The 56,291-nt window shown below is 67.9% G+C and carries 59 protein-coding genes and 2 tRNA genes (2 of these 61 cut by a window edge); 43 read left to right on the top strand and 18 right to left on the bottom strand.

The features are described 5' to 3' along the window. The 4 genes from P0Y48_04920 to P0Y48_04905 all read left to right on the top strand — a co-directional run. Positions 1-948, top strand: partial view of a TetR family transcriptional regulator gene (locus tag P0Y48_04920; GenBank protein WEK14548.1) — the 3' portion only. It extends 6 nt beyond the left edge of the window; the window shows 948 of its 954 coding nt (coding positions 7-954); the start codon falls outside the window, past its left edge; the stop codon is at positions 946-948. A 74-nt stretch (positions 949-1,022) separates the two neighbouring features. Then, positions 1,023-2,576 (top strand): signal recognition particle protein, encoded by a 1,554-nt coding sequence (gene ffh / locus P0Y48_04915; protein ID WEK14547.1) that lies wholly within the window; start codon positions 1,023-1,025, stop codon positions 2,574-2,576. Between the two features lie 159 nt (positions 2,577-2,735). Beyond that, positions 2,736-3,848: a hypothetical protein gene (locus P0Y48_04910; protein ID WEK14546.1), complete on the top strand. Its 1,113-nt coding sequence runs from the start codon at positions 2,736-2,738 to the stop codon at positions 3,846-3,848. A gap of 62 nt (positions 3,849-3,910) precedes the next feature. Then, positions 3,911-5,542, top strand: coding sequence for a glycosyltransferase (locus P0Y48_04905; GenBank protein ID WEK14545.1), 1,632 nt, complete (start codon positions 3,911-3,913; stop codon positions 5,540-5,542). Here P0Y48_04905 and P0Y48_04900 read toward each other — a convergent pair. Further along, positions 5,536-6,699 (bottom strand): glutamate--cysteine ligase, encoded by a 1,164-nt coding sequence (locus tag P0Y48_04900; protein ID WEK14544.1) that lies wholly within the window; start codon positions 6,697-6,699, stop codon positions 5,536-5,538. The two genes, P0Y48_04905 and P0Y48_04900, sit on opposite strands and share 7 nt — an antisense overlap. A 187-nt stretch (positions 6,700-6,886) precedes the next feature. On the opposite strand from P0Y48_04900, the gene rpsP reads away from it, so the two are divergent. The 4 genes from rpsP to trmD are packed head-to-tail and all read left to right on the top strand — an operon-like array spanning position 6,887 to position 8,860. Beyond that, positions 6,887-7,318: a 30S ribosomal protein S16 gene (gene rpsP, locus P0Y48_04895; GenBank protein ID WEK14543.1), complete on the top strand. Its 432-nt coding sequence runs from the start codon at positions 6,887-6,889 to the stop codon at positions 7,316-7,318. A gap of 4 nt (positions 7,319-7,322) precedes the next feature. Beyond that, a complete protein-coding gene (locus tag P0Y48_04890; protein WEK14542.1) occupies positions 7,323-7,553 on the top strand; it encodes an RNA-binding protein in 231 nt (76 codons plus the stop codon). Beyond that, a complete protein-coding gene (rimM, locus tag P0Y48_04885) occupies positions 7,516-8,166 on the top strand; it encodes a ribosome maturation factor RimM (GenBank protein ID WEK14541.1) in 651 nt (216 codons plus the stop codon). The genes P0Y48_04890 and rimM overlap by 38 nt, the downstream gene beginning before the upstream one ends. Position 8,167: 1 nt before the next feature. After that, the gene (trmD, locus tag P0Y48_04880; GenBank protein ID WEK14540.1) at positions 8,168-8,860 is read left to right on the top strand and encodes a tRNA (guanosine(37)-N1)-methyltransferase TrmD; all 693 of its coding nucleotides are present in this window, start codon (positions 8,168-8,170) and stop codon (positions 8,858-8,860) included. Between the two features lie 25 nt (positions 8,861-8,885). Here trmD and P0Y48_04875 read toward each other — a convergent pair whose 3' ends face one another. Continuing rightward, entirely contained in the window at positions 8,886-9,986 is a 1,101-nt protein-coding gene (locus P0Y48_04875) for an alpha/beta hydrolase (GenBank protein ID WEK14539.1), read from the bottom strand. A 17-nt stretch (positions 9,987-10,003) separates the two neighbouring features. Further along, on the bottom strand, positions 10,004-10,786 hold the full coding sequence (gene map / locus P0Y48_04870; protein ID WEK14538.1) for a type I methionyl aminopeptidase: 783 nt from the start codon (positions 10,784-10,786) through the stop codon (positions 10,004-10,006). Between the two features lie 53 nt (positions 10,787-10,839). Between map and P0Y48_04865 the strand changes: the two genes are divergently transcribed. The 9 genes from P0Y48_04865 (at position 10,840) to P0Y48_04825 (ending at position 17,975) form a co-directional block, all read left to right on the top strand. Beyond that, complete coding sequence (locus tag P0Y48_04865) at positions 10,840-11,349, top strand: MFS transporter permease (protein WEK14537.1); 510 nt, start codon at positions 10,840-10,842, stop codon at positions 11,347-11,349. A 187-nt stretch (positions 11,350-11,536) separates the two neighbouring features. Then, positions 11,537-11,884, top strand: coding sequence for a 50S ribosomal protein L19 (gene rplS, locus P0Y48_04860; GenBank protein ID WEK14536.1), 348 nt, complete (start codon positions 11,537-11,539; stop codon positions 11,882-11,884). 181 nt (positions 11,885-12,065) lie between these two features. Next, positions 12,066-12,809: a signal peptidase I gene (gene lepB / locus P0Y48_04855; GenBank protein ID WEK14535.1), complete on the top strand. Its 744-nt coding sequence runs from the start codon at positions 12,066-12,068 to the stop codon at positions 12,807-12,809. After that, entirely contained in the window at positions 12,806-13,465 is a 660-nt protein-coding gene (locus P0Y48_04850; GenBank protein ID WEK14534.1) for a ribonuclease HII, read from the top strand. Before lepB ends, P0Y48_04850 begins: the two co-directional genes overlap by 4 nt. A 40-nt stretch (positions 13,466-13,505) precedes the next feature. Continuing rightward, complete coding sequence (locus P0Y48_04845) at positions 13,506-13,829, top strand: DUF2469 family protein (GenBank protein WEK14533.1); 324 nt, start codon at positions 13,506-13,508, stop codon at positions 13,827-13,829. A gap of 101 nt (positions 13,830-13,930) precedes the next feature. After that, a complete protein-coding gene (locus P0Y48_04840) occupies positions 13,931-14,293 on the top strand; it encodes a YraN family protein (GenBank protein WEK14532.1) in 363 nt (120 codons plus the stop codon). After that, a complete protein-coding gene (locus tag P0Y48_04835) occupies positions 14,290-15,831 on the top strand; it encodes a YifB family Mg chelatase-like AAA ATPase (protein ID WEK14531.1) in 1,542 nt (513 codons plus the stop codon). Before P0Y48_04840 ends, P0Y48_04835 begins: the two co-directional genes overlap by 4 nt. 92 nt (positions 15,832-15,923) lie before the next feature. Beyond that, on the top strand, positions 15,924-17,015 hold the full coding sequence (gene dprA / locus P0Y48_04830; GenBank protein ID WEK15009.1) for a DNA-processing protein DprA: 1,092 nt from the start codon (positions 15,924-15,926) through the stop codon (positions 17,013-17,015). Between the two features lie 48 nt (positions 17,016-17,063). Further along, the gene (locus tag P0Y48_04825) at positions 17,064-17,975 is read left to right on the top strand and encodes a tyrosine recombinase XerC (GenBank protein WEK14530.1); all 912 of its coding nucleotides are present in this window, start codon (positions 17,064-17,066) and stop codon (positions 17,973-17,975) included. An 18-nt stretch (positions 17,976-17,993) separates the two neighbouring features. Here P0Y48_04825 and P0Y48_04820 read toward each other — a convergent pair whose 3' ends face one another. Beyond that, complete coding sequence (locus P0Y48_04820) at positions 17,994-18,533, bottom strand: M23 family metallopeptidase (GenBank protein WEK14529.1); 540 nt, start codon at positions 18,531-18,533, stop codon at positions 17,994-17,996. A gap of 267 nt (positions 18,534-18,800) precedes the next feature. Between P0Y48_04820 and rpsB the strand changes: the two genes are divergently transcribed. The 9 genes from rpsB (at position 18,801) to P0Y48_04775 (ending at position 25,453) form a co-directional block, all read left to right on the top strand. Beyond that, positions 18,801-19,721, top strand: coding sequence for a 30S ribosomal protein S2 (rpsB, locus tag P0Y48_04815; protein WEK14528.1), 921 nt, complete (start codon positions 18,801-18,803; stop codon positions 19,719-19,721). Between the two features lie 98 nt (positions 19,722-19,819). Beyond that, on the top strand, positions 19,820-20,647 hold the full coding sequence (gene tsf, locus P0Y48_04810; GenBank protein WEK14527.1) for a translation elongation factor Ts: 828 nt from the start codon (positions 19,820-19,822) through the stop codon (positions 20,645-20,647). A gap of 86 nt (positions 20,648-20,733) precedes the next feature. Continuing rightward, positions 20,734-21,453 carry a UMP kinase gene (gene pyrH / locus P0Y48_04805; GenBank protein WEK14526.1) on the top strand — a complete coding sequence of 240 codons (720 nt, stop codon included), beginning with the start codon at positions 20,734-20,736 and terminating at the stop codon, positions 21,451-21,453. Positions 21,454-21,508: 55 nt separating this feature from the next. After that, a complete protein-coding gene (gene frr, locus P0Y48_04800) occupies positions 21,509-22,063 on the top strand; it encodes a ribosome recycling factor (protein ID WEK14525.1) in 555 nt (184 codons plus the stop codon). A 7-nt stretch (positions 22,064-22,070) separates the two neighbouring features. After that, positions 22,071-23,099, top strand: a complete 1,029-nt coding sequence (locus P0Y48_04795; protein ID WEK14524.1) for a phosphatidate cytidylyltransferase — start codon at positions 22,071-22,073, stop codon at positions 23,097-23,099. Further along, positions 23,096-23,656 (top strand): DivIVA domain-containing protein, encoded by a 561-nt coding sequence (locus P0Y48_04790; protein ID WEK14523.1) that lies wholly within the window; start codon positions 23,096-23,098, stop codon positions 23,654-23,656. Before P0Y48_04795 ends, P0Y48_04790 begins: the two co-directional genes overlap by 4 nt. Positions 23,657-23,714: 58 nt before the next feature. Then, positions 23,715-24,443 (top strand): transglycosylase SLT domain-containing protein, encoded by a 729-nt coding sequence (locus tag P0Y48_04785; protein ID WEK14522.1) that lies wholly within the window; start codon positions 23,715-23,717, stop codon positions 24,441-24,443. 4 nt (positions 24,444-24,447) lie between these two features. After that, positions 24,448-24,738: a hypothetical protein gene (locus P0Y48_04780; protein WEK14521.1), complete on the top strand. Its 291-nt coding sequence runs from the start codon at positions 24,448-24,450 to the stop codon at positions 24,736-24,738. A 1-nt stretch (position 24,739) separates the two neighbouring features. Continuing rightward, the gene (locus tag P0Y48_04775) at positions 24,740-25,453 is read left to right on the top strand and encodes an alpha/beta hydrolase (GenBank protein ID WEK14520.1); all 714 of its coding nucleotides are present in this window, start codon (positions 24,740-24,742) and stop codon (positions 25,451-25,453) included. 16 nt (positions 25,454-25,469) lie between these two features. Here P0Y48_04775 and P0Y48_04770 read toward each other — a convergent pair whose 3' ends face one another. Continuing rightward, positions 25,470-26,549 (bottom strand): AI-2E family transporter, encoded by a 1,080-nt coding sequence (locus P0Y48_04770; GenBank protein WEK14519.1) that lies wholly within the window; start codon positions 26,547-26,549, stop codon positions 25,470-25,472. 171 nt (positions 26,550-26,720) lie between these two features. Here P0Y48_04770 and P0Y48_04765 point away from each other — a divergent pair, with 171 nt between their 5' ends. Both P0Y48_04765 and P0Y48_04760 read left to right on the top strand, forming a co-directional pair. After that, positions 26,721-28,517, top strand: a complete 1,797-nt coding sequence (locus tag P0Y48_04765) for a glycosyl transferase (GenBank protein WEK14518.1) — start codon at positions 26,721-26,723, stop codon at positions 28,515-28,517. Next, positions 28,514-29,455 (top strand): tetratricopeptide repeat protein, encoded by a 942-nt coding sequence (locus P0Y48_04760; GenBank protein WEK14517.1) that lies wholly within the window; start codon positions 28,514-28,516, stop codon positions 29,453-29,455. The genes P0Y48_04765 and P0Y48_04760 overlap by 4 nt, the downstream gene beginning before the upstream one ends. Before the next feature lie 26 nt (positions 29,456-29,481). On the opposite strand, the gene glgB is transcribed toward P0Y48_04760, so the two are convergent. The 3 genes from glgB to glgX all read right to left on the bottom strand — a co-directional run bounded on the left by glgB (position 29,482) and on the right by glgX (position 35,837). Further along, the gene (gene glgB, locus P0Y48_04755) at positions 29,482-31,617 is read right to left on the bottom strand and encodes a 1,4-alpha-glucan branching protein GlgB (GenBank protein WEK14516.1); all 2,136 of its coding nucleotides are present in this window, start codon (positions 31,615-31,617) and stop codon (positions 29,482-29,484) included. Then, positions 31,614-33,638, bottom strand: a complete 2,025-nt coding sequence (locus P0Y48_04750) for a DUF3416 domain-containing protein (protein WEK15008.1) — start codon at positions 33,636-33,638, stop codon at positions 31,614-31,616. Before P0Y48_04750 ends, glgB begins: the two co-directional genes overlap by 4 nt. 123 nt (positions 33,639-33,761) lie before the next feature. After that, positions 33,762-35,837 carry a glycogen debranching protein GlgX gene (glgX, locus tag P0Y48_04745; protein ID WEK14515.1) on the bottom strand — a complete coding sequence of 692 codons (2,076 nt, stop codon included), beginning with the start codon at positions 35,835-35,837 and terminating at the stop codon, positions 33,762-33,764. A gap of 67 nt (positions 35,838-35,904) precedes the next feature. Here glgX and P0Y48_04740 point away from each other — a divergent pair, with 67 nt between their 5' ends. The 3 genes from P0Y48_04740 to ligA are packed head-to-tail and all read left to right on the top strand — an operon-like array spanning position 35,905 to position 40,638. Further along, complete coding sequence (locus P0Y48_04740; protein WEK14514.1) at positions 35,905-37,074, top strand: cysteine desulfurase family protein; 1,170 nt, start codon at positions 35,905-35,907, stop codon at positions 37,072-37,074. Positions 37,075-37,129: 55 nt separating this feature from the next. Beyond that, positions 37,130-38,227, top strand: coding sequence for a tRNA 2-thiouridine(34) synthase MnmA (gene mnmA, locus P0Y48_04735; GenBank protein WEK14513.1), 1,098 nt, complete (start codon positions 37,130-37,132; stop codon positions 38,225-38,227). Positions 38,228-38,283: 56 nt separating this feature from the next. Further along, positions 38,284-40,638, top strand: coding sequence for an NAD-dependent DNA ligase LigA (ligA, locus tag P0Y48_04730; protein WEK14512.1), 2,355 nt, complete (start codon positions 38,284-38,286; stop codon positions 40,636-40,638). Positions 40,639-40,644: 6 nt separating this feature from the next. On the opposite strand, the gene P0Y48_04725 is transcribed toward ligA, so the two are convergent. Then, entirely contained in the window at positions 40,645-42,357 is a 1,713-nt protein-coding gene (locus P0Y48_04725; GenBank protein ID WEK14511.1) for a long-chain-fatty-acid--CoA ligase, read from the bottom strand. 105 nt (positions 42,358-42,462) lie between these two features. On the opposite strand from P0Y48_04725, the gene gatC reads away from it, so the two are divergent. From gatC to P0Y48_04695, 6 genes are all read left to right on the top strand, one after another. Continuing rightward, entirely contained in the window at positions 42,463-42,762 is a 300-nt protein-coding gene (gene gatC, locus P0Y48_04720) for an Asp-tRNA(Asn)/Glu-tRNA(Gln) amidotransferase subunit GatC (protein ID WEK14510.1), read from the top strand. Further along, entirely contained in the window at positions 42,759-44,282 is a 1,524-nt protein-coding gene (gene gatA / locus P0Y48_04715) for an Asp-tRNA(Asn)/Glu-tRNA(Gln) amidotransferase subunit GatA (protein WEK14509.1), read from the top strand. Before gatC ends, gatA begins: the two co-directional genes overlap by 4 nt. Beyond that, a complete protein-coding gene (gene gatB, locus P0Y48_04710) occupies positions 44,282-45,811 on the top strand; it encodes an Asp-tRNA(Asn)/Glu-tRNA(Gln) amidotransferase subunit GatB (GenBank protein ID WEK14508.1) in 1,530 nt (509 codons plus the stop codon). The genes gatA and gatB overlap by 1 nt, the downstream gene beginning before the upstream one ends. A gap of 51 nt (positions 45,812-45,862) precedes the next feature. Beyond that, positions 45,863-47,140 (top strand): DNA polymerase IV, encoded by a 1,278-nt coding sequence (gene dinB, locus P0Y48_04705; protein ID WEK14507.1) that lies wholly within the window; start codon positions 45,863-45,865, stop codon positions 47,138-47,140. A 63-nt stretch (positions 47,141-47,203) separates the two neighbouring features. Continuing rightward, on the top strand, positions 47,204-47,524 hold the full coding sequence (locus P0Y48_04700) for a hypothetical protein (protein WEK14506.1): 321 nt from the start codon (positions 47,204-47,206) through the stop codon (positions 47,522-47,524). Beyond that, entirely contained in the window at positions 47,508-48,089 is a 582-nt protein-coding gene (locus P0Y48_04695) for a hypothetical protein (GenBank protein ID WEK14505.1), read from the top strand. Before P0Y48_04700 ends, P0Y48_04695 begins: the two co-directional genes overlap by 17 nt. A 20-nt stretch (positions 48,090-48,109) precedes the next feature. Here P0Y48_04695 and P0Y48_04690 read toward each other — a convergent pair whose 3' ends face one another. The 6 genes from P0Y48_04690 to P0Y48_04665 form a co-directional block, all read right to left on the bottom strand. Beyond that, positions 48,110-48,598: a DUF2017 family protein gene (locus P0Y48_04690; GenBank protein ID WEK14504.1), complete on the bottom strand. Its 489-nt coding sequence runs from the start codon at positions 48,596-48,598 to the stop codon at positions 48,110-48,112. Further along, complete coding sequence (clpS, locus tag P0Y48_04685; GenBank protein ID WEK14503.1) at positions 48,595-48,879, bottom strand: ATP-dependent Clp protease adapter ClpS; 285 nt, start codon at positions 48,877-48,879, stop codon at positions 48,595-48,597. The genes P0Y48_04690 and clpS overlap by 4 nt, the downstream gene beginning before the upstream one ends. Then, positions 48,876-49,226 (bottom strand): metallopeptidase family protein, encoded by a 351-nt coding sequence (locus tag P0Y48_04680; protein ID WEK14502.1) that lies wholly within the window; start codon positions 49,224-49,226, stop codon positions 48,876-48,878. The genes clpS and P0Y48_04680 overlap by 4 nt, the downstream gene beginning before the upstream one ends. A 25-nt stretch (positions 49,227-49,251) precedes the next feature. Then, positions 49,252-49,327: transfer RNA gene (locus tag P0Y48_04675), tRNA-His, on the bottom strand. Positions 49,328-49,361: 34 nt separating this feature from the next. Beyond that, positions 49,362-49,985: an oligoribonuclease gene (gene orn, locus P0Y48_04670; GenBank protein ID WEK14501.1), complete on the bottom strand. Its 624-nt coding sequence runs from the start codon at positions 49,983-49,985 to the stop codon at positions 49,362-49,364. Between the two features lie 56 nt (positions 49,986-50,041). After that, positions 50,042-50,114, bottom strand: a tRNA-Arg gene (locus P0Y48_04665). 102 nt (positions 50,115-50,216) lie between these two features. Here P0Y48_04665 and P0Y48_04660 point away from each other — a divergent pair. After that, a complete protein-coding gene (locus P0Y48_04660) occupies positions 50,217-50,429 on the top strand; it encodes a methyltransferase (GenBank protein ID WEK14500.1) in 213 nt (70 codons plus the stop codon). Positions 50,430-50,468: 39 nt separating this feature from the next. On the opposite strand, the gene P0Y48_04655 is transcribed toward P0Y48_04660, so the two are convergent. After that, positions 50,469-51,086, bottom strand: coding sequence for a hypothetical protein (locus P0Y48_04655; GenBank protein ID WEK14499.1), 618 nt, complete (start codon positions 51,084-51,086; stop codon positions 50,469-50,471). A gap of 61 nt (positions 51,087-51,147) precedes the next feature. On the opposite strand from P0Y48_04655, the gene P0Y48_04650 reads away from it, so the two are divergent. Beyond that, positions 51,148-52,566 carry a PLP-dependent aminotransferase family protein gene (locus P0Y48_04650; GenBank protein ID WEK14498.1) on the top strand — a complete coding sequence of 473 codons (1,419 nt, stop codon included), beginning with the start codon at positions 51,148-51,150 and terminating at the stop codon, positions 52,564-52,566. A 7-nt stretch (positions 52,567-52,573) separates the two neighbouring features. On the opposite strand, the gene P0Y48_04645 is transcribed toward P0Y48_04650, so the two are convergent. Next, the gene (locus tag P0Y48_04645) at positions 52,574-52,831 is read right to left on the bottom strand and encodes a hypothetical protein (GenBank protein ID WEK14497.1); all 258 of its coding nucleotides are present in this window, start codon (positions 52,829-52,831) and stop codon (positions 52,574-52,576) included. Between the two features lie 186 nt (positions 52,832-53,017). Here P0Y48_04645 and ssb point away from each other — a divergent pair, with 186 nt between their 5' ends. Genes ssb through P0Y48_04625 form a run of 4 tightly spaced genes read left to right on the top strand, consistent with a single transcriptional unit; the run spans position 53,018 to position 56,262 of the window. Further along, a complete protein-coding gene (gene ssb / locus P0Y48_04640) occupies positions 53,018-53,494 on the top strand; it encodes a single-stranded DNA-binding protein (protein WEK14496.1) in 477 nt (158 codons plus the stop codon). 31 nt (positions 53,495-53,525) lie between these two features. Further along, a complete protein-coding gene (locus P0Y48_04635) occupies positions 53,526-54,047 on the top strand; it encodes a hypothetical protein (GenBank protein ID WEK14495.1) in 522 nt (173 codons plus the stop codon). A gap of 24 nt (positions 54,048-54,071) precedes the next feature. After that, complete coding sequence (ettA, locus tag P0Y48_04630) at positions 54,072-55,751, top strand: energy-dependent translational throttle protein EttA (GenBank protein WEK14494.1); 1,680 nt, start codon at positions 54,072-54,074, stop codon at positions 55,749-55,751. 1 nt (position 55,752) lies between these two features. After that, positions 55,753-56,262, top strand: coding sequence for a thioesterase family protein (locus P0Y48_04625; GenBank protein ID WEK15007.1), 510 nt, complete (start codon positions 55,753-55,755; stop codon positions 56,260-56,262). Between the two features lie 12 nt (positions 56,263-56,274). On the opposite strand, the gene P0Y48_04620 is transcribed toward P0Y48_04625, so the two are convergent. Continuing rightward, positions 56,275-56,291: the final stretch of an acyl-CoA thioesterase II gene (locus P0Y48_04620; GenBank protein WEK14493.1), read on the bottom strand. 850 nt of this gene lie beyond the right edge of the window; 17 of the gene's 867 nt are visible here — the last part of the coding sequence; its start codon lies beyond the right edge, outside the window; the stop codon is at positions 56,275-56,277.

The following is a 56,291-nucleotide window of genomic DNA, read 5'->3' as shown; positions in this document are numbered from 1 at the left end:
ACCGGTCGTCCGAAATCGTCGTCACGGGAAACGCTGTCTGAAGCCGCGTGCGAACTCTTCCTCGAGCGGGGCTACGACAGCACCACCGTCGGAGACATCGCCGCGCGCGCCGGCGTGAGTCGCTCCAGCTTCTTCAATTACTTCGCCTCCAAGGCCGACGTTCTGTGGGCGGGGCTGGACGAACGTCTCGTCGTCGCAGAAGGCGCCCTGGAGGCCGGCGCCGAGATCCGAGCCGCCTTGGCGCTCATCGCGGAGGACTTCGCGCCCGATGCTCTCGCCCTCGCCCTCGTCAATGCGGACGCCATGGGCATCGCGGCAGAACTCGATCGCGAGTCGGCCCTCCGCCGCGCGCGTGTGGCGGCAGCGGTGGCCAGGCGTCTCGCGGTCGAGGGGGCTTCCGTGATCGAAGCGCAGGTCTGCGGGGCGGCGCACGGGGGAGCGGTCATCGCTGCCATCGAGGAGTGGGCGCGGCACGGGCCGGGCGCGACGTCGTTGCGGGCGGTGCTGGACGCCGCTCTCGACGCGGCCGGGTCGACCCTGCCTCGTCCGGTGCGTCAGTTGCGCGTCGTCGCGCGGGCGGACCACTTCGACGGCGCCGTCACGTTCTACCGGGACGTGCTGGGGATGGCCGAACAGGAGTCCTACCAGGGCGACGGCGGCGCGCGGGTCGTGATCCTCGACGCGGGTCGCGCCACGCTGGAGCTGTCCAACGCGGCGCAGATCGACCTCATCGACCGAGTGGAGACCGATGGCGACGCCCCGAGCGAGTCGATACGCCTCGCGATCGAAGTCGACGACACGGTGTCGGTCACGGCATCCCTGCTCGAGGCGGGTGCGCTGCTGGAGGCCGCACCGCGCGTGACCCCGTGGCGCTCCCGCAATGCGCGGGTGCGCGGGGCGGCGGGATTGCAGCTGACGGTGTTCCAGGAACTCGACCGGCCGTCCTGACCTCGCCCCCGGGGGAGCCGCGTCCGGAGCGTGGCGGCGGGGCAGCGTGCGCACTCCCGTAGAATCGGGGCATCATGGCGACTTTCGGCACACTCTCCGACCGGCTGACAGAGACTTTCCGCAATCTCCGGACCAAGGGAAAGCTGACCCCCGCCGATGTCGACGGGACCGTGCGCGAGATCCGGCGCGCATTGCTCGACGCCGATGTCGCGCTGGTCGTGGTCAAGGACTTCACGGCGAAGGTGCGCGAACGGGCCCTCGGTGATGAGGTCAACCGTGCGCTCAACCCTGCTCAGCAGGTCGTGCAGATCGTCAACGAGGAACTGGTCGCCATTCTGGGTGGACAGCAGCGCCGCTTGCAGTTCGCCAAGAATCCGCCGACCGTCATCATGCTGGCGGGCCTTCAGGGTTCGGGAAAGACCACCTTCGCCGGCAAGCTCGCGCGCCAGCTCGAGAAGGAGAACCACACGCCGTTGCTCGTCGCTGCCGATCTGCAGCGCCCGAACGCCGTCACGCAGCTTCGGGTGGTGGCCGAGCGTGCCGGAGCGACCATCTTCGCTCCCGAGCCGGGCAATGGCGTCGGCGATCCCGTTCGCGTCGCACGTGACGGCGTCGAGCATGCGCGGCGACACCAGCATGACGTCGTCATCATCGACACGGCCGGTCGACTGGGCGTGGATGCCGAACTCATGAAGCAGGCCGCAGACATCCGCACAGCGGTCGATCCCGATGAAGTCTTGTTCGTCATCGACGCGATGATCGGCCAGGATGCCGTCAACACCGCCAAGGCCTTCCAAGACGGCGTCGACTTCACCGGCGTCGTGCTGTCCAAGCTCGACGGCGACGCGCGCGGTGGCGCGGCCCTCTCTGTCGCCTCGGTCACCGGCCGACCGATCATCTTCGCCTCCACCGGCGAGGGTCTCGAGGACCTCGAGGCGTTCCATCCCGACCGGATGGCGAGCCGCATCCTCGATCTGGGCGACATCCTCACGCTGATCGAGCAGGCCCAGGCTGCGTTCGACGAGGAAGAGGCTCGCAAGGTCGCGGAGAAGCTCGCGACGGAGCAGTTCACACTCGAGGACTTCCTCGAGCAGATGCAGCAGCTCAAGAAGATGGGCTCCATGAAGAAGGTCCTCGGCATGCTGCCGGGCGCCGGGAACATGAAGCAGCAGCTCGAGAACTTCGATGAGCGCGAGATCGACCGGACCGAGGCGATCATCCGCTCGATGACTCCGGGTGAGCGGCGCAACCCCAAGGTCCTCAACGGGTCTCGCCGCCTGCGGATCGCTCGCGGCTCCGGCATGACGGTGACCGATGTGAATCAGCTCGTTCAGCGTTTCGATCAGGCCGCGAAGATGATGAAGACCGTCGCGCGCGGCGGGGTTCCCCAGATCCCCGGCATGGGTCCCATGGGCGGGAAGCCTGGCGCGTCGGCGAAGCGCGGAAACAAGCAGAAGAAGGGCGGCGGGTCGCGTTCGGGCAACCCCGCCAAGCGTGCGGCGGAGAACGCCGGGCTCGCTTCCGTCGCCCCCGGTGCGGCATCGGGTTCGGGGTTCGGACTCGGCGCGACGCCGCAGCCCTCTGAGGCTGATCTCGCAGAGATCCAGAAGCTCTTCGGCAAGGGCTGAGACACGCCCCGAGACGCGGCTTTCCCCTCCCTCTCGTCCCGCTAGGCTGAGCCGAACGGGTCGTCTGGGGATACCGGGGGAGATTGCGACGGGAGTGTGACCAGCAGAGTCTCGACGAGTACCGTCTTCGATCGCGATACGCCGCTGTTCCGTGAGAGCGTGAGCGGGCGTCTCGCGAAGTACCCTCGCAACGTCTGGCTGCGCTGGGGTGTGCGCCTCCTGATCGCCGCGGCGTATGCGAGCGTGGCCATCTGGTTCCACGTGGCCACCCAGGGCGGCTGGGACGGCACGCCGAACGGTGCGCTGGCCGACAGGATCGCGATCCTGCGGGCCGGGGGAGCCGCCGGCGGTGACGTCGGAGTCATCGGTGCCCTCTATCCGCCGCTCACGAGTCTCGTCGCCATGCTGATCCCCGGGGGCGCCTTCGGGCTGTCCATCGCCGGATGCCTCGTCGCGGGGCTGATGCTCCAGTTGATCGTCCAGTCGATGCAGCGACGCGACTTCCCGCTGTTCGTGCGCCTTGTGTTCATTTTCACACTGGGGGCGACGCCCGTCTTCGCCTACATCGCGACCACGAACTTCGAGGCCGTGGTCGGCCTGATGTTCTTCGGCCTCGGGATGATCGACCTCGTGCGGTTCGTCACGTGGGCGAACACGCAGGCGGGCTTCCGTGCCGGCATCCTGTTCGCCTGCGCGGCCTTCTCCGACTCCACCGTCACTTTCACCGCGCTGGTCGCCGCGATAGCCGGCACGCTCATCATTCAGTCGCGACCGGGTGCGCGGCTGGCCAATGCGTACGTCGTCGCCTTCCCCACGATCACGCTGTTCCTCTCGCTCGCGCTCCTCGGTGTCGCTTTCGGCGCGGGACCGCTCGCAATGTTCCGCGGGGATCTCAGCTGGCACCCGGAGCGATTCGACGCACTCCTGACCTTCTTCGCGTCGCCCGCGGGAGTCGTGTACTTCGCACCGATGCTCCTTCTCGTGGTGACGAGTTTCGCGCTCCGCTTCCCGGGCACGGCACTCATCGCCGTTCTCCTGACGGCGAGCACACTGCTGGCCTTCGTTCTCGGTCTCACCCCGCCGGGCACTGCCGGAATCAACTACACGCTCATGCTGCTCCTGGCGATCGCGATCGTGCCGACGATGACGAGACTGGCTCACACCCTTCTCACGAGCGCCGTGTCGGTGGTGCTATGGATCATCGGTTGGCTCACCCCTCTGCAGTGGCGAACACTCGCCGACTGGATCAGCGCGCTGGGAGGACTCTCATGACGGCCGCGGACTCCCCGCTACTCTCTGCGGAACTGCGAACTCGGTACGTCCAGGAAGGCTGGGTGCCGCTCGGACGTGATGGCGACGCCGTGGTGATCGGGGCGTCGCGCGAACTGGGGCGTGCTGCTCGTTCCGAGATCAGCGCGGCAGTCGGTGCGCCGCTGGTGGTCCGCCCGCTCGGCCAACGCGCGATCGTCGACCAGGTGGTGCAACACTTCCGCGACGACTTCGCGGATCAGGCCGCCAACGGCCTGTACCACGCCGATCCTGGCCTCTCCGCGCGACGCGTGCTCTCGCGGGCACAGCAGGTGGGCCTCGCAATCTTCCTCGTCGTGCTCGTTGCGGCGCTCATCCTGTGGACGCTGCCGACAATCGTCGTCGGCATCGCCGTCGCCAGCATCGTCTTCCTCTCCAGCACGCTCTTCAAGTTCTCGGTTGCTCTGCACGGGTCGCGATACGACCTCGTACAGCATGTCGACGCGGATGCCATCGCCGCCCTGCGCGACGAAGACCTCCCGATCTACACCGTGCTCGTGCCCGTTTTCCGTGAGGCGCGGATCGTGGGACGCCTGGTCGAGAACCTCGGGCGCCTCGACTACCCCGCGCACAAGCTCGAGGTCATCATCCTGGTGGAGGAGGAGGACGACGAGACGAGGGATGCCATCGCGGTGTCCTCACCGCCGGAGAACTTCATCGTGGTGACGGTGCCCAAGGGTGCCCCGCAGACGAAGCCGCGTGCCTGCAACGTCGGTCTGGAGGTTGCGCGGGGCGAGTTCCTCGTAATCTACGACGCCGAAGACGCACCCGAACCCGACCAGCTGAAGAAGACGATCGTCGCCTTCTCGCGCGCCGACGCGTCGACCGTCGTCATGCAGGCATCCCTCAACTACTTCAACGCACGGGAGAACGTGCTGACTCGCATGTTCGCGCTGGAGTACAGCTACTGGTTCGACTACATGCTCGCGGGCCTCGACGTCAGGGACCTTCCGATCCCGCTCGGGGGCACGTCCAATCATTTCCGCACGGCTGCGCTGCGCGAGCTCGGTGGGTGGGACCCCTACAACGTGACCGAGGACGCCGATCTCGGCATCCGCGCCAGCGCACTCGGATACCGGGTCGGGGTCGTCGACTCGACGACGATGGAAGAGGCGACGAGCCGGATGGGGATCTTCATCGGTCAGCGCAGCCGGTGGATCAAGGGCTACATGCAGACGGCGCTGGTGCACGCTCGTCGCCCGGGGCGCCTCATCGGGCAGATCGGGCTGCGGCGATTCTTCTCGTTCGCACTCCTCATCGCCGGGACCCCCCTCACCTTCCTCGGCGTGATTCCCTTCACGGCGCTGTTGGTCGCCTCGTTCGCGATTCCCTGGCTCGACGTCTCGGACGCCTTTCCGCCGCTCGTGCTCTGGCTCTGCCTGTTGAACTTCCTCATCGGGAACGGCCTGATGGTGTATCTCAACATGATGGGACCGTACAAGCGGGGCGCCTTCTGGCTCGTCGGCTGGGCGCTCCTCAACCCCGTCTACTGGCTCCTGCACTCGGCGGCGTCGTACAAGGCGCTCTGGCAGTTGATCACCAAGCCGCACTACTGGCAGAAGACCGAGCACGGCATGTCGACGTTCGAGCTGCACGGAGCAGACGTCGATGTTGCCCTGCCCGCAGCGGACCCGGTGGGGGCCGCGGATCGTCAGTGACTCTGGCTCGCGAGGTGATCGCGCAACGTGGGGCCGGCGCGGAACTCGCGAATGAGGTGGTGGACGACTTCGCGGAGATCCCCGTCGGCAGCCTCCGCTACGTGCACCTGACGTTCGTAGCTGGCGCCCTGCGTCAGGATCGTCTCGATCCCGGCAAGCTCACGCGCGCAGTGCAGCTGTTCGGCGACCGGGGAGAGCCGCGCGACGGTCTCCCGGAGATGGTCGACCACGGGGCGCTGGGTGCCGTCGCGATCGACGATGACGCGCGCATCGAGGCCGTACCTCGCCGCGCGCCACTTGTTCTCCCTGACGAACCACGGCGGGATCGTCGCCAGCCCTCGTCCCTCGTCGATCTCGCGGGAGAAGTGCTCCACGAGCACCTGCACGAGGGCGGCGACGGCGGCGAGCTCAGGCAGCGTCGACATGCCGTCGCAGGCGCGCACCTCGATCGTGCCCCAACGCGGGGCCGGACGGATGTCCCAGCGCACTTCGGTGGCGTCGGCCATCACGCCGGTGCGGACCATGTCCTCGAGGTACCCCTCGAACTCCGACCACGCCGTCAGCGGCCACGGCAGGCCCGCTGTCGGGAGTTGCTGGAACACGAGTGCACGGTTGGATGCGTACCCCGTGCGCTCGCCCGCCCAGAACGGACTGGATGCCGACAGGGCCTGCAGGTGGGGGAGATACACCGACAGCGCATTGATGATCGGCAGGACCTTCGTCACGTCGTCGACGCCCACATGGACATGGATGCCCCAGATCATCATGTTGCGTCCCCACCACTGGGTGCGCTCGATCAGGTTGTGATAGCGGGTCTTGTCGGTGACCTGCTGGTCATACCACTGCGCGAAGGGGTGGCTCCCGGCGCAGAGAAGCTCGATTCCGCGCGGGTCGCTGAGCTTACGGACCTGCGCGATGGCGTCGGCGATGTCGTCGACGGCGGCGGCGACGGTATCGCCCACGCCGCTCGTGACCTCGAGCGTGTTGGTGAGCAGCTCACCCGTCACCGTGTAGCGCTCGTGGCGGGTCTGCTCCTCCAACTCTGGAAGCATCTCCGGTGCGCGCGGTGCGAGGTCGCCCGTCTCCGGATCGGCCAGCATGAGCTCCCACTCCAGACCCACCGACGAGCGGGCGGATGTCGCGAACGGCACCGTCATGCGCACAGTCTGACACGCGCAAGCCCGCTGGTTCGCAGCATCCGTCATGATCTGGCAAAATAGATCGCTGGACCTGTTGCTCGACCCTCTATCCGGCCGCCGGTCCACCCGCAGAGCTTCCGCCGGGTGTGCACCCCACTCTCCAGGCGACGTTCATCATCACTTCCCAACACCATTCAGGAGAATTGTGGCTGTCAAGATCCGTCTGAAGCGCCTCGGCAAGATCCGCGCGCCGTACTACCGCATCGTCGTGGCCGACTCGCGCACCAAGCGCGACGGTCGCGTGATCGAGGAGATCGGCAAGTACCACCCCACCGAGGAGCCCTCGTTCATCGAGGTCGACTCCGAGCGTGCGCAGTACTGGCTGTCCGTCGGTGCCCAGCCGACCGAGCAGGTCGCAGCCCTGCTCAAGCTCACGGGCGACTGGGGTCGCTTCAAGGGCGACAAGAACGCCGTCTCGACGGTGAAGACCGCCGAGGGCAAGTCGGAGTTCGTGGCCGATACCTCCAAGAAGTCCGTCATCAAGCCGAAGGTGGAGAAGAAGGCCGAAGAGCCTGCTGCCGCCGCGGATGACGCGCCGGCCGACGACGCCGCCGCAGAGACCACCGAGGCCGAGTAAGACTGTGCTGGCCGCCGCGCTCGAACACATCGTCAAGGGGATCGTCGATCACCCGGACGATGTCACCATCCGTTCGTCCACGTCGCCTCGCGGCGACGTGCTCGAGGTGCGCGTGCACCCGGACGACCGGGGACGGGTGATCGGGCGCGGCGGACGCACCGCCAAGGCGCTGCGCACGCTCATCTCGGCGCTGGCCGATGGCGCGCGCGTCCGCGTCGACGTCGCGGACGACTGACGTGTCGGCATCCGGAGCCGCGCGCACGCAGTTGCGCGTCGGCCGCCTCGTCAAGGCGCACGGGCTCAAGGGCGCCCTCAAGCTCGAGCTGTACACCGACGACCCCGACGGACGATTCGTCCCGGGCGCCGTCTTTACGTTGCAGGTTCCGGAGTCTTCCCCCTGGCACGGCAAGAACGTCACTGTTCGTGAGTTCCGCTGGATGAACTCGCACCCGGTTCTCTTCCTCGACGACGTGGAAGACCGCACGGTCGCGGAGTCGCTCGTGCGGGCGATCCTCTGGGTCGATCAGGACGACGATGCAGCGCCGACAGAGGACGACGCGTGGTACGACCATCAGCTCGTGGGACTGCAGGTCGTCCGTGACGACGTCGTCGTCGGGCGTGTCGTTCGCGTGGATCACCTGCCGGCGCAAGACCTCCTCATCGTCCGGCCCGAAGACGACGCCGAACGCGAGATCCTCGTGCCGTTCGTCGCGGCGATCGTGCCCGAAGTGGACATCGTGGCCGGACGCGTCATCGTCACGCCGCCGGCGGGACTCTTCGAAGATCTCGTCGGCGACGACGACCCCGAGCCAGCGCCCGCCGCCGAGGACGAGAACGCCGAGGACTGACGTGCGCATCGACGTCGTCTCGATCTTCCCCGCGTTCTTCGACGTTCTCGAGGTCTCGCTGCTCGGGAAGGCGCGCGCGAGCGGACTGTTGGACGTTCATGTCCACGATCTGCGCGGCTTTGCCCATGATCGTCACCGCAGCGTGGACGACACGCCTTACGGCGGTGGCGCCGGTATGGTCATGAAGCCCGAGCCCTGGGGAGAGGCGCTGGATGCCGTGGCCGCGGCCGCCGGTGCAGAACGCCCCACGTTCGTCTTCCCTTCACCCGCAGGAGAGCGTTTCGTGCAGCGTACGGCGCGCGAGTTCGCGGAGCTGCCGCATCTGGTCTTCGGCTGCGGCCGGTACGAAGGCATCGATGAGCGGGTCTTCTCCTACGCCGGTACGCTCGGCGACGTGCGGCTCGTGAGCCTCGGCGACTACGTCCTCAACGGCGGTGAGGTCGCAGCGATGGCCATGATCGAAGCGGTGGGTCGCCTCATTCCCGGTGTCGTCGGGAATCCCGAGAGCCTGGTCGAAGAGTCGCACGAGGACGGCCTTCTCGAGTACCCGTCGTTCACGAAGCCTGCCACCTGGCGCGGCTACGACGTTCCCGAGGTCTTGCTCAGCGGCCACCACGGCCGCGTCGCCGAATGGCGCCACGAGCAGCAGGTCGCGCGGACTCGCGAGCGCCGCCCCGACCTCCTCGCCGACTGAACGACTCGCGTGGGGCCCGGCCGCGTCACGCGTGCAGGGATCGCAGCGCGTCGACGACCTGAGCGTGCCACGCACGCGCCGCCGGCAAAGCAGCCGTGTAGATCGGCGTGTCGTGTGTGACGCCGAGATAGCGCACGACGGTCGCGTCCACACCGCTCGCACGCAGTTTCGCCCCGTACGCAGCACCGTCGCGACGGAGCGTGTCGTACTCGGCGGTCATGATCAGCGCGGGAGGCAGTCCGGTGTGATCGGCAGCACGCAGGGGCGACGCGTAGGGGTTCCGCGCGTCCGCGCGGCACGAGAGGTAGGTGCGCGCGATCGAGCGAAGCTCACGGAACACGAGGAGCGCCGGCACGCCCATTCGCCACGTCGGGATGAGATCGACATGACGGCCCGTCAGATCGGTGACGGGCACCTCCAGCACCTGCAGCCGCAACGCAGGGCCCCCGCGATCGCGATTCATCAGCGCGACGGCCGCGGCGATGGCACCGCCCGCCGACGTGCCGGTGACCGCGAGCCGGGCGGCATCCACACCGAGCTCCTCGCTGTGACCGACGACCCATTCGAGGGCGGCAATACCCTGTTCGACTTGCGTGGGGAAGCGGTGTTCGGGCGCGAGGGCGTAGGACACCGAGATGACGACGACGTCGGCCTCCGCGGCCCGTCGCCGGCAGGCGGCATCCGTCGTGGGGTAATCGATGCCCCCGATGCGGAACGCACCTCCGTAGAAGTACAGGGCCGCCGGTCGCACGCGGTCGTCGGCAGCGGGCCGATAGACGCGGACCGTCACCGCGGGGTAGCCGTCGACGGGCACGACATGATCGGTGGTCGGGAGGTCAGGACCGCGCACGCCGGCAGAGGCGAGCTCGTCGCGATCCCATGCCCACGCGGCACGCCGGTGCCGCGCTCGCGCGCGGGCGGAACGCTCGACGCGCGTCGGCTCCGGAGCCTTCTCCGCCGTCGGGAGGCCCGGTGAGCTCTTCTCGGAAGGTCGAGACAGGGGGGATGCGGCCGGACGGGGCGTCAGCCACCACGGCAGCGTGGCGCGCAGCCTCCCCAGTACCTGGCGCAGCAGATAGCGACGGTGTCGCCGCAATCGTTGCGTGAAGTAGGGGTCGAGTGGCATCCGGAATCAGCCCCGCGTCAGCGGACGCCGAGGAAGGAGCGGTCGGTCAACACGATCGGTCCGTCGTCGGTGATCGCGACAGTGTGCTCGGAGTGTGAGCCTCGCGACCCGTCGACACTGCGGAGGGTCCAGCCGTCCGGATCCGTCACCAGCTCATCCGTCGTGCGCAGGAACCACGGTTCGAGGGCTAGGACGAGTCCTGCCCGGAGGGGATAGCCGCGGCCGGCCTTGCCGTCGTTCGGGACGTGGGGGTCGCCGTGCATCGTGCGGCCGACTCCGTGACCGCCGAAGTCGGTGTTGATGGAGTATCCATCGGCGCGCGCCACGTGCGAGATCGCGGCCGAGATGTCGCCGATGCGATTGCCGACGACTGCGGCGTCGATCGCCGCATCCAGCGCGCGCTCGCTTGTGTCGATGAGGGCGAGGTCCTCGTCGCGGGGAGTGCCGACGATGAAGGAGACGGCGGAATCGGCGACCCAGCCATCGACGGACACGGCGAAGTCGAGAGTCACGAGGTCGCCGTCTCGCAGTGCGTAATCGTGAGGAAGCCCGTGCAGGACGGCGTCGTTCACGGAGGTGCAGATGACCTTGCCGAACGGGCTGGCGCCGAACGAGGGGTGGTAGTCGATGTAGCAGGACTCGGCCCCCGCCCGACGGATCATGTCGTGTGCGCGACGATCGATGGCAAGAAGATTCGTGCCGACCGTCGTCTCATCGCGCAGGGTCGCGAGAACCTCGGCGACGAAGCGTCCTGCGGGGCGCATCTGCTCGATCTCGGCGGGGGTGCGCAGCTCGATCATCGGCTTCCTTTCACTCAGCTTCCATTCTGACTGACCGGCGTACCATCGAGGACATGTGGGTTCGACAGGCGTTCTACCGATGGTTGATTCCCGCGGCATTCGTTCTCCCGCTGTGGCTGTTCATCGGGTGGATCGTGTTCGGCGCCAACCCGTGGGCCTTGCTGTGGGTGCTGCTGTCCGCTCCGCTCGTTCTCATCGGGCAGTTGATCCTCACTCTGCTCATCCGCGCCCGCGGTACCGTGCGTTCCGAGCGTGCGGTCTCGTGGACGGATGCCGGTGCCGTCGGCGCATGGCACGTTCTCGTCATCGCGCTCGGCGTGTTCGACAGCCGATGGTGGTGGGTCGCGCTGCTGGGCGCCCTCGTCGTCGGCGTCGTGGCGCTGTGGACATCGCTCACCCAGCTGTGGCGCGAAGCGCGTGGCATCCCCGACGTCCTGCGCTCCGCGACGGGTCAGCGCTACGTGCGTCCCGCGACAGACCCGTCGGCCACTACGGACGCTCGCCGACCCGAGCCGCACGAAGTCATCGTCATCACCGAGTCGACGCATCCCGACGGTCGCTGACGGGAGCTTCCTCCGGCGGGCGCTCCGGGTTTGGAGCGGGCGCTCGTCCATGGCAGAATGGTTCTTTGTGCCCTGAACAGGCTCTGCCTCAGGGGAGCACGGCGCCGCTTCAGGCGCCTCGGGCACGCAACATCCTCCAATTCAGACTCTCGCGATCGACCTGTGGCGGTCGCAGGAAGTGACGATCATGCAGATCCTCGACTCCGTCGACGCGGCCTCGCTCCGCTCCGACATTCCCGCCTTCGCTCCCGGTGACACCGTCAAGGTGCACGTGAACATCACCGAAGGAAACCGCTCGCGCGTGCAGGTCTTCCAGGGCGTCGTCATCGGCCGCTCGGGCGACGGTGTCCGCGAGACCTTCACGGTCCGCAAGATCAGCTTCCAGGTCGGCGTTGAGCGTACCTTCCCGGTGCACAGCCCGTCGATCGACCACATCGAGGTCGTCACCCGTGGTGACGTCCGCCGCGCCAAGCTCTACTACCTGCGCGACCTTCGCGGCAAGAAGGCAAAGATCAAGGAGAAGCGCGACCGCTGACGCGCTTCCGACGATGCCCCGGGTCCCTTCGGCCCCGGGGCATCGTCGTCCCCAGCCACTGCACTTCTGATCACCGCGGAACGGTCCGTCGTGCGCGCCGCTCACCGGAGATGTGCGAACCTTGACGGGTGTGGTCGGGCGGATGTTCCCCACCGTCGCGACCGCCGAGAGAAGGATCTGAATGACCACCGAGAACAGCGCCGCCCCGGCTGCGACCGATCCGTTCCGTTCGCGGCGTCGGCGCATCTGGCCGCTCGTGCGCGATGTCCTCGTGATCATCGTGATCGCGGTGCTCGTGTCCTTCCTTGTGAAGACCTTCCTCGTGCGTTCCTTCTACATCCCGTCCGGCTCTATGGAGCAGACTCTCCGCATCGACGATCGCATCCTCGTGGACGAGCTGACACCGCGATTCGGCGGCTATGACCGCGGCGATGTCGTCGTGTTCCGCGACCCCGGTGGCTGGTTGCCGTCCGAGCCGAAGGTGGAACGGTCGGTGCTCGTGGAGGCGGTCGACTGGGTGCTCGCGCTCGTGGGCATCTCCGCTCCGGACAGCAAGGAGCATCTGATCAAGCGCATCATCGGGGTGCCCGGGGACCACGTCGTGTGTTGCAACGCGCTCGGCCAGGTGACCGTCAACGACGTTCCGATCGACGAAGGGCCGTATCTGAACCTTGCGCCGGGCCAGAATGCGCCCGAAGTCGTCCCCTACGACGTCACGGTGCCCGACGGATCACTGTGGGTGCTCGGGGACAACCGCGATGCCTCGCGGGACTCCCGGTACAACACGGATCAGCCCGGCGGCGGGTTCGTCCCGATCGACAACGTCGTGGGTCGCGCCTTCCTCGTCACGTGGCCGCTCGATCGATTCGGGCTCATCGATTTCCATCACGATGTCTTCGCGGGTGTGCCCGACCCCACGCCATGACCGTCGTTGCTCCACGCCTCACCGTCGAAAGGCGGCTCCTGCGGGAGCACGCGTTGCTCATCGCGTGCGATGAGGTCGGGCGGGGCGCGCTGGCGGGACCCGTCGCGGTGGGAGCCGCCGTGGTGGATGCCGCGGGTGCACGTCGACGTGTACCTGCGGGCCTGCGGGACTCCAAGCTCGTCGCCGAACACCATCGACCTGCCGTCGCCGAGCGCGCGCGTGACTGGACGATGGCCTCGGCTGTCGGCTGGGCCGATGCCGCCGAGGTCGATCGCGTGGGGATCATCCGGGCACTCGGGCTCGCCGCGCTCCGGGCGATCGGTGAGCTCCGCGCGAGCGGCATCGTCCCCGAGGATGCCGTGATCATCCTCGACGGCAACCATGACTACATCACCCCGGCCGGGGGGAGTGGGCTCCGCGTGCAGCCCATCGTGAAGGCCGACCGCGACTGCGCGTCGGCGTCCGCGGCATCCGTGATCGCGAAGGTCGCCCGCGACGATCTCATGACGCGTCTTCATGACGAGGTGCCCGTCTATGGCTGGGCGCAGAACAAGGGATACGCCAGCGCGGCACATCGTGAGGCAATTCGATCGCATGGTCTGAGCGCGTATCACCGCGCCTCGTGGGCGATCACGGACGCCCCCACGCTGTTCTGACCGGCGGGGAGCACCCCGGGGCACATAGGATTGATGCACCATGGATGACGAAGTCTTCGAGGATTACGACCGCGAGCTGGAGCTGGCGCTGTACAAGGAGTACCGCGACGTCGTTTCGCAGTTCCAGTACGTGATCGAGACGGAGCGACGCTTCTACCTCGCGAACGATGTGAACGTGGTCCGTCGCGACACGGAGCACGACTTCTATTTCGAGATCTCGATGACCGACGTGTGGGTGTGGGACATCTACCGCGCCGACCGATTCGTGAAGTCCGTTCGCGTGCTGACGTTCAAAGATGTCAACGTCGAGGAACTGCAGCGTCGCGACTTCCAGATCCCCGACGAGTTGTCGCTCGATTCCTGATCTCGGGGACTCCTCCTCCCCAGGACCGCTCTATCGCGCGCCGTCCACCGATCGGCCTCTGAGTCGTGCCCTGACCACGCCCACTCGCCACCATCGAGACCATGGCGAAGAAGGACGATCGAGGTCGTGCAGGTGAAGAGCGAGCGGCGCGCTACCTCGAGGCACGCGGTTACCGCGTCTGGGACCGCAACTGGCGGTGCCCCCAGGGCGAGATAGACATCGTTGCCGACGACGGACGAGATCTCGTCGTGGTCGAGGTCAAGACGCGGCGCACAGACCGGTTCGGGCATCCGTTCGCTGCGGTGGATCGTCGCAAGCGGGAGCGGCTGTGGCGGCTCGCTCATGCCTGGGTTCGGGCGCACCCCGGCGCTGCGAGCGGCCGGAGCGTGCGCATCGACCTGATCGGCATCACCGGTGAGCGTCCCGCTACCGCCGTCCTCGAGCACCTGGAGGACCTCCGATGAGCGTGGGACGTACCTGGAGTGTCGTGCTCACCGGGTTGCAGGGCGACCTGGTCGAGGTCGAAGCAGACCTCTCGACGCAGACACCCGGCTTCTCGATCATCGGCCTGCCGGACAAGTCGATCGGCGAGGCACAGCAGCGCGTTCACAACGCGTGCGGCAACAGCGACTTGCCGCTGCCGAGGCGTCGCGTCGTGGTGAATCTGTCTCCTGCCGGTCTGCCCAAGCACGGCACCGCGCTGGATGTCGCCGTGGCGATCGCCGCGCTCGCAACCGAGTTGCCGATGGAAGCGGCGTCCCTGGAACGCACCGTGCATCTCGGCGAACTAGGGCTCGACGGAAGGCTCAGGCCGGTGCCCGGGGTGCTCCCCGCGGTCGTGGCCGCCGCTCGCGCGGGCATGTCCCGCGTGGTCGTGCCGGCTGCGTGCGCCGACGAGGCGCGGTTGGTCGAGGGCATCGAGGTCGTCCCGGCGGTGAGCCTCCGCGATGTCGCGCGCTTTCACGGACTGGACGTCGCGGAAGTCGCGGCGGAGCCGGTCCCGTTGTCGGGGGAGGGGATCCGACGAGAGAGCACGCGGAGTGACGCGGTCGACCTGTCGGAAGTCGTGGGCCAGCAGGAGGCGGTCGACGCACTCGTGGTCGCCGCCGCGGGTGGGCATCATCTCCTCATGAGCGGACCGCCCGGTGCCGGCAAGACGATGCTGGCCCGGCGGCTGCCCGGACTCCTGCCCGACCTCGATGATGATGCCGCGTTGCACGTGGCATCGCTGCGCTCGCTGTCGGGTGATCCCGTGCAGGTGCTGAACCGGACCCCACCCTTCGAAGCGCCGCATCACTCGGCGAGCGTCGCCGCTCTCGTCGGCGGCGGGAGTAGGACCGTGCGCCCGGGAGCGATCGCGCGCGCGAGCGGTGGGGTTCTCTTCTTGGATGAAGCGGGGGAGTTCGGGGCCCACGCACTCGATGCGTTGCGTCAGCCGTTGGAGTCGGGCGAGATCGAGATCCATCGTGCGGGCTTCCGCGTCCGCTTTCCCGCGCGCTTCCAGCTCGTGCTCGCAACCAACCCCTGCCCGTGCGGCCAGTACGGCGTGCCCGGCGGCGTGTGCACGTGCCCGTCTCTCGCCATCCGACGCTACCTGGGCAGGCTGAGCGGCCCTCTGCTGGATCGCGTGGATATCGAGCTCTCCCTGCGGCGCGTGGCTCACGCGCACCTCTTCGCGGATGCCGGGACGACCAGTACGAAAGCGGCGCGCGAGCGTGTCCTCGCGGCGCGCGCACGATCGAGCCGCCGCCTCTCTCGTACGCCGTGGCGTACGAACGCCCAGGTGAGCGGAGCGTGGCTGCGCTCCGGGCCTGCTGCTCCGGGACGTGATGTGCGAGGACCCCTCGATGCTGCGCTTCAGCGGGGAGCGCTCACTCTGCGCGGCTACGACAGGGTTCTTAGGGTCGCCTGGACGCTCGCGGATCTCGATGATCGCGACGTCCTCGGCGTGGAGGACATCGGTCGCGCGTTGTTCTTGAAGAAGGGGGTGACGCAGGGATGATCGATCTGTCTGATCGCGCGGTTATCGAGAGAACGCGAGGGCTGGTAGGGGACGAGACGTCGGCGCACGAGCGCGCCGACGTCGATGCACGGATGATCTGGTCGGCGCTCACCGAGCCGGGCGATGCCGTTGCGGGCGCCCTCATCGCGTCGAGCGGGCCTCGCCGAGCTCTGGAGGTGCTGGGATCGAGCGACGCCGCGCCGCTGATCAGCGCGCAGGCGGAGGTCGACTCGCAGACAGCCGCAGTGAGTCTCGAGCGATGGCGAGCTCGTCAAGGCGATGCGCCCGCGGCCTCCGCGGCCGCCCGTCGCTCACAGGTCCACGTACTGACGCCTGAGCAGGAAGGCTGGCCCGAAGGGCTTCGCGATCTTGGTCCGCACAGTCCCCATTGCCTCTGGTTTCGGGGAGACGCGCGGGTCCTGAGCCCCGGCCGATCCTCGGTGGCGCTCGTCGGTGCACGCGCCGCGACCGCCTACGGGCAGGACGTGGTGACACAGCTCGCGGGAGAGCTGGCCGCTGACGGAGCGGTCATCGTCTCAGGTGGTGCCTACGGCATCGACGGCATGGCCCACCGTGCAGCTCTCACGGTGGGCGGGGCGACCGTCGCCTGGCTGGCAGGCGGTGTCGATCGGCCCTATCCCGAGGGCAATCGCCAGCTGCTCGAGAGCATTCCTCAGCGAGGCGGAGCGGTGGTCGCCGAGGCGCCGTGCGGATCGGCTCCGACGAAGTGGCGGTTTCTCGCGCGGAACCGCCTCATCGCCGCCGCCTCGGCGGCCACGGTCGTTGTGGAGGCCGGGTGGCGTAGCGGCTCCATCAACACGGCAGGACACGCCGCTGCCCTCGGGAGGCCGCTGGGTGCGGTTCCCGGGCCGGTGACCAGCGCCGCGTCGGCCGGGTGCCATCGTCTGCTGCGCGAATATGCTGCGGAGTGCGTGACGTCTGCGAGCGACGTGCGGGAGCTGTGGGGGGACGTCGGCCGCGAGGAGACGACCTCGTCGGAGGGGCGCACCGATGATGCGACTCGCGTCCTCGATGCGCTCAGCAGTCGCGTCGATCGTGACATCGCCGAGGTGGTCCGCCGATGCGGGCTGAGTGCAGACCGGTGCGCCGCGGTGCTGGGACTGCTGGCACTGGAAGGGCGCGCCGAGCGCCGCACGCAGGGTTGGCGCGCGGTCCGGCGCTGAGCCGGTGTGCCTGCGTGTGCGCGACCCGGCGCGCGGCATGCTGGGGGGATGGAATTCGCCGTTGCTGCTGGTGCGTACACGCGGTACCTCGCCGACGTTCGACGACTGTCGCCGGCGACGGTGAAGGCCTACGAATCCGACCTCCGTGACCTCGGTCAGGCGTGCGACGTCCAGGAGTTGGCTGAGATCGATGTAGAACACCTGCGTGAGTGGTTGTGGCGCTCGGTGCAGCGCGGCGACGCACGAGCGACGATCGCGCGGCGGACCGCCGCTGTCCGTGGCTTCTTCGCCTGGGCGGTCGAGTCCGGGCACCTGGAGAGCGACCCGAGTATCCGCCTGAGTGCCCCCAAGCGGGGGCGATCGTTGCCGAAGGTCGCCACCGCGGCGACGATGGCCGACGTGCTCCAGAGCCTTCGCACGGTTGCCGAAGAGGGGGATCCGATCACTCTCCGCGACAGTGCGATTCTCGAACTCCTCTACGCGTCGGCACTTCGCGTGTCCGAGCTCTGCGGCATCGATATCGACGATTTCGACATGCATCGGCGGACGGTCCGTGTGCTCGGCAAGGGGAGCAAGGAGCGCATCGCACCGTACGGAGAACCCGCACAGCGAGCGCTCGACGCGTACTTGGTCAGGGGTCGGCCGGTCCTGGCATCCCGAGGCGAAGACGCTGCGACAGTCGCCGGGGCGGTCTTCCTCGGCGCGCGCGGTGGTCGCATCGGTCCACGCGCCGTCTACGACGTGGTCAGCCACCGCCTGGGGCCGGCGCTCGGCACTCTCACTGTCGGGCCGCACGCCCTGCGGCACTCCGCAGCCACGCATCTTCTCGACGGCGGCGCCGACCTCCGAGCCGTGCAGGAGATTCTCGGCCACGCGAGCCTCGGGACCACGCAGATCTACACGCACGTCTCCGCGGAGAAGCTCACGGCGAGCTACCGACTCGCGCACCCCCGAGCGTGACGAGCGCGCTGCGGCGGATCACCCGAGAAGGGGCGTACCGGCGGCGCAGCAGGGGAGGAGTACCGCTCGCGGCAGTCTGCCCAGCAGGAGCGTCGGATCGACGTACGCTCCGTCCAGACGGATGCCGACGTGTACCTCGCCTTCCATAGTGTGACCCCCGCGCGCCACGGTGGTCAGAGATTCACCCACGGTGACCGACGCGCCAGGCGTCACCTCAGCGATCGACACCGGCTCGAGTGACACCAGATAGCCGTCGCCGCGATCGATGGTCACGACGCCCCGGTCGACGACGACGCCGGCGAACACGATCACTCCGGTGGTCGGTGCCTTCACAACCGTTCCGGATGCCGCGGCGAGATCGACCCCGCGGTGGCCGGCGCCATACGGGTTGTGGGCGAGATCGAACGGGCGCGCGACCCGCACAGGCGCGGTGGGCCACGTCCACTCCGATTCGCCGTCGACGCCCTCGGCGGCGACTGCCGCGGAGGCATGGCCTGCCCACGGGAGAACTGCGAGCACGAGCATGGTGAGGACGACGGGCGCGAAGAGTCGGTGCATGGTCACACCCTCGTCGAGTGCCACGACCGCGGGGGGCCTCTGCACGTCGTCAGGGGAGGAATTCCGTGCACCGGCGCGCGGGGAGGAGACCCTGCGACTGATACACTGGGCCTGCACTCCGCATGTCGGAGTGACTACGCGTGCCCGCACATCGGCCCGCACACCCCAGGTCTCCACCGTCTCGACGGTCGAGCGGGTGTGCTCCGGGGCACCAGGCTCCGCGACCGCCCGGTCCGCGGGAACAACCGAAAGAACAGGAGTACGGCCATGGCCGTCGTCACCATCCGCCAGCTGCTCGACAGCGGCGTCCACTTCGGACACCAGACCCGTCGCTGGAACCCGAAAGTCAAGCGCTTCATCCTCACGGAGCGCTCCGGCATCCACATCATCGACCTGCAGCAGTCACTGTCGTACATCGACAAGGCCTACGAGTTCGCGAAGGAGACGGTTGCACACGGCGGCACCATCCTCTTCGTCGGCACGAAGAAGCAGGCGCAGGAAGTCATCGCCGAGCAGGCGACGCGTGTCGGTCAGCCCTACGTGAACCAGCGGTGGCTCGGTGGCCTCCTCACCAACTTCTCGACGGTGAGCAAGCGTCTCGCGCGTATGAAGGAGCTCGAAGAGCTCGACTTCGAGAACCCCGCGGAGAGCGGCTTCACGAAGAAGGAGCTCCTCCTCAAGAAGCGTGAGCTGGACAAGCTCCACAAGTCGCTCGGCGGTATCCGCAACCTCCAGAAGACGCCCTCGGCGATCTGGATCGTCGACGCCAAGCGCGAGCACCTCGCGATCGACGAGGCCAAGAAGCTCGGTATCCCGGTGATCGGCATCCTCGACACCAATGCCGACCCCGACGAGTTCCAGTTCCCCATCCCGGGCAACGACGACGCGATCCGTTCGGTGGGTCTGCTCACCCGCATCATCGCGGACGCCGCCGCTGAGGGTCTCATCCAGCGTCACCAGCCCACCGAGGAGTCGGCTGACGCCGAGCCCCTCGCGGACTGGGAGCGCGAACTGCTCGAGCAGGGTGGAGCCTCCGAGGCTCCCGCGGCTGAGGCCGCCGTTGCCGAGGCCCCGGCTGCTGAGGCCGCCGAGACGCCCGCCGCCGAGGCGCCCGCCGACGAAGCCGCCGCCGCATCGGTCGACGCCGCAGAGGCACCGGCCGAGGCGTCCGCCGAGACCGCCGAGTAATCCGCTTCCGATCCGTCCCGGTGCCGGGCCTTGCGTCCGGCACCGGGACGATCAGCCTCAGATTTCGCACGACGACACACCATTAGGAGCCACCACACATGGCAAACTTCACCATCGCCGACATCAAGACGCTGCGCGAGCAGCTCGGCACGGGCATGGTCGACACGAAGAAGGCGCTCGAGGAAGCCGACGGCGACCTCGAAAAGGCTGTCGAGATCCTCCGTCTGAAGGGCGCGAAGGGCAACGCCAAGCGCGCCGACCGCTCGACCAGCGAGGGCCTCGTGGCCGCCGTCCAGCAGGGCGACACCGTCACGATCATCGAGCTCAACACCGAGACCGACTTCGTCGCGAAGAACGACCGCTTCCTCGCACTGGCAGACAAGGTGCTCGCCGCCGCTGCCGCCGTCGGCGCCGACTCCGCTGAGGCGGCGCTGGCTGCCGACGCGAACGGTCAGAGCGTTGCAGAGCTCATCTCCGACGAGGCCGCCATCATCGGCGAGAAGGTCGAGCTGCGCCGCGTTCGCACGCTGAGTGGCGACGCCTTCGAGATCTACCTGCACAAGACCAGCAAGGACCTGCCGCCGCAGATCGGCGTGGTCGTGGCCTACAGCGGAGACGACGCCGAGACGGCGCGCAGCATCGCGCAGCACATCTCGTTCGCCAACCCGACCTACCTCGCTCGCGAGGACGTCCCCGAGGACGAGGTCGAGAAGGAGCGTCAGATCGTCACCGAGATCTCGCGCAACGAGGGCAAGCCCGAGGCTGCGCTGCCGAAGATCGTCGAGGGTCGTGTCGGCGCGTTCTTCAAGCAGGTCGCCCTGCTCGACCAGGATTACGCGAAGGACAACAAGCAGTCCGTCGCCCAGGTCGCGAAGGCCGCCGGCATCACGATCACCGACTTCGCCCGCTTCAAGGTCGGCGCGTAAGTTCGAACAGGGGCCTGCATCACCACGATGCGGGCCCCTTTTCGATGCCCGCCGAACGATATCCTGCAACCGTCGAGAGGAACCCCGTGACCGATGAGACCACAGGACGCCGACGCGTCCTCCTGAAGCTGTCGGGGGAGGCCTTCGGTGGAGGTCAGCTCGGTGTAAACCCCGATGTCGTGAGCCAGATCGCGCGTGAGATCGCCGCGGCGGTCGACCGCGTCGAGATTTCGATCGTCGTCGGAGGCGGCAACTTCTTCCGCGGTGCGGAGCTCAGTCAGCGGGGCATGGATCGGGGGCGCGCCGACTACATGGGAATGCTGGGCACGGTGATGAACGCGCTCGCGCTCCAGGACTTCCTCGAGCAGGCGGGGGCCGCCACGCGTGTGCAGTCGGCGATCTCCATGACGCAGGTCGCGGAGCCCTACATCCCGCGCCGCGCCGAACGTCACATGGAGAAGGGGCGCGTGGTCATTTTCGGCGCCGGCGCCGGCCTCCCGTACTTCTCCACCGACACGGTCGCCGCTCAGCGCGCTCTGGAGATCGGTGCGGACGAGGTCCTTGTCGCGAAGAACGGCGTGGACGGCGTGTACACCGCCGATCCGAAGACGTCTGCCGATGCTGTGAAGCTGGACCGCCTGACCTACAACGACGCTCTGCAGCGCGGTCTGAAGGTCGTGGACTCGACCGCCTTCAGCCTCTGCATGGACAACGGCATCGACATGCGCGTGTTCGGGATGGAGCCCTCCGGCAACGTGACGCGGGCGTTGCTCGGAGAGCCCATCGGAACGCTCGTCACCGTCTGAGTCACCCCGTCCGTCCGCACTAGACTTGATCGACGCAACAACGAATGGAGTGACTGTGATCGCCGAAACACTGGCCGACACGTCCGCACGCATGGACCGGGCCGTCGAGGCGGCGAAGGACGACTTCGCCACCGTGCGCACCGGGCGTGCCAACCCTCAGCTTTTCCAGAAGATCCTCGTGGACTACTACGGCACGCCGACGCCGCTGGCGCAGCTCGCCTCCCTGAACAACGTCGAGGCCCGCACGCTCGTCGTGACGCCCTACGACAAGTCCGCTCTCAAGGCGATCGAGCAGGCGATCCGCGACACCCCGAACCTCGGTGCCAACCCTACGAATGACGGCAACCTCGTGCGCGTCACGATGCCCGAGCTCACGGCGGAACGCCGCAAGGAGTACGTCAAGCTCGTGCGTGCGAAGGGCGAGGATGCCAAGGTGCACCTGCGTGGGATCCGCCGCAAGTCCAAGGACGAGCTCGACGCTCTCAAGAGCGAGGTGGGTGAAGACGACCTCGCTCGCGCCGAGAAGGAACTCGATGCCATCACGCGCGCGCACGTCGACGAGATCGACGAGGCGCTGAAGCGCAAAGAGGCCGAGCTCCTCGAAGTCTGACAGACGGATGACCGACGAGCCTGCGGACGAACTCGGGGCGGATGACGCCTCGCCGTTGACGCGCGCCGAAGCGAGGCGGGCGGCGCAGGACGAGAGTTCGGCTCTCCACTCCCACGTGCGCGCGGCGCGATCCGAGTTCGAGCACCAGATCGTCAAGGCTCGAGCGGACTTCGAGCAGGTGAACGACCGGATCAACGCACGAACCGGGCGCAATCTCCTCCTCGCGACCCTGATCGGCCTGGCGATCGGGGCGGCTGTTCTCGGATCGCTGCTCTGGGTCAAATGGCTGTTCCTGCTGTTCGCCATCCCCGTGTGTCTGCTTGGCGTCTTCGAGTTCTCCCGCGCACTCCAGACCGCCGGGCGTCGCGTCGACCTCTGGCCCCAGCTCGCGATGGGCGCGGTCATCATGGTCGCGGGCTTCGCCGAGGGACACTGGACTCATTGGGTGACCACTTTCGCGGCGGTCGCGTTCCTGATCGTGTGGCGGATGCTCGCGCAGATGTCGGCGCGGGACGGGCGCCGCTACGGAGACGTCGTCTCGGATGTCCTGGTCGCGGGGTTCATCCCGCTCTACGTGCCGTTCCTCGCCAGTCTCACTCTCGTCCTCTTGCGCCAGGACGGCGGTGAGTTCTGGCTGCTCGCGATGATCGTGGTGGTCGTCGTGGCAGACACCGGTGCGTACGCATCGGGGCTGGCCTTCGGACGGCATCCGATGGCTCCGCGGATCAGTCCGAAGAAGACGTGGGAAGGATTCGCGGGAGCCGCTGTCGTCGCGATCGGGTCGGGTGTTGCGTTGGCGCTCCTCCTCCTTCACGTTCCGTGGTGGGCCGGAGTGCTGTTCGGCGTCGTCATTCTCGCGTCCGCCACCGTAGGCGATCTCGGCGAGTCGATGATCAAGAGAGACCTGGGGATCAAAGATATGAGTTCATGGCTGCCGGGTCACGGCGGAGTCCTCGACCGACTCGATTCGATCCTGCCGTCGGCGGCCGCGGCTCTTGCGATGTCCTTCCTCCTCGCACCGCTGGCCACATCATGAGCGCTGAGACCCCGGTGCTTCCTTTTCCCCTCGTGACCGGCAAGGCGGAGGGGTACGACATCGCCCAGGTCGACGAGTTCCTCGCGGCGGCTCGGCGCGCGTTCGAGACCGACGACCCTACGGAGCTCAGTTCGGTAGACGTGCGCCGCACGGCGTTCCGCCTGGTCAAGCGGGGCTATCAGATCGCCGCCGTCGACGCGGCGATGGGGCGCATCGAGGACGCCTTCGCCGCTCGCGAGCGAGAGAACGCGCTCGCGCAGGAGGGCGCGCGAGCGTGGGTTGGTTCGTCGCGAAAGCTGGCTCAAGAAGTCCTCGATCGGCTGAGCCGGCCGTCGCGCGAGCGCTTCCGACGCGTCGGCGCTCTGCGCTGGGGGTACCGCATCGATGAAGTCGACGCCGTCGCGGATCGGATCGCGCGATACCTCGAGTCGGGGGAGAGCCTCACGGTGGAGCAGGTGCGTACCGTGGCGTTCCGGATGCAGCGCGGCGGCTACGACGAACTGCAGGTGGATGCCGTTCTCGATGCCGTCATCGAGGTCATGCTCGCCGTAGGCTGACGCTCCGCGGCTGTTCGCGTGGCAGGCGCCGAGTCCTACGGGTAGAATCGACGGCACTGTGACTTCTGATGGCGAGCTGATCCCCGCGACACGGCGGTCTCTTGCGCACCGGTCGACGACCGTCGCGAGATCGAACCGCAGTTCGTCCGAGCCGCCGCAGTGGTCTCGTCGCCGACACATCGTGTCGGTGTTCGCGGTGTTCGCGGCGACGGCGTTCGCAGCGGGCTACGTGCTTCCGCTCACCGCGGGATCGCCGCGTGCAGAGGCAGCGGAGCTGGACCCGGTCTCGCTGTACGCGAGTTCCATTGCCGACGCCCAGGACTATGTCGCCGCATCGGGCGCCGAAGGCGACCTCGGCCGTGACGACCTGCGCTTCAGCGTCTATGTCAAGCCGACTCCGACACCCACCCCCACTCCGATTGCGAGCGGCTCGACGTCATCGTCCCGCTCCTCCGGGTGGGCGCCGCCCTTCGTTACCCCCGACCCCGGCAGCGCACAGGCCATCGCCTACGAGATGGTGACGGCGCGCGGATGGGGCGATGACGAATTCGCCTGTCTCGTCGCGCTCTGGAAGAAGGAGTCGGGCTGGCGCGTCAATGCGTACAACAAGTCCAGCGGCGCGTACGGCATCCCGCAGGCCCTACCTGGCACGAAGATGGCGAGTGCGGGCGCGGATTGGGAGACCAATCCGGCGACGCAGATCAGTTGGGGTCTCGGTTACATCAAGGGACGCTACGGGTCGCCGTGCGGCGCGTGGGATCACTCCCAGCGCAAAGGCTGGTACTGACCGGATGCCACGGTCGAACCGCCGGCGCCGCGACGATGCCGGTTCTTCTGACGACGCGCTCGCACGGTTGATGAGCGGGTGGAAGCGCACGGAGTCCCGACGTGGCGTCGAATGGACCGTTCAGCCGGTGTCGGCAGCGCAGGCACAGAAGACGTACATCTGTCCAGGGTGCGGACGTGACGTGGCAGCGGGCACCGCCCACGTCGTGGTGTGGCGCGCTGACGGAGTTCTGGGTGACGCGGCCGACCTGGCTGCGCGTAGACACTGGCACAGCGCCTGTTGGAGGGTCGGCTGACATGGAGATCAGGGGTCCGGTGCAACTTCCCGCGCGCCGCGAGGACATCGAACTGCACACGCTGGACGGACTGACGCTCGTCGGCGAGTTGGCGCTCCCCGAGTCCGCTCCGCCCGTGGCCACCCTTGTGACACTGCATCCGTTGCCGACTGCCGGCGGATTCATGGATTCGCACGTGCTGCGCAAGGCCGCCGGGCGGCTGCCCGCTCTCGCCGATCTCGCCGTCCTCCGCTTCAACACGCGAGGGACGACATCTCCTCGGGGAACGAGCGAAGGGGTGTTCGACGGCGGAGCGTCGGAGGCGTTCGACGTGGCGGCCGCGGTGGCGTTCGCGCGCGAGCGGAACCTGCCTCGTCCGTGGTTGGTCGGTTGGTCGTTCGGTACGGAGCTCGCGCTCAAGTACGGACGCGATCACGACATCGAAGGCGTGATTCTTCTATCGCCCCCCTTGCACAGGGCGACTGCCGACGACGTTGCCGCCTGGGCGGGCGATCACCGCCGTGTGGTGGTCCTCGTTCCCGAGTTCGATGATTACCTGCGGCCCGAGGAGGCGGCGGAGCGGTTCGCGTCGATCCCTCACGCCACGCTGATTCCTGTCGAGGGAGGGAAGCACCTTTGGGTCGGGGAGAATCAGACCCGCCGAGTGCTCACGGAGATCGTCGCCGCTGTGAATCCGGACGCGCTCCCGCTGCCGGTCGAGTGGCCCGACGCCTGACGCCGCCGGGGTGGCCTCACAGCTCGTTCTGGCGAGGAATGACGACCTGCCGGTAGATGATCAGGATGCTGGCTGCCACCGGGATGGCGACGAGGGCTCCGAGCAGCTGACCCAGTGAGGCGCCCGCGAGAGCCGCGATCACGACGACGGCACCGGGCACCGAGACCGCGCGGTTCATGATGCGAGGCGAGATGAAGTAGGCCTCGACCTGCATGTACACGACGTACCAGATGAGCGCTACGAGCGCGGTCAGCGGCGATCCGAGCCCGGGGATGAGGCAGGTCAGCACGATGATGACCGAGCCGGTCAGCGTACCGACGAGGGGAATCAGCGAGAAGAAGAACGCGACGACGGCCAGCACTGCCGCGAAGGGCGCGTCGATGATCGTGAGGAAGATGGCGCTCAGCACGCCGTTGATCACCCCGAGGCTGACCTGACCCATGACGTAATAGCCGACGGATGCCGTGATCTGCTCGGCCAGATCGATGAACCGCGCGCGCTTCGACGCCGGCACCAACTGATAGACAGCGGCTTTCAGCGAGGGGGTGGACGAGGTGAAGTAGATCGTCAGGATGAGCACGATGATCGCGCCTGTGAAACCGGCGATGATCGCGGCGCCGAAAGACACGAGGCTGGCGCCGACGGCCGATCCGACGTCGCCCAGATCCAGCGACTGGTACCAATCGGACAGGTAGTCGAAGACCTGATCGACGTTGAGGGCCGGGAAGACGCCGTGCAACCACTCCTTGGAAGCGGTGATCGGATCCCACTCCTGGGCCACTGCGCTCGCGATGAGCTTCTGGATCTCGGTGATGAGCTGACTGATCTGCCCGACGATGATGGGCACGACCATCAGGATGATGCCCGCGAACACGGCGAGCACGCCCGCGAACGTGATGAGCAGCGCGGCCCAGCGGGGGAGTCCTCGACGCTCGAGCCACGAGACGAGCGGGTCGAGACCGAGCGCAAGGAAGAGCGCGGTCCCGACATACAGGAGGACGGTCGACAGCGTTTGGACGCTCGTGATGAGCAGGATGCCGACACCGACGCCGAGCGTCGCGATGAGAGCCGTCCGGAACGGGTGCTGGATCTTCACTGACTGGTCTCCGCCTCTGAGGTTGTCGTTCACGATACGCGGATGCGGCGTGCCGACGCGGGATCGCCACCCCCTCCCGGGCGACATTCAGGTCGTTTCGCTAGTCTGGAACGTCGATTGTGCACTCCGGCGGCCCGAGACGCCGCGTGTCGTGCGGGAAGGTGACGTTTCGTGCGTTTTGTCTGGGCGGTGGCCGCCTTCGTGCTGGCTACGGTGATGATCGGTGCGGGCATCGCCCAGCGCACCGTGCTGCAGGGGCCGAAGTCAGAGACGCAGGCCATTCAGATCGACGAGTCGGTGCCGTATGTGCTCGTCGACGGCGGTGTCCTCAGCAGTCACAGCGGCTCGCAGACGCTGCGGGTGCAAGGCGAAGGCACGATCTTCGCCGCGTACGGCCGCACCGATGACATGCAGGCATGGCTGGCACGTTCGGACTACGTTCACGTCACGGAGTCGGGAGACCGCGTGACCACGACGGCTGTCGCGCCCGTGCCCGTCGACGACGCCGATTCCGAAGCCGCGGAGGCGCCGACGACGCCCGTGGGGTCGGACCTCTGGGTGGACGAGTTCCAGCAGGAGGACGTGCTCATCACCCCGCTGCAGCTCCCCGCAGACATGAGCGTGCTCGTGGCATCCGACGGCGTCGCCGCCGCCCCCACGCAGTTGTCGATCACCTGGCCGACGGGTGTCACGACGCCGTGGGCGGGACCGCTCATCGTCGGTGGTGGCATCATGCTCGCCATCGGCGTCGTCCTCTACGTCCTGGGGGTCCGACACGTGCGGCGCTCTCGAGGGCCCCGCCGCAAGGGCCTTCCCTTGACGCCCACCGAGCCCATCGATCTCTCCGAGTCGGCGTCCGAGAAGGGCGTGATCAGCGCCTCGCCCACTCGTCGACAGCTCTCGGGCGGGCGTCGCGCCTTCGTCGCACTGCCGGTCGTTCTCGCCTCTGCGCTGCTGGTGACGGGATGCTCGGCCGACTCGTGGCCGCAGTTCGCGTCCTCCGCGACCCCGAGTCCTTCGGCGACCGTCGTCGTTCCCGAAGGTCAGGACGATCCTCCGGCGGTGACGAAGGCCCAGGCGGAGCGGATTTTGGCGCGGATCGCCGAGCAGGTGGCGGCCGCAGATGAGAAGAACAGTGCGAAAGCGGCTGCCGAGCGTCTCGAAGGCGCGGCACTGGCGACCCGTACGACCAACTACACGTTGCGCAAGGAGCTCAAGGATCTCGATCCGCTCCCCGCCATTCCGACAGCGAACCTCAAGATCCTTCTTCCGGAGGCCTTCGAGGGATGGCCGCGTACGTTCTTCGCGGTCGTCGAGGATGCCGACTCCGGAGTTGCGACCATCATGACCGTGACGCAGCGCGACGCGTGGTCCAACTACAAGCTCTCTTACATCGCCAACATGGTCGCGGACGCGAGCCTCAATGTCGCGCCGGAGTACATCGGGGCGCCGAAGGTTCAGCCCGACTCAGCCTTCCTCGTCCTGGCGCCGCAGGATCTCGCCGCGGCCTACGCCGACGTCCTCGACAACGGTGAGGACAGCGAGTACGCGGCGCTGTTCGAAGAGGAGAGCGACAGCTTCCGCGCGTTGGTGGCTGACAACCGCGCGGATCGCGTCGCCCAGTTCAACAAGACGGGGTCGAAGACCGGCAAGATCGCGTTCGCGGCATCCGCGGGTAAAGCGGACCCGGTCGCGATGGCAACACTTGACAGCGGCGCAATCGTCGCGGTGCTCGTCAACGAGAGCGACTCGGTGACGCCCACCAATGACGACGCGGTCATCAAGGTTCCGGATGATAACAAGGTCGTGAAGGCACTGAGCGGCGTCAGCCAGTCGGCCACCGGCTTCACGACGACCTACGCCGATCAGCTGTTCTTCTTCGTGCCCTCGCAGAGTTCGACCGAGCGCATTCAGTTCCTGGGCTATTCGTCCGACATCCTCTCAGCCAAGGTGGTGAAGAAGAAGTGACCGATCCCACACCGGGTGCCGTGCTGCGCGGCGCCGTCGATCTGTCCTCGCTCCGTTCCCGTCCTGCCGCCCCGGCGGCGCCCGCTGCGTCCGACGCTGCGGCGCCCGGTTCGGCGCCCTCGCTCGTGTTCGATGCCACCGATGAGACGTTCGGGCAGGTGCTGGAGCTCTCCCGCAGCGTTCCGGTCGTCGTCGACCTGTGGGCGGAGTGGTGCGGACCGTGCAAGCAGTTGAGTCCCATTCTCGAGAAGGTCGCCACCGAACTGGCGGGGCGAGTCGTCTTGGCGAAGGTCGACGTCGACGCGAACCCGCAGTTGGCCCAAGGATTCCGGGCGCAGTCGATTCCGATGGTGGTCGCCCTGATTGCAGGTCAGCCGGTGCCGCTGTTCACGGGGGCCGTACCCGAGGCCCAGGTTCGCGAGGTGTTCGGGCAGCTGCTGCAATTGGCCGCTCAGCACGGTGTGACCGGGACGGTGCCGGCGGGCGACCCGACCGAAGATGCCGACGAGCCGCACGAACCCGAGCTCCCGCCGCTCCACCAGGCCGCCTTCGAGGCGATCGAGGCCGGCGACTACGCGAGCGCGATCTCCGCATACGAGGCGGCGCTCGCGGAGAATCCACGTGATGAAGACGCACGGGCCGGGCTCGGCCAGGTGCGCTTGCTCGCGCGGGTGCAGGAAGCGGATCCGGGCGCGGTGCGGGCCGCGGCGGCGGCCTCTCCACTCGACGTGGCAGCGCAGCTCGCCGTGGCCGATCTCGACATCGCCGGCGGACACGTCGACGACGCGTTCGACCGCCTCCTCGAGCTCTTCGCAGCACTCCCCGGCGACGATCGCGCGCCGGTGCGGGAGCGTCTGCTCGAGCTCTTCGGGCTCGTCGGCGACGCGGACGGTCGTGTCATCCGCGCGCGCGGACGCCTCGCGAGCCTTCTGTTCTGAGGGTCCAGCGCGCGTGTGCCGTGCTGTCAGGATCGGTGCGAGAGCCAGAGCACGCCGAGCGGCGGCAGGACCATCGTCGCGATGCGATTGCCGTCGGTGTGCACCGATCCCAGGTTCCCGACGCCGGAGCCTCCGAACGCGGTCGCGTCCGAGTTGAGCACCTCGGTCCACTCGCCGCTCTCGGGAAGCTCCAGGGGATAGTCGTACACGGGCGCTCCGGAGAAGTTGCTCACCGCCGCCACGGTGTTGCCGTGGTGGTCACGCCGTGCGAACGCGATGACATTGGGGTTCCATGACGGCGCGCCGAGTCGTGCGAATGCGGCCCCGTCGGAGTCTCGAGCCCACAAGGGCGACAGAGCCGCGTACTGGCGGTTGATCACCCCGACGAAGTCCCGCAGCTGCTGGTGGGCGGGCTGGTCCAGCATCCACCAATCGAGCGAGCGCGCCTCCGACCACTCGGACATCTGCCCGAACTCCTGGCCCATGAACAGCAGTTGCTTACCCGGGTGGGCCCACATGTACGCCAGATACGCCCGCAGGTTGGCGAGTTTCTGCCAGTGGTCTCCCGGCATCCGGGTGAAGAGTGTGCCCTTGCCGTGAACGACTTCGTCGTGACTGATCGGAAGCACGAAGTTCTCACTGAATGCATACACGAACGAGAACGACATCTCTCCCTCGTGGTGCGAGCGGTACATCGGGTCGCGCTTGATGTACTCCAGCGAGTCGTTCATCCACCCCATGTTCCACTTGAAGCCGAAACCGAGGCCGCCCTGATCGGTGGGGGCGGTGACTCCCGGGAAGCTCGTCGACTCTTCGGCGATCATCGCGATGCCCGGGTACCGCTTGTACGCCGTCGCGTTGACCTCCTGGAGGAAGTGGATGGCTTCGAGGTTCTCGCGTCCGCCATGGACGTTGGGCTCCCACTCGCCGGCCTCGCGCGAGTAGTCGAGGTAGAGCATGGATGCCACGGCATCCACGCGCAGGCCATCCACGTGGAACTCCTCGAACCAGAACAAGGCATTGGCGACGAGGAAGTTCCGTACCTCGTTGCGCCCGTAGTCGAAGATGAGCGTGCCCCAGTCCTTGTGCTCGCCGCGGCGAGGATCGGGATGCTCGTACAGCGGGCGCCCGTCGAATCGCGCGAGCGCGAACTCGTCTTTCGGGAAGTGCCCGGGGACCCAGTCCATGATCACACCGATGCCGGCTTGATGCAGGCGATCGATCAGGTACCGCAGGTCGTCGGGAGCGCCGAACCGGCTCGTCGCGGCGTAGTAGCCGCTGACCTGGTAGCCCCAGGATCCCCCGAACGGATGCTCCGCGAGCGGCAGGAACTCGACGTGGGTGAAGCCGAGAGCGGTCACGTGCTCGATCAGCGGCTCCGCGGCGTCGCGATAGGAGAGTCCGGGGCGCCACGAACCGAGGTGAAGCTCGTACGTCGACATGGGCTGATCGAGCGGCGACCGCGACGCCCGGCGGGCGAGCCACTCGTCGTCGCCCCACGTGTACGAGCTCTCGGTGACCACAGATGCCGTCGCCGGCGGAACCTCCGCCTGCTGGGCCATGGGGTCGGCCTTCAGGATCCACTGTCCGTCGGGGGTGAGGATCTCGTACTTGTAGGCCGTACCGGTGCCGAGCCCGGGCACGAACAGCTCCCAGACGCCGCTCGAACCGAGCGTGCGCATGGCGTGCCCCTGCCCATCCCAGTCGTTGAAACCGCCGACGACGCGCACGGCTCGAGCATCGGGCGCCCAGACGGCGAAGGAGACTCCCTCGACGCCGGTGAAGTGGCGCACGTGGGCGCCGAGAACCCGCCAGAGCTCCTCGTGACGCCCTTCTCGGATGAGGTGGATGTCGACGTCGCCCAGCGTCGGCAGGTGCCGGTAGGGGTCGTCCACGCGGTGGTCCGGCCCGCCGTCGTATGTGGCGAGCAGCTCGTAGGCGCCGGGCTCTGCGTCGGCCGTGCCCGCCCACACGCCGTGGCGGACGTGGCTGAGCGCAACGACGGCACCGGAGGAGGTGACGGCCGACACGGCGGATGCCATGGGACGCCGCGCGCGGATCACCCAATGGTCGCCTTCACGGTGCGCGCCGAGCACGTCGTGGGGAGCGTGATACGACCCCGTGGCGACGGCATCGAGGACGGAATCGGATGGCGTGGTCATCGCGTGCCCTTCACGTGCAGGATATGGACCGGCTCGGCGAACGCGTCGAGTCGAACGAAGTTGTCCTGGTTCCAGGTCCAGTGCGCTCCCGTGAGGAGGTCCTCGACCTCGAAGTCATGTCCGCGGGGGATGCCGAAGACGCTGCTGTCGATGTGGACCATTGTCTGGCGCATCGAATGCGGGTCGACGTTGGCGACGACGATGATGGTGTCTGCGACCCCGTCCGGAGAGACTCCGGCGGGAAGGTGCTTGGAGAAGACGAGCACGGCCTCGTCGTCGCTCCAGTGGATCGACAACCCGCGCAGCTGCCGCAACGCCGGGTGGGCGCGGCGGATGGAGTTGAGCGTGGTCAGGAAGGGAGCGAGCGAATCGCCCGCGGCCTCGGCTGCCGCCCACTCCCGGATCTTGTACTCGTACTTCTCGTTGTCGATGTTCTCCTCGGAACCCGGGCGTGCCACGTTCTCGTAGAGCTCGTAGCCCGCGTAGACGCCGTAGCTGGCGCCCCCGGTCGCCGCCAGCGCCGCGCGGATGCGGTAGGCGGGGCGTCCGCCGTACTGCAGGTACTCCGTGAGGATGTCGGGAGTGTTGACGAAGAGGTTCGGACGCATGAAGTCGGCGGTCTCGTCGGAGATCCAGGTCAAGAACTCTTCGAGCTCTGCCTTCGTGTTCCGCCAGGTGAAGTACGAGTAGCTCTGCTGGAAGCCGCTGTAGGCAAGGGCCTTCAAGGGGGCCGGGCGTGTGAACGCCTCGGCGAGGAAGACGACGTCGGGGTGATCTGCGTTGACGGTCGCGATCAGCCACTCCCAGAACTGGAGCGGCTTCGTGTGGGGATTGTCGACACGGAAGATCTTGACGCCCTGCGCGATCCAGTGCCGCACGATCCGGAGCATCTCTGCGCGGATGCCGACAGGGTCGTTGTCGAAGTTCAGGGGGTAGATGTCCTGGTACTTCTTCGGTGGATTCTCCGCGTATGCGATGGTGCCGTCGGGCAGCGTGGTGAACCACTCCGGGTGCTCTGTCACCCATGGGTGGTCGGGGGCGGCCTGCAGGGCGAGGTCGATGGCCACTTCGAGACCTTCGGTTGCGGCAGCTCGGACGAACGCACGGAAGTCGGCGAGGGTGCCGAGATCGGGATGGACCGCATCGTGGCCGCCGGCGGCGGAACCGATGGCCCACGGCGAACCCGGGTCGGCCGGACCGGCCGTGAGGGTGTTGTTGGGTCCCTTGCGGTTGAGAGTGCCGATCGGATGGATCGGTGGCAGGTAGAGCACGTCGAAGCCCATCGCGGCGACGGCCGGAAGCCGGTTCTTCGCCGTGCGGAACGTACCGCTCTTGATGGTGCCGTCCTTCAGCCGGCGCGCGCCCTCGGACCGCGGAAAGAACTCGTACCATGCACCCACCCCGGCTCGCTCACGCTCGACACGCAGGTCGAGCCACTCTCCGATCGTCAGGAGCGATTGCAGCGGACGCGCGGCGAAGACCTGAGCCAAGAACGGATCCCGCACGATCGCGAGGGCGGCCTCGTCCTCCGCGGCGGCTCGGAGGGCGACTGCGGCGTCGATGAGGGCGCGGCGCTCCGCCGCGGGGCGCGTCTTTTCTGCTGCGGCACGCTCGAACAGCAGCGCGCCGGATTCGCGCATGAGCGGACCGTCCACGCCCGCCGCGATCTTGACGTCCGCCGCGTGCTCCCACGTGGCGAAGTCGTCGCCGAACGCCTCGAAGCGGAACCGCCACATCCCCTGCTCGCGGGGTGCGAGCAGCACTCGCCAACGATCGAACCCGTCACCGAGCGGGCTGAGGCGATGCAGAGACTCGATGCCCGACGGTGAGACGAGCCGGAGATGGACGCCGATGCTGTCATGCCCCTCGCGGAATGCGGTGACCTGGAACGGCACTGCCTCGCCCTCGAACGCGGACGCGGCGAACTGGCCTCCGGGGACGGTCGGCCGGGGGAGCCCGAGGGGAATCCTCCCGTTGCGGGTCTCCGACGCGAAACCGTCGGCCGCCGCCGTCGGCTCCACGGCCGGTCGCAAGGGGATCTGTGCGGTGCTGCGCAGGGCGCCGGTCGTGTTCGTCGTCGTGGCCACGTCTCGAACCTACCGCCGTTGTCGGCGGCGGTACACCGTGCGCAGCGGCCGGTTGCGCTATTTGGCGCGGAAGAGCCGCATGCCGGTGTCGGCGAACGTGATGACGTCTCCGGGCAGGTGCACCACCTGGTCGTCCGACGGCCTCTCATCGAGACTCGACCACAGAGAGACATAGCGCTCAACACCGTCGATGCGGGGGAGCGTGACGGCGATGGGCCGCTCCGCGCCGTGTACGACGAGGAGCGTGCGATTGGGAGCTTCGTGCTCGGGGGTGGACTGGGCGACGTATTGGAGCGTGCGGTGCGCGGGATCCGTCCACCGGTCGCCGGACATCGTCTCGCCGCGCTCGTCATACCAGTCGATCACCGAGGCGCTGGGAACTTCCCGCTCTTCGTGGGCGAAGCGAGCCGGGCGCAGCGCCGGGTTGTCTCGGCGCAACTGCAGGAGTCGCCCGACGTGTGCGGCGAGGTCCTGCTGCCAGGGAGCGTGCTCCCAGGACACCCACGTGAGCGGCGAATCGTGGCAGTAGGCGTTGTTGTTGCCGCGCTGTGTGCGGCCGAACTCGTCACCCGCTGTGATCATCGGGACTCCGGCGGACAGCAGGAGCGTGCCGAGAAGGTTGCGCATCGCCTTGCGACGGCGCGCGAGGATGCCGTCGTCTTCGGTCGCGCCTTCCGCACCGTGGTTGAACGAGCGGTTCATGTCGGCGCCGTCGCGCCCCTGCTCGCCGTTGCCCAGGTTGTGCTTGACGTCGTAGGAGACGAGGTCGCGCAGCGTGAAACCGTCGTGCGCCGTGACGAAATTGATCCCCGCGAGCGGTCCGCGCGCGTGGGAGAACGTGTTGGACGAGCCCGCCAATCGTGTCGCGAACCCTCCGATGCCGACCGGAGCGGTCCCCGCGCGTCGGGCGTAGTCGATGTCGCTCAGCCAGAAGTTGCGGACGCGGTCGCGGTATCGATCGTTCCACTCCGCCCATCCCGGCGCGAAGTTGCCCGTCTGCCAGCCGCCCATGCCCACATCCCACGGCTCCGCGATCATCTTCACGCCGGCAAGCGCAGGGTCGTCGATGATGGCGCGCAGCAGGGGATGGTCAGGGTCGTACGCATGGTCGGCACCGCGCCCGAGCGTGGCGGCCAGGTCGAATCGGAAGCCGTCGACCTGCATCTCGCCGGCCCAATAGCGCAGCGAATCGAGCACGAGACGGGCCGCGGCATCCGTCGAGGTGTTCAAGGAGTTTCCGCATCCGGTCACGTCGATGTACGCGCCGTCGTCGTGCTGGCGGTAGTAGGAACGCCCGTCGATGCCGCGCAGGCTGGAGCGCGGCCCACCGATCTCGCCCTCCGACGTGTGGTTGTAGACGACGTCCAGAATGACCTCGATGCCCGACGCGTGGAGGCTGCGGACCATCTCCTTGAACTCGCGTACGACGGCGTCGGGTCCCGCAGAACGGCTTTCGGCGGTGGCGTAGTCGGCGTGGGGCGTGAAGAAGTTGAGTGTGTTGTAACCCCAGTAGTTCGTGAGGCCGTGCTGGAGGAGGCGGGGTTCGCTCTCGAAGGCGTGGATCGGGAGAAGCTCGATCGACGTGACGCCCAGCGCCCGCAGGTGGGCGATCATCGCGGGATGTCCCAACCCTGCGTAGGTGCCGTGGAGAGCAGGCGGTACCGCGGGGTGACGCTTGGTCAGCCCCTTGAGATGGGCTTCGTAGATGACGGTGCGATCCCACGGCACGGCGGGCTTCGCTACGCCCTCCCAGTCGAAGGAGGAGTCGACGACGACCGACCGCCAGTCGCCGAGCCCGCCCGACACCAGGCCCCGGGTATAGGGCTCGACGAGGAGGCTCTCCGGATTGAAGGTGTCACCGTGTCCGTGGGGACCGTCGACGCGCAGCGCGTATCGCGCTCCCGGTGCAAGGGCCGGCGTGGTGACATGCCAGACATCGCCGCGGCCCCGCTCGAGAGGGATGGTGTCGATGATCCAGTCCAGGTCGGTCGCATCGAAGAGCACGACCTCCATCGACGTCGCCTGCGCCGACCAGACGCGAAGTGTGCCGCCGTCCGGACCGAAGGTGACGCCGAGCCCGTCGAGGTCGGATGACAGGAAGGAGGCGTCGAGGACGGCCGGCTCGGGAAGCATGCGATCTACAGTAGTAAGGCTGACGCGGAATCCTTTGCTGCAAAGGGCCGCACGGGAAGGACACACGGTGACGTCGTACTTCGATCACGCGGCGACGACCCCGCTGCGGCCCGAGTCGCGGGACGCGTGGCTCGCCGCCGCCGAGGTGGTCGGCAACGCGTCGTCGGTGCACGGTGCCGGACAGGAGGCGCGACGCATCCTCGAGGAGGCTCGGGAGCGCGTCGCGCTCGTCCTGTGCTGCGACCCCATCGAGGTGGTCTTCACGTCCGGCGGGACGGAATCGATCAATCTCGCCATCAAAGGCGGATGGTGGTCGCGACGGGCGGGCGCGGTCGACATCGTGCTTCCCGAGGGCGAGCATCACGCCACGATGGATGCCGTCGAGTGGCTCCAGACGGCGCAGGGCGCTGGCGTCCGCACGGTGCCGCTGTCGGTCAACGGCGAGATCCCCGTGGATGCGTTCACACAAGCGCTTCCGGGCGCGGCGCTCGCGACCGCGCTCCTCGCCAACAACGAGGTCGGCACCGTATCGGACGGGCCCGCCCTCGCCACGGCCGCGACGGCTGCGGGCGTCCCCCTCCATCTCGATGCGGTCGGTGCGGCGGAGTCGGTGGACATCCGCTTCGCCGAATGGCGTGGCGACGCCCGTGGAGCCGACGGGCTCGCGACCCTCAGCATCTCCGGCCATAAGGTCGGCGCCCCGGTGGGCACGGGCGCGCTCGTGGTGTCTCGCTACGCGCGTCTCTCGCCGCTCGTTCACGGGGGAGGACAGCAGCGCGGCCTTCGATCGGGCACCCAGGATGTCGCGGGCGCCGCGGCGCTCGCGGCTGCATTGACGGCCACCGCAGCGGCGCGCGAGGTCGAGACGGCGCGGCTGACCGCGCTGCGACGTACCCTCGTCGACGGTATCCTCACGGCGGTGCCGGCCGCAGAACTGCTGGGCGACCCGGAAAGCAGGCTTCCGGGCAACGCGCACCTGCTGTTCCCCGGCGCGCGCGGTGAAACGCTGCTGTTCCTCCTCGACCAACAGGGCCTTTTCGTCTCCACCGGGTCGGCGTGTCAGGCGGGAGTGGCGGAGCCTTCGCACGTCGTGCGGGCCCTCGGCCGCGACGAGGACGCCGCCCGCTCTGTGCTCCGATTCACGCTCGGGCGTACGTCGACGGAGGCGGATGTCGCCGCCCTCGTCGAGGCGATGCCCGACGCGTATCGTCGTGCGTCGGCAGCCGCCTCCCGTTGAGCTGCCCATCACACTTCTCGGGCCGGTCCCGGCTGTCGTTTCGTAGACTGGTGCGATGAGGATCTTGGCGGCCATGAGCGGCGGCGTCGATTCGGCCGTCGCCGCGGCGCGTGCCGTCGATGCCGGCCACGACGTCGTCGGCGTGCACCTGGCGCTCTCTCGCGCCGGCGGCACGTTGCGCACGGGAAGCCGGGGATGCTGCACCATCGAGGATGCTATGGACGCCCGCCGTGCCGCGGATCGTCTCGGCATCCCCTTCTACGTGTGGGACTTCTCCGAACGCTTTCGCGACGACGTCATCGAGGACTTCGTATCGGAGTATCGCGCGGGACGCACGCCGAACCCGTGCATGCGCTGCAACGAGAAGATCAAGTTCGCCGCCCTTCTCGAGCGCGCTGTCGAGCTCGGATTCGATGCGGTCTGCACGGGACACTATGCGCTCCTGGTGGACGGTCCGGAGGGACGCGAACTGCATCGCGCATCGGATGCCGCGAAAGACCAGTCGTACGTCCTGGGCGTCTTGACGGCAGAACAGCTCGCTCACACCTACTTCCCCCTCGGCGAGACGCCGACGAAGGCGCTCGTGCGCGCCGAAGCCGCCGAACGCGGCCTCACCGTGGCCCAGAAGCCCGACAGCCACGACATCTGCTTCATTCCCGACGGCGACACCCGCGGCTGGCTCGCCGAGAGGGTGGGCACGGCCAGCGGAGAGGTGGTCGATCGGTCGGGCGCTGTGGTGGGCACTCACGAGGGTGCGCACGCATTCACCATCGGGCAGCGTCGAGGCCTCTCGCTCGGGGTCCCCGCTTCCGATGGCAAGCCGCGCTTCGTGCTGGAAGTGCGTCCCGTCTCCAACACGGTCGTCGTCGGCCCGAAGGAGGCGCTCGCGACGGCGGAGATCGCGGGCGCCCGGTACAGCTGGGCGGGAAACCCCCCGGCGTCGGACTCATTCGCGTGCGACGTCCAGATCCGCGCCCACGCCGACCCGGTCCCGGCGCAGGCGGTCATCGAGCACGGCGACGTGACGGTTCGGCCCGATGTCCCGTTCGAGGGCGTCGCGCCCGGCCAGACGGCCGTCCTGTACGCGGGAACGCGCGTCATCGGGCAGTTCACGATCGATCGGACCGTCTCAGCGGTGCCGGTCGACGCGTGACATCCGGCGCGCACAGCCCCGAGGCGCGTGTCGGTGGTCGCTCCTAGACTGACGGAGTGACGGACGCCCGAGACCTCTCCGACCTCAGCCTCGATGACGCGCGTGCGGAAGCAGCGCGTCTGACTGACCTCATCGTCGATGCTCGCGAGGCCTATTACGGTCGGGATGCCGAACTGGTCGACGACGCGACCTACGACGGGTGGATGCGTGCCCTGGAGGCGATCGAGCGCGTGCATCCGGAGCTGCAGGGTCAGGACTCGCCCACGTTGAGCGTGGGTGCCGCAGAGAACTCGCTCTTCGCACCGGTCGAGCACGCCGAACGTATGCTCAGCCTCGACAACGTCTTCAGCGAGGCGGAGTTGCAGGAGTGGTGCGTGAAGACGGAAGCCGCCGCCGGGCGATCTGTCCGGTGGCTGGTCGAGTTGAAGATCGACGGTCTGGCGATCAATCTCCGCTACGAGAACGGCGTGCTCGTCTCCGCCGCGACGCGCGGTGACGGGCGTGTCGGTGAAGACGTCACCGCCAATGCCATCAAGGTCGCCGGGATCCCGCAGCGCCTGTCGGGGGTGGATCACCCTCCGTTGGTCGAGGTGCGTGGAGAGGTCTACATCCCCGTGGCGGCGTTCGAGCGACTCAATGGCCTGCAGGCGGAGATGCGCGAACGCGTCGTGGGTGAGACCCTCGCCAAGGGCGGCGACCTGGAGAAGGCCGAGCGCAGTGCCGCCCGTCGCTTCCCGGCGTTCGCCAACCCGCGCAACGCCGCCAGTGGGGGCCTTCGTCAGCAACTCGAGAAGAAGTCGGGTCTCGAGCGTGAAGCGGGCCAAGCGCGCGTCGACTCGCTCCGCCTGTTCGTCCACGGCATCGGCGCGTGGGAGCGGCCTCCCGTGGGGTCACAGAGCGAGGTCTACGCACTGCTTGCCGAGTGGGGTCTACCGACGAGTCCCTACTTCCGCACCGCGGAAACCGTCGAGGGGGTGCAGGAGTTCGTCGCCTACTACGGACAGCACCGGCACGATGTGGAGCACGAGATCGACGGGGTCGTCGTGAAGATCGACGAACTGGCTCTGCACGACGAGCTCGGCGCGACCAGTCGGGCGCCGCGCTGGGCAATCGCGTACAAGTACCCGCCCGAGCAGGTCAACACGAAGCTGCTCGACATCGTCGTCTCCGTCGGGCGCACCGGTCGGGCCACCCCTTTTGCCGTCATGGCCCCGGCGCGCGTGGCAGGCAGCGTCGTCCGTCAGGCCACCCTCCACAACCAAGACGTCGTCAAGGTCAAGGGCGTGCTCATCGGCGACACGGTCGTGCTCCGCAAGGCGGGAGACGTGATCCCGGAAGTGCTCGGTCCCGTGGCTGAACTCCGGGACGGTACCGAACGAGCCTTCGTCATGCCCACGCACTGCCCCGAGTGCGGCGCCGAGCTCGCGCCCGCCAAAGAAGGTGACATCGACCTGCGCTGTCCGAACACGCGGACGTGTCCGGCGCAGGTGCGCGGGCGCGTCGAGCACATCGGCTCGCGCGGCGCCCTCGACATCGAGGTCCTCGGAGAGGTGACGGCCGCGGCCCTCACCCAGCCGCAGGTGCCCGAGACCCCGCCGCTGGTCACCGAGGCCGGGCTGTTCGAACTCACCCTCGACCAGTTGGTGCCGATCGAAGTGATCGTGCGCGACGCCGAGACAGGGTTACCCAAGGAGGATGCCGACGGCACCGTCAAGACCAGAAGGCCCTTCCAGCGCAACGCCACGGCGGCGGAGCGGAAGGAGGGCATGGAAGGCCCTCAACCGTCCTCGGCGGCCCGCAAGCTCCTCGAGGAACTCGAGAAGGCCAAGGCGAAGGACCTGTGGCGGTTCCTCGTCGCGCTCAGCATCCGCCACGTCGGACCGGTGGCGGCGCGCGCGCTGGCCCAGTGGTTCGGATCGCTCGATGCGATCCGGGAGGCGAGCCGCGACGAGCTCGCCGCCGTCGACGGCGTGGGCGCGATCATCGCCGACTCCCTGATCGAGTGGTTCGACGTCGACTGGCACCGGGAGATCGTCGAGCGCTGGGCGGCTGCGGGCGCGCAGCTCGCGATTCCGGGCCACCCGGGTCCCGGAGCCGCCGCCACCGCGGGCGGAGTGCTCGACGGCGTCACGGTCGTCGCCACCGGCTCCCTCGATGGCTATACGCGGGAGGGTGCGCTCGAAGCCATCATGGCGGCGGGCGGTAAGGCTGCGTCGAGCGTCTCGAAGAAGACCGACTTCGTCGCGGCCGGCCCCGGCGCCGGTTCCAAGCTCGCGAAGGCCGAAGCGCTCGGGCTCCGGATCATCGACGCTGCACAGTTCAAAGTTCTTGTCGAGCAGGGACCGGCAGCGCTCGACTCCGCCGCCTCGGTGGCCGTCGGCGACGATCTGGCGGCGTCGGAGGGCGAATGACCTCGATCAGTGTCCGTCCGGCTGCGACAGCCGGAGCAGCGACTCTTTGACCTGGCGTCGCAGCACCTTTCCGATGAGCGACTTCGGAAGCTCATCCACGACGAACACCCGCCGGGGGACCTTGTACGGCGTGAGTACGCTCCGGACGAACTCGCGGATGCCGTCGATGTCCGGCGAGGAGACGCCGGGCACCAGAACGACGGCCGCGACGACTTCCTCGCCCGAATGCTCGCTGGGGAGGCCGACCACAGCGGCATCCTCCACCTGCGGATGCTGGCGCAGCGCATTCTCGACCTCGGTCGGAGCCACGTTGAAGCCGCCCGTGATGATGAGCTCCTTGATGCGGTCGACGATGCGGACGAAGCCTGCCTCATCGATCGTCACGATGTCGCCCGTGCGGAACCAGTCATCGACGAACACGGCGTCGGTCTCCTCGGGCTTGCCGTAGTAGCCGGAGAACACTTGGGGCCCGCGGACGAGCAGCTCGCCGCGATCGCCGGCGGGCACATCGCGGGTGGGATCGTCCGGATCGACGACTCGGCATTCCGTTCCCGGCAGCGGAAGACCGACGGTCCCGGGAACGCGATGATCGGCAACGGGATTCGCGATGAGCACGGGGGAGCACTCGGACAGTCCGTAGCCCTCGACGAGATAGCCTCCGGTCTCCTTCTCGAAGGGCACGACCACCTCGTGCGGCAGCGCCATCGCTCCGGAGATGGCCACCTCGGTGCCCTGCAGTGAGACGCCGGCTTCCTTGGCCGCCGCGAGCAGCCTCGACGCGATCGGTGGCACGAGCGGGAGGAAAGTCGCCGGGTGCTTTCGAGTGACGGCCAGCACCATGTCCGGATCGAAGCGGGGGAACAGCACGAGTCGTGCACCCATCGACATCGCGAAGGCGACGCACAGCGTGAGCCCGTACGCGTGGAACATGGGCAGAACCGCGTACACCACGCAGCCCGGCCCGCGTCGGATCGACGGCACCCATGCGCGGGCCTGAGCTGCGTTCGAGAGCAGGTTGCGATGGGTGAGCATCGCCCCCTTCGGCGTGCCGGTGGTGCCGCTCGTGTACTGGATGATCGCAAGATCGTCGGTCTGCGGCGAGGGATGGCCCGCGGGGAGGGGCGATGTGCGGACGAGCCGGTCCCACGGCACCGCGCCCTTCACGCGAGAGGTCAGCGCCGCGCGCGACTCACGCGCCTTGGAGACGGGCAGACGAAGCGCCAACCGCAGGGAGAGCGGCATCGCCTCCGTGATGTCGACGCTCACCAGGTTTCGCACGGCGATGTCAGCGGGGAACTGCTGGACCGTTTCGACCGCCTTGCTCCATACGATCGCCGTCTTCGCACCGTGGTCCTCGAACTGCTTGCGCATCTCACGGGGGGTGTAGAGGGGATTGTGCTCCACGGCGACGGCGCCCAGACGCAGGATCGCGTAGAAGGCGATGATGTGTTGGGGACAGTTGGGGAGCACGATCGCGACGGGGTCGCCGGCACCCACCCCCAGGGCTTTGAGCCCCGCGGCGGCCCGGTCGATCGCGTGCTGCAGTTCCCGGTACGTGGTGTCGCGACCGAAGAACTGGAGCGCAGTGGCATCCGGGTAGTCGCGTGCAGACGCCGCGACGATGTCGACCAGCGACCCCGAGACGGGTGCGAGATCTTCTGGCACGCCCGGTGCGTAGCTGGCGATCCATGGTCGGGCAGGCTCATAAGCGGTCGTCACGCGCTCAGCCTACGGCTGCGCCCGGGTGGACACACCCCGCCTGGGCCGGAGGTGGCGCAGACCGGTCGGCACGGGTGCGCTGCGAGCCACAACTAGACTGTCGGGGTGTCGGAAATCAGCCCAGATCTCGTGCGCCATCTCGGCGTACTCGCCCGCATCCAGCTGAGCGACGAGGAGGTGGACCGCCTTACCGGGCAGCTCACCGTGATCGTCGACAACATCGCGAAGGTGTCGGAAGTCGCGACGGCGGACGTCCCCGCGACGAGCCACCCGATCCCGCTCGAGAACGTGTACCGCGCCGATACGGAGGGCGACATGCTCACCGTCGATCAGGTGCTGCAGAACGCGCCGGACTCCGCCGATGGACGCTTCCGCGTCACCGCGATCCTGGGGGAAGAGCAGTGAGCGACGACCTGACTCGACTGACCGCCGCCGACCTGTCGGCCCGACTTACGGCGGGCGAAGTCTCGAGTGTCGAGGCGACACGCGCCCACCTGGAGAGGATCGCCGCCGTCGACGGCGACGTGCACGCCTTCCTTCACGTCAACGCCCACGCGCTCGACGCGGCCGCCGACGTCGATCGCCGCCGTGCGGCGGGGGAGCATCTCGGCGAGCTCGCCGGCATACCGCTCGCCGTGAAGGATGTCCTCGTGACGACCGACATGCCGTCCACGAGTGGCTCCCGCATTCTCGAGGGGTACATGTCGCCGTACGACGCCACCGTGGTCGCGCGCTCGCGCGCCGCAGGGCTCGTACCCCTCGGCAAGACCAACATGGACGAGTTCGCCATGGGCTCTTCCACGGAGCACTCGGCATACGGCCCGACGCGGAACCCGTGGGACCTGGACCGCATCCCGGGAGGCTCGGGCGGCGGGTCCGCTGCCGCCGTTGCCGCTTTCGAGGCCCCGCTCGCACTGGGATCGGACACGGGCGGCTCGATCCGCCAACCGGCTCACGTCACCGGAACCGTCGGGCTCAAGCCCACCTACGGCGGTGTGAGCCGCTTCGGGGCGATCGCCCTGGCATCCAGCCTCGACCAGGTCGGTCCGGTCTCTCGCACCGTCTTGGACTCCGCTCTCTTGCACGATGTGATCGGCGGCCACGACCCCCACGATTCGACGTCGCTCGCGCAGCGCTGGCCGTCGTTTGCCGCCGCTGCTCGTGAGGGCGCATCGGGTGAGGTTCTGCGGGGCCTGCGCGTCGGCGTCATCACCGAGCTCCCCGACTCCGGCTTCCAGTCGGGTGTGTCCGCGTCGTTCCGCGCCGCGCTCGCCCTGCTGGAGGCTCACGGTGCCGAGATCGTCGAGATCAGCGCGCCGCACTTCGAGTACGGCGTGGCCGCCTACTACCTCATCCTCCCGGCCGAGGCCTCGAGCAACCTCGCGAAGTTCGACTCCGTGCGTTTCGGGATGCGCGTCGATGTTCCGGGCGGCACGGTCGAAGACGTCATGGCCGTCACGCGCGACGCGGGGTTCGGCGACGAGGTGAAGCGCAGGATCATTCTGGGCACCTACGCCCTGTCGGCGGGCTACTACGACGCGTACTACGGCAGCGCCCAGAAGGTGCGCACCCTCATCCAGCGCGACTTCGACGCGGCGTTCGGGAAGGTCGATGTCATCGCGACGCCCTCTGCACCCACGACGGCGTTCCGCCTCGGGGAGAAGATCGACGACCCGCTGCAGATGTACCTCAACGACGTGACGACCATCCCCGCCAACCTGGCAGGGGTCCCCGGGATCTCCCTCCCGTCGGGCCTGTCGGAAGAGGACGGACTGCCGGTCGGCATCCAGTTCCTCGCCCCCGCGCGCGAAGACGCACGTCTGTATCGCGTCGGGGCGGCCCTCGAGGCGTTGCTGGTCGATCAGTGGGGCGGCCCGCTCCTGGACAGGGCTCCCGCCCTCGGCACGGAAGGAGGGGCGCGCTGATGGCGAAGGCTGCCCTGATGGACTTCGAAGAGGCGCTGGAGCGCTACGAGCCCGTGCTCGGTTTCGAAGTGCACGTCGAGCTCAACACCGCGACGAAGATGTTCTCGTCCGCTGGCAACCCGGCGCATCCCGCGCATCACGACGCGGCGCCCAACACGCTCGTGGCGCCGGTCGACATGGGACTGCCCGGGTCGCTGCCGGTGGTGAACGAGACGGCCGTGCGCTACTCCATCAGCCTGGGTCTGGCCCTGGGCTGCTCGATCGCACCGTCGAGTCGTTTCGCGCGCAAGAACTACTTCTACCCGGATCTCGGGAAGAACTATCAGATCTCGCAGTATGACGAGCCGATCGCGTTCGAAGGGTCCGTCGAGATCGAGCTGTCCGACGGGACGCTGGTGGAGGTTCCCATCGAGCGCGCCCATATGGAGGAGGATGCCGGCAAGCTCACCCACGTCGGTGGTGCCACCGGCCGTATCCAGGGCGCCGAGTACTCGCTCGTCGACTACAACCGCGCGGGTGTGCCGCTCGTCGAGATCGTCACCAAGCCCATCTTCGGCACGGACCGCCGGGCGCCGGAAGTGGCGAAGGCCTACGTGGCGGCGATCCGCGACATCGTGCTGTCGCTCGGGATCTCCGAAGCGCGCATGGAACGCGGCAACCTCCGTTGCGATGCGAACGTGTCGCTGCGGCCGCGCGTGGCCGAGGGGGAGGAGCTTCCTCCGCTGGGCACCCGCACGGAAACCAAGAACGTCAACTCCATGCGCTCCGTCGAACGGGCGGTGCGCTACGAGATCCAGCGTCAGGCGGCCATCCTCGCGACCGGTGGGTCGATCGTGCAGGAGACCCGGCACTGGCACGAGGACACCGGCACCACGTCGCCGGGACGACCCAAGTCGGATGCCGACGACTACCGCTACTTCCCGGAGCCGGATCTTCTCCCCGTGGCGCCTTCGGATGAGCTGATCGCCGAGTTGCGCGCGGCGCTCCCGGAGGCTCCGGCCGCCCGTCGGCGTCGATTGAAGTCCGAGTGGGGCTTCACCGACCTCGAGTTCCAGGACGTCGCCAACGGTGGCCTCCTGGCGGAGGTCGCCGCGACCGTGGCGGCGGGCGCCAGCCCGGCTGCGGCCCGCAAGTGGTGGACCGGCGAGGTCTCCCGCATCGCGAACAGCCGCGGCGTCGAGGCCACCTCGCTGATCGCGCCGTCCGACGTCGCCGCTCTTCAGCACCTCGTCGACGAGGGCACCCTGACGGACAAGCTCGCGCGTCAGGTCCTCGAAGGCGTCATCGACGGCGAGGGATCGCCCCAGGCGGTGGTCGACGCGCGGGGCCTGGCGGTCGTGTCCGACGACGGAGCACTCATCGCCGCGATCGATGAGGCCCTCGCCGCGCAGCCGGACGTCCTTGCGAAGATTCGTGACGGCAAGGTCCAGGCAGCCGGCGCGGTCATCGGTGCGGTCATGAAGGCCATGCGGGGTCAGGCGGATGCCGCTCGCGTGCGCGAACTGGTGCTCGAGCGCGCGGCACAGTGAGTTGTTGCGCGGGCCGGGGGCGATGTCCCCGGTCTGCGCGAGAATGAGCACATGGGACGCGGCGACGGATCAGGGCGCATCGTCTCCGCACCAGGCGCGGACGACTCCGGCACCCGGATACTGCACGTCGACATGGATGCGTTCTATGCGTCCGTCGAGGTACTCGACGATCCCACCCTGAGGGGGAAGCCGATCATCGTCGGCGGTGTCGAAGGTCGCGGTGTGGTCGCGAGCGCGTCGTATGAGGCGAGGCGTTTCGGCGTGCGCGCGGCGATGTCCGTGGCTCAGGCGCTCCGGCTCTGCCCGACCGCGACCGTGGTCGTTCCGCACTTCGAGCGGTACTCCGCTCTGTCGCGCGAGATCATGGGGATCTTCCACGAGATCACCCCTCTCGTCGAGCCGCTGTCCATCGACGAGGCCTTCTTGGACGTCGGGGGTGCGAGACGCCTGTGGGGCAGCCCGGGGCACATCGCGGTGATGCTGCGCGAACGCGTCCGAGCAAAGACCGGTCTCACCTGCAGTGTCGGCGTCGCGTCTACCAAGCACGTCGCGAAGATCGCCTCCACGCTCAGCAAACCCGATGGACTTCTCATCGTGCCGCACGACGACACGCAGCGCTTCCTCGCCGCTCGTCCTGTTCGCGCTCTCTGGGGCGTGGGGCCGAAGGCTGCCGAAGCGCTGGAGAGCCGCGGCATCCGTTGGGTGGCCGACGTCATCGCGACCCCGCGTCCGGTGCTGGACCGCGCCCTGGGACAGGCGATGGGAGAGCGGGTCTGGCAGCTGGCGCACGGTATCGACCCTCGCGAGGTGGAGACCGTACACGTCGAGAAGAGCGTCGGGCATGAGGAGACGTTTCTCGAGGACGTCATTGACCCCGCGGTACTGAGGACGGAGCTTCGCCGACTGTCCGACCGCGTCGCAGTACGGCTCCGCACCGGCGGGTGGGAGGCCCGCACGATCGCAGTGAAGGTGCGGTACGCGGACTTCACGACGGTTTCCCGCTCGGTGACCCCGTCGGAGGCGACCAACGTCGGACAGCGCATCGGGGAGATCGCGATCGGGCTGCTGGACGAGTTGTCCGTCGATCAGCCGGTGCGCCTCATCGGCGTGCGTGGCGAGAAGCTGCGATCGAGCGGCGACGGCGGGCTCGCGCTGTGGGACGACGACGCGGATTGGCGTGCTGTCGATGAGGCCCTCGATGGCGCGCGCGCCCGGTTCGGTCGCGCTGTGGTGACGCGCGCGAGCGTCCTCGGTCCTCGGCGCGATGTCAACGCGCTTCCCACGAACCCACGCCTGCCCGCGAACGCCGACGACGACGTCGACGGCTGAGCAGTCGGGCGCCGGAGCGCAACCCCCTGCGCGCTCGACGCCCGCGGGGGCTACGGTGGACGCATGCCCAACCTCGCACTGGAACTCGGCAAGCAGGCCGCTACACTCGGCGTCACGAGCGTGTACGGCGAACAACAAGACGTCGACGGCATCCGTCTGATTCCCGTCGCATTGTCCTGGTCTGGCTTCGGTGCCGGCGAGGACACCCAGGGCAACGGGGGAGGCGGCGGCGGTGGCGTCGCGGTACCCCTCGGCGCGTACGTGCGGAAGGGCGACGACCTGCGGTTCGAGCCCAATCTGGTGTCACTCGCCGCGATTGGCATTCCGCTGCTGTGGGTCGCCGGGCGAGCCCTGAGCCGCGTCCTCCGTGCGCTCAAGCGCTGACAGCGATCCCGGCGAAGCGCTGAGCACCGCGACGGACACGATCGTTCACGCGGCACGGCAGTACGCGCGACCGGTGGTGCTCATCGATGGACGATCAGGGGCGGGCAAGACCACCCTGGCGCAGCTCGTCGGCAGGCGCCTCGATGCGAACATCGTTGCCCTGGATGCCATCTACCCGGGGTGGGATGGGCTCGCCGAGGGCGTCGATCGGGCGCGTCGCGGCCTGCTCGAGCCGCTCTCGCGCGGTGAGTCCGGGACGTGGCAGCGCTGGGATTGGCAGCGTAGCGCCGACGCAGGGTGTGAGCACGTTGCAGCTGATCGCGCTTTGGTGCTGGAGGGGGCCGGCATCCTCACCCCCGCGACCGCTCAGCTGAGTGACGTCCGCGTCTGGGTGGAAGCCCCTGCGGAGCTGAGGAAGCAGCGGGCGCTGCGGCGCGACGGCGACAGCTACCGACCCCACTGGGATCGATGGGCGCGTCAGGAAGACCAGCATGTCGGCGAGCACGATCCTGTGTCGCTCGCGACGATCGTCGTCACCGTGGACGGGCCCGCCGGAGGCCGGTAGGCACTCGCGGTAGCCGCGCGTCAGTCATCGAGTGCGCGTACGAGCCCATCGAGGCGGTAACCCAGCCAGTCGTAGATTCCGAAGCGCGGGTCGTCGTCGGCGTGGTCGTCCTCATCGCGGATGCCGAGCCGCGCTGCCATGACGAGTCGAAGGGATGCCAGCGTCCGCAGCCAGGCGGCTGACTGCGTCTCGTCCATCGCGACAGTGTGCGTCTGCTCGATCTCGGCTCGGTCGAGGTCGGACACGACGAGCCGGCGGCCGTCGATCTCGAGTGTGCTGGCAACGATGCGGCAGTCCTCGCGGCGACGCGCGAGCAGGTCTCCCTCGGTGAGGGAACGGAACTCGTCAGCAGCCTCGGGATCGTCGCGATACGCGTCCGGTACGAGGCGCGCGATGGCGGGATCGTCGGTCGAACCCGCCGCGAGCAGGTGGTCGAACTGGTCGAGGAGCTCCGACAGGTGTGCCGCCTCGAGGGCGGTGATCTCCCAGACGACGATGCGCTCGCTCATCGCTCTCCCTTCCTGACTGTGGCCCACAAGCCATAGTCGTGCATCGCCTGGACGTGCAATTCCATCTGCTCGCGCGCCCCCTCCGCAACGACGGCGTGGCCGCGATGGTGGACGGCGAGCATCAACTGCTCAGCACGATCCGCCGAGTATCCGAAGTACTCGCGGAAGACACGCGCCACGTAGGACATCAGGTTGACCGGGTCGTTCCAGACGACCGTCTGCCACGGACGTGTCCGGCTCGTATCCTCGAGTTCTTCCACGACCTCGAGGGGGAGCGTCATGCCCACCCCAGTTCGTGCAGCCGCTCATCGTCGATTCCGTAGAAGTGCGCGATCTCGTGCACCAAGGTCGTGTGGACCTCGTCGCGTAGCTCCCCGACATCACTGCAGGCATCGAGGTGCGCGAGCCGATACAGGATGATGCGATCGGGGAGTTCCCCCATCCCGTATCGGTCGCGGTCGGTGAGGGCGAGGCCGTCGTACAGTCCGAACAGATCGAGTGACCCGTCCTCGGGGAGGTCTTCGACGACGAACACGACGTTGTCGAGCCCGCTCAGCATCTCGCCGGGAAGGTGGCCCAACTCGTCGGAAACGAGAGCCTCGAAAGCTTCGGCATCCATCTCGATCATCGCCACGCCTCACGGGAGATGTACATGGGGTGAGTAACGGGACTTGAACCCGCGACCCCCTGGACCACAACCAGGTGCTCTACCAACTGAGCTATACCCACCATGCGCCCGCACGCGGGCAACCACACGATTGTATTACAGCCCGGAGGCGTACGACGACACGGTGGCGGCGGACAGCTCGCGCGCCACGTCGCTCGTCGGACCCGGCTCCGGGACGAACACCGCCTCGCGATAGTAGGCGAGCTCGCGAATCGACTCGCGGATGTCGGCCAGCGCCCGATGTCCGCCGTCTTTCGTGGGCGCCTGGAAGTAGGCGCGCGGGTACCAGCGACGCGACAACTCCTTGATGCTCGACACGTCGACATTGCGGTAGTGCAGCCAGCGATCGACGCGCGGCATGTACCGTGCGAGGAACATGCGGTCCGTGCCGATCGTGTTTCCGGCCAACGGCGCCTTGCCCTCCGGCACGAAGCGCTGGATGTACTCGAGGGACTGGAACTCGGCCTCTGCGACGCTCACACCATGGGGGATCTCCTCGAGGAGTCCCGACGTCCGATGCATCTGAGTAACGAACTCGTTCATGTGATCGAGTGCCGAAGCATCCGGCTTGATGACTACCTGGAAGCCGGGATCGAGAATGCGAAGCTCATAGTCGGTCACGATGATGGCGATCTCTACCAACTGGTCGACAGCCAGGTCGAGCCCGGTCATCTCGCAGTCGATCCACACGAGACGGTCGTTCTCCGCTGTAGCCACCATGGGGCCCATCCTAACGACGGGATGCGACGTCTATGCCGGTTGGAGGCCGGTGGCGGTCCCTCCAGGAGGATTCGAACCCCCGACCTGGCGGGTAGAAACCGCTCGCTCTATCCACTGAGCTATGGAGGGAAGTGGGACCTCTCTACCGTACCGTTCACACGCGGCCGAACCCCACCCATGGCGCAGCACTCGCTACCGGCGTAGCGTACGAGGCGTCGAAAGGAGTGCGTGATGACCACCATTGCGACATCGACCCTCTGGCTCGCCTACGGCGCCGACGGTCAGGTCGTCGGCAGTATCCGCCGCGCGAACGGGGAATACACCGTGACGATCGCAGGAGCGTCTTCGTCGGTCGGCACCTACCCCTCGATGGACATCGCCAAGAGCGCGCTTCACGGACACCTGCCGCCAGGATCAGATTGGCCGCGCTTCCGCGAGCACTGACCAGCTCTAGCTCCCTCGCGGGCTACGGGTGCGGTCGTGTCAGACAGTCGCGTCTGAGGGCTGCGTGACGGGTCGGATGATCGGTGGCCGCCGATCGAACCAAGGCAGCGTCATGTGCACCGCCGGGCCGATCAGGACCGCGAACAGGACCGTCCCGAGGCCCACCGTGCCTCCGAGCAGCCACCCGGCCACGAGAACGGTGGCCTCGACGCCGAGCCTCGCCGCCCAGATCGGCCAGCCGAAGCGTGCGTGGAGTCCGGTCATCAGGCCGTCGCGAGGGCCGGGGCCGAAGCGTGCCCCGATGTAGAGACCTGACGCCAGCGCGACGATCGCGACGCCCCCCAGGAAGACGAGTAGCTGCGCGACGAAGCCCTCCGGCGCAGGGAGGAGATCGATCGCGAACTGCATGGCCGTCCCGACGAGGAGGATGTTGGCGATCGTGCCGACGCCGGGCCGCTGGCGAAGCGGGATCCACGCCAACAGCACGAGGAACCCCACGATGTTCGCGACCCAGCCGATGCCGATGCCCGTCTGGCGGGAGATCCCCTGCGCGAACACCGTCCACGGATCGAGCCCGATGCCCGCTTCGACCATGACGGCGCACCCGACGCCGAAGAGGACGAGGCCGAAGAGCAGCTGCGCGAATCGAAGCACCATGAAGACATCCAATCGCACAATTGGACCTTGCGTCGCAGTCCAATTGCCCTATTGTGGCCCCATGGACTCGAGGATCACGGCGCGCACCCTCGCTCATTCTCTGGGCGGTTGGCGCACGCGCGAGCCGGCCTACGAGGCCCTCGCCGACGGCATCCGTCTCCTGTGCCTCGACAATCGACTGGCGCCGCGCACGGCACTCCCGGCCGAGCGTGAACTTGCCCACGCGCTCGGAGTGAGCCGCACGACTGTCGCCGCCGCGTACCGCAGTCTTCGTGAGTCCGCCCACATTCAGAGCCTTCGCGGGTCGGGGAGCGTCACACTCCCGCTCGGAGGGAGGGCTCACGGCCGAGGGAACGTCGGCGAGGACGAGATCGATCTGACGCAGGCCAGTCCCGCAGCCTGGCCGGGGCTCGCGGGGGTGATGAGCGACGTCGCTCAAGATGCGGCGGCACTGGTGGCTCGGGCCGGCTACGACATCATCGGCTCCGCGGAGCTGCGTGCGGCGATCGCGGACCGCTACGAGGCCCGTGGCATCCCGACCTCGCCCGACGAGATCTTGGTGACGACAGGGGCGCAGAGCGCCATCCACCTCCTGTCTCAGGCTCTCGTGAGAAGAGGCGACAGAGCTGCTATCGAGACTCCGACCTACCCTCATGCCGCCGAGGCACTCCGCGCGGCGGGCGCGCGCCTGGTCAGCATCCCCGTGCATGTCGAGGAAGGGTGGGACCTCGATCGCGCCACGCAGGCGCTCTCCCGCACCCGCCCCACCCTCGCCTACCTCATGCCCCAGTTCCACAATCCGACGGGTCGCACCATGACGATGGCGGAACGCGCTTCCATCACTCGCGCGGCCGTGGACGCAGGGACGACCATCGTCATCGACGAGACGACCGCTGAGCTCGCTATCGAACCGAAGCCCGTCGACCCCGCGACATGGGAGACGGCCTCGCTGATTCGGGTCGGATCGCTCGGCAAGACCGTGTGGGGCGGGCTGCGGATCGGCTGGATCCGCGCTGACCGCGACCGTGTGCGGGAGTTTGCAGCCCTCCGCCCGCCGCGCGAGCTCGGCACACCGGAGTTCGAGCAGGCGGTGGCGACACGTCTCCTTCCTCGGATGCCGGAGATCTTGGCCCAACGCTCGCTCCTCTTGCGTAGCGGACGCGATGCACTGGTGGACGCGCTGCGCGAGCGCCTGCCGGAATGGCGCGTGCCCATGGCTGCCGGGGGCGTGTGCGTGTGGCTGGAACTGGACGCTCCGCTCAGCTCCGGACTGGTGATCGCGGCCCGCACACACGGCGTACATCTGTCGGCGGGCCCGCGATTCTCTCCCGAGGGCGGACACGAACGACAGCTCCGCATCCCGTTCACGGCACCACCAGACCAACTGCGCCGCGCTGTCGACGTTCTCGCCGAAGTGTGGCCGGCCGTGCGTGCGGCCGCTCCCATCGCGGCGGCGGCACCTATAGGGGCTGTCGTCTGACGATCGTTCAGCGCGACCATCGCAGGCAATCGACTGCCTCGTCAGGGTTCCAGAAAGCGCCCACCTCGATGAGCCCTCGCGCCCGGGCAGAGAATCGCAGGGCGACGTAGCGGAAGTCGCCTCCGTCGTCATCCACACGGATGTGGCCGATGATGCGGCCGTCGTGCGACGTTGCACGCCACAGACGTGCTGTGGCGCGAAGCAATCGGACGGCGCCGATTGTCGCGGGAAGACGAGCGGCGTCTGCGGTGGCGATCACGGTCATGTCGGTTCCCCCTTCTCTCGTCGAATCGAACATAGCTTCGACTTCCGACACCCGCGCGCTCGGCTTCTCCCCAAGGGGCCGATCGGCCGGTGAGTCCACAGTGCGTCACCGCATGCCCTCCTGACGGAGTCGCGGGTGCAAATCTCGATCACGTCGGGATGAGCCCGAAAGAAGAGGAGATCGAGAATGAGCGATCACATCACAGTGGTAGGGACCGTCGTCAACGATCCGGAGCGGCGCCAGACGAGCGCGGGCGTGCCGATCATCAACTTCCGACTGGCGAGCAACGTCCGTCGTCGTGACGAAGCGACGGGGACGTGGGTCGACGGTCACACCAACTGGTACGCGGTCTCTGCCTACCGCGGGCTGGCGGAACACGCGCTCGAATCGGTGCGCAAGGGGCACCGCGTGATCGTCTCGGGCTCCTTCAAACTCCGGGAGTGGGAAGCCAACGGCAGGCAGGGGGTCGCCGCCGAGATCGACGCGGTCTCTCTCGGCCATGACCTGTTGTGGGGCACGACGGTCTATCGGCGTTCGGCGGAGTCGTCGCCCGCCGGGCCGAACGCAGGCGCGTCGACGGCAGGGGAAGCCGAGTCGGCAGTCCATGCCGATCTGTCAGGGTCATGGGCGCCGGTGCCGGGGGAGGAGGGGACGCCGTACTGAGGCGGGCAGTGACGCGTCCTAGACTCGGTCCGTGCATCGCCACCCGAAGTCCGCGCGCCCGAAGTCGCGCCAGCCCGCTCGCCGAGGCATGCTCGTCGCGTGTGGCGTTGTGGTCATGGCGGTGACGACGGGGTGCGCGCCGACCGCACCGAACGCGTCGACGACACCTTCGGCCAGCCAGACAGCGAGCGCGCCGACGCCGACTCCCTCACCCACGGGCCCGGCACTCGTCCCTGACGGCGACGCGAGCGACAACCTGCCGCTCTTCACCGAAGTCATGGATGCCGTGTGGGACACCGATGACCGCGTGAAGGGACGCGCATACATCGACGCGTTGGTCGAGGCCGGCTTCGACAAGGGCGACATGGAGGTGACGCGCGACAAGACGTCGGTGGGACTTGCCGCCGACAGCATCCAATTCTCGGTCCGATGGGACGACGAGTGCATCGTGGGTCAGGTCGGCCCGTCTACGAAGCGTCCCACCGCGGTCGTGCTGCCTACGCTGCCGACCGGCGCCTGTCTGGTGGGGGAGACGCGGCCCATCGATTGGTGACACGCACCGTAGACTTGGTCCGTTATGGCTGAGTACATCTACTCCATGGTCCGTGCCCGCAAGGCGGTCGGCGAGAAGCTCATTCTCGACGACGTCACGATGGCGTTCCTCCCCGGCGCGAAGATCGGTATGGTCGGCCCGAACGGTGCCGGCAAGTCGACGATCCTCAAGATCATGGCCGGCCTGGATCAACCGTCCAATGGGGAGGCGAAGCTCTCACCGGGCTTCAGCGTGGGCATCCTCATGCAGGAGCCCGAGCTCGACGAGTCCAAGACGGTCCTGGAGAACATCCAGGACGGCATCGCCATCAAAGCCAAGGTCGATCGTTTCAACGAGATCTCCGGCCTGATGAGCGACCCCGACGCCGACTTCGACACGCTGCTGGCCGAGATGGGGACGCTGCAGGAGGAGATCGACGCGGCTGACGCATGGGACCTCGACTCGCAGCTCGAACAGGCCATGGATGCCTTGCGCACCCCACCCGCCGACGCTGCCATCGCACCGCTGTCGGGTGGTGAGAAGCGTCGTGTGGCGCTGGCGAAGCTTCTCCTGCAGAAGCCCGACCTCCTCCTGCTGGACGAGCCCACGAACCACCTGGATGCCGAGAGCGTGCTTTGGCTGGAGCAGCACCTCACCTCGTACAAGGGCGCGGTCATCGCGATCACCCACGATCGGTACTTCCTCGACAACGTCGCGGAGTGGATCGCCGAGGTCGACCGCGGCCGCCTCATCGGCTACGAGGGCAACTACTCGACCTACCTGGAGAAGAAGGCCGAGCGTCTCGACATCCAGGGCAAGAAGGACGCCAAGCTCGCCAAGCGCCTGAAGGACGAGCTCGAATGGGTGCGCTCCAGCGCGAAGGGGCGTCAGACCAAGTCGAAGGCCCGACTGGCCCGCTATGAAGAAATGGCAGCCGAAGCCGAGCGCACGCGCAAGCTCGACTTCGAAGAGATTCAGATCCCCGCTGGTCCGCGCCTCGGAAGCGTCGTCATCGAGGCGAAGAACCTGTCGAAGTCGTTCGGCGACCGCAGTCTCATCGACGGCCTCAGCTTCAGCCTTCCCCCGAACGGCATCGTCGGCGTCATCGGCCCGAACGGTGTCGGCAAGACCACGCTCTTCAAGACCATCGTCGGGCTCGAACCGCTCGACGGCGGCGACCTGAAGGTCGGCGAGACGGTCAAGATCAGCTACGTCGATCAGAGCCGTTCCAACATCGACCCGCAGAAGACGCTGTGGGAGGTCGTCTCCGACGGCCTGGACATCATCACCGTCGGTAAGACGGAGATCCCGTCCCGCGCGTACGTATCGAAGTTCGGCTTCAAGGGACCGGACCAGCAGAAGAAGGCCGGCGTCCTGTCCGGTGGCGAGCGCAACCGCTTGAATCTCGCCCTCACCCTCAAGGAGGGCGGCAACCTGCTCCTCCTCGACGAGCCCACGAACGACCTCGACGTGGAGACGCTGGGTTCGCTGGAGAACGCGCTGCTGGAGTTCCCCGGGTGCGCCGTCGTCATCACCCACGACCGGTGGTTCCTCGACCGGATCGCGACGCACATCCTCGCCTACGAGGGCACCGACGCGAATCCCGACAAGTGGTACTGGTTCGAGGGCAACTTCGAGGCCTACGAGGCGAACAAGGTGGAGCGCCTCGGCGCCGACGCCGCCGCCCCGCACCGGTCAACCCACCGCAAGCTGACGCGTGACTGACATGCCGCACGTTCCGGAGGCTGGCGGCAGCACCGCCGGCCTCCGGCTCCACGTCCCGATCCACCTCCGCTGGGGCGATCTCGACGCGTTCAACCACGTGAACAACACGTCGATGCTGAAGCTCCTGGAAGAGGCGCGCGTTCGCGTGTTCTGGGTGCCCGAGTCGGGCGACACCGCCCCGAGCACGGCGGTCATCGAGAGCGGCATCGCCGCGGGCGTCCTCACACTCATCGCCCGGCAGGAGATCGAGTACCTCGCCCCCGTGCCGTACCGACGCGAGCCGCTGGACATCCAGATGTGGTTCGGCAAGATCGGCGGATCGAGCATCGAGGTCTGCTACGAGGTCTACAGCCCGGCCGCAGACACTCCTCAGACTCTGTACGCCCGTGCGACGTCGGTCGTCGTGATGGTCGATGCCCGCACGGGTCGCCCGCAGCGCCTCACCGACACCATGCGAGACGCGTGGTCGCCCTATCTCGGAGACCCGCTCGTCTACGGTCACCGACGCTGAGCGGTCACCGCATCACGGCACGCGCACCA

Source organism: Candidatus Microbacterium phytovorans (assembly GCA_029202445.1).
In the GTDB taxonomy this organism is placed as follows: Bacteria; Actinomycetota; Actinomycetes; order Actinomycetales; family Microbacteriaceae; genus Microbacterium; species Microbacterium phytovorans.
This window is presented reverse-complemented; position numbering and strand designations above follow the sequence as displayed.

Bases quoted from the DNA above. Each gene is read 5' to 3' on its own strand.
- P0Y48_04835 (WEK14531.1), top strand. From the start codon at position 14,290: ATGAGCGTGGGACGTACCTGGAGTGTCGTGCTCACCGGGTTGCAGGGC.
- P0Y48_04795 (WEK14524.1), top strand. From the start codon at position 22,071: ATGACCGACGAGCCTGCGGACGAACTCGGGGCGGATGACGCCTCGCCG.
- P0Y48_04775 (WEK14520.1), top strand. From the start codon at position 24,740: ATGGAGATCAGGGGTCCGGTGCAACTTCCCGCGCGCCGCGAGGACATC.
- P0Y48_04865 (WEK14537.1), top strand. From the start codon at position 10,840: ATGTGGGTTCGACAGGCGTTCTACCGATGGTTGATTCCCGCGGCATTC.
- P0Y48_04875 (WEK14539.1), bottom strand. From the start codon at position 9,986: ATGCCACTCGACCCCTACTTCACGCAACGATTGCGGCGACACCGTCGC.
- P0Y48_04660 (WEK14500.1), top strand. From the start codon at position 50,217: ATGACCACCATTGCGACATCGACCCTCTGGCTCGCCTACGGCGCCGAC.
- rplS (WEK14536.1), top strand. From the start codon at position 11,537: ATGCAGATCCTCGACTCCGTCGACGCGGCCTCGCTCCGCTCCGACATT.
- glgB (WEK14516.1), bottom strand. From the start codon at position 31,617: ATGACCACGCCATCCGATTCCGTCCTCGATGCCGTCGCCACGGGGTCG.
- P0Y48_04825 (WEK14530.1), top strand. From the start codon at position 17,064: ATGGAATTCGCCGTTGCTGCTGGTGCGTACACGCGGTACCTCGCCGAC.
- P0Y48_04790 (WEK14523.1), top strand. From the start codon at position 23,096: ATGAGCGCTGAGACCCCGGTGCTTCCTTTTCCCCTCGTGACCGGCAAG.
- glgX (WEK14515.1), bottom strand. From the start codon at position 35,837: ATGCTTCCCGAGCCGGCCGTCCTCGACGCCTCCTTCCTGTCATCCGAC.
- rimM (WEK14541.1), top strand. From the start codon at position 7,516: ATGGCGCGCGCGTCCGCGTCGACGTCGCGGACGACTGACGTGTCGGCA.
- P0Y48_04655 (WEK14499.1), bottom strand. From the start codon at position 51,086: ATGGTGCTTCGATTCGCGCAGCTGCTCTTCGGCCTCGTCCTCTTCGGC.
- P0Y48_04650 (WEK14498.1), top strand. From the start codon at position 51,148: ATGGACTCGAGGATCACGGCGCGCACCCTCGCTCATTCTCTGGGCGGT.
- tsf (WEK14527.1), top strand. From the start codon at position 19,820: ATGGCAAACTTCACCATCGCCGACATCAAGACGCTGCGCGAGCAGCTC.
- P0Y48_04900 (WEK14544.1), bottom strand. From the start codon at position 6,699: ATGACGGTGCCGTTCGCGACATCCGCCCGCTCGTCGGTGGGTCTGGAG.
- dinB (WEK14507.1), top strand. From the start codon at position 45,863: ATGGGACGCGGCGACGGATCAGGGCGCATCGTCTCCGCACCAGGCGCG.
- P0Y48_04840 (WEK14532.1), top strand. From the start codon at position 13,931: ATGGCGAAGAAGGACGATCGAGGTCGTGCAGGTGAAGAGCGAGCGGCG.
- ettA (WEK14494.1), top strand. From the start codon at position 54,072: ATGGCTGAGTACATCTACTCCATGGTCCGTGCCCGCAAGGCGGTCGGC.
- P0Y48_04780 (WEK14521.1), top strand. From the start codon at position 24,448: ATGCCACGGTCGAACCGCCGGCGCCGCGACGATGCCGGTTCTTCTGAC.
- ffh (WEK14547.1), top strand. From the start codon at position 1,023: ATGGCGACTTTCGGCACACTCTCCGACCGGCTGACAGAGACTTTCCGC.
- P0Y48_04690 (WEK14504.1), bottom strand. From the start codon at position 48,598: ATGAGCGAGCGCATCGTCGTCTGGGAGATCACCGCCCTCGAGGCGGCA.
- P0Y48_04680 (WEK14502.1), bottom strand. From the start codon at position 49,226: ATGATCGAGATGGATGCCGAAGCTTTCGAGGCTCTCGTTTCCGACGAG.
- dprA (WEK15009.1), top strand. From the start codon at position 15,924: ATGATCTGGTCGGCGCTCACCGAGCCGGGCGATGCCGTTGCGGGCGCC.
- P0Y48_04625 (WEK15007.1), top strand. From the start codon at position 55,753: ATGCCGCACGTTCCGGAGGCTGGCGGCAGCACCGCCGGCCTCCGGCTC.
- P0Y48_04645 (WEK14497.1), bottom strand. From the start codon at position 52,831: ATGACCGTGATCGCCACCGCAGACGCCGCTCGTCTTCCCGCGACAATC.
- ssb (WEK14496.1), top strand. From the start codon at position 53,018: ATGAGCGATCACATCACAGTGGTAGGGACCGTCGTCAACGATCCGGAG.
- P0Y48_04700 (WEK14506.1), top strand. From the start codon at position 47,204: ATGCCCAACCTCGCACTGGAACTCGGCAAGCAGGCCGCTACACTCGGC.
- gatB (WEK14508.1), top strand. From the start codon at position 44,282: ATGGCGAAGGCTGCCCTGATGGACTTCGAAGAGGCGCTGGAGCGCTAC.
- map (WEK14538.1), bottom strand. From the start codon at position 10,786: ATGATCGAGCTGCGCACCCCCGCCGAGATCGAGCAGATGCGCCCCGCA.
- mnmA (WEK14513.1), top strand. From the start codon at position 37,130: ATGAGGATCTTGGCGGCCATGAGCGGCGGCGTCGATTCGGCCGTCGCC.
- rpsB (WEK14528.1), top strand. From the start codon at position 18,801: ATGGCCGTCGTCACCATCCGCCAGCTGCTCGACAGCGGCGTCCACTTC.
- P0Y48_04850 (WEK14534.1), top strand. From the start codon at position 12,806: ATGACCGTCGTTGCTCCACGCCTCACCGTCGAAAGGCGGCTCCTGCGG.
- orn (WEK14501.1), bottom strand. From the start codon at position 49,985: ATGGTGGCTACAGCGGAGAACGACCGTCTCGTGTGGATCGACTGCGAG.
- P0Y48_04845 (WEK14533.1), top strand. From the start codon at position 13,506: ATGGATGACGAAGTCTTCGAGGATTACGACCGCGAGCTGGAGCTGGCG.
- clpS (WEK14503.1), bottom strand. From the start codon at position 48,879: ATGACGCTCCCCCTCGAGGTCGTGGAAGAACTCGAGGATACGAGCCGG.
- P0Y48_04820 (WEK14529.1), bottom strand. From the start codon at position 18,533: ATGCACCGACTCTTCGCGCCCGTCGTCCTCACCATGCTCGTGCTCGCA.
- lepB (WEK14535.1), top strand. From the start codon at position 12,066: ATGACCACCGAGAACAGCGCCGCCCCGGCTGCGACCGATCCGTTCCGT.